Source organism: Hyphomonas sp. (assembly GCF_036964145.1).
Taxonomy (GTDB): domain Bacteria; phylum Pseudomonadota; class Alphaproteobacteria; order Caulobacterales; family Hyphomonadaceae; genus Hyphomonas.
The window spans coordinates 1-41,105 of sequence record NZ_JBALUC010000001.1; the positions used below are offsets into that span (position 1 = coordinate 1).

The window sequence follows — 41,105 nt, forward strand, 5'->3', positions numbered from 1 at the left end:
CGGCGCCTGCCGCGCCTCGGCTTCGCCTCGCGGAGCTGGAATACGGAATACCCGGATGGCGAGCGCCAGTCCGGCTTTGGGTGCTGAAAATCCCTATTTTTGTATCTTTCAAGACGCTTTTAAAAACCCCATACACGCGCGATGCGATTCCTCCTCCTCTTCCTCCTCAGCCTTGCAACACTCTGGTTTGGCAGCCCTGCCTCCGCGCAGCTGACAAGCGGTATCTCGGGCCCCGAGATCACCGAAGACGCCCGGTCGATCGGGTATCGCGCGGCCTATGACCCGGACCAGAATGGGCTCGCGCAGCGGATCCATATGGAGCACGCGCTGACGGGCTCCCTCGCCGTGAGGGGCGTGATCCAGGCGCGCAAGACAGATTCCCGCGCCACGGATTTCGATTACGTTCAGGGCGAATTGCGCTGGCAGGCCACGCCAGACGGCGCGCGCTGGGCTTCCGGTGTGCGACTGGACGTACGGCTGCGGGACAGAGATCGGCCAGGCCAGATTGCGCTGCACTGGCTCAACCAGATCCAGCTGACGGACGAGATGCGGGCACGCTTTTCGACCCTTGCAAGCATGCAGACCGGATCCGGACGCGAATCCGGGACCTTCCTGCAAACACGGGGGGAGCTCAGCCGGCGGCTGGAGGGCGGGGTCGATATCGGCGCGGAGGTCTACAACATTTATGGCCGGGCCAGCGACCTCCTGCCGGTCTCACAGCAGAGCCATCTTGCGGGGCCGTTCGTCTCGCTGCCCCTGACCACATCCCTGACCTTGCGGACAAGCGCGCTGGTGGGTCTGACGTCGGGGTCAGCGGATGCAACGTTTCGCGTTTTTCTCACACACGGGTTTTAACGTCACAGAAGTCCCTCGCCTCTGGCGGATCATTACGGTAAACGTGATTTTAATGCAGACAAAGGACGGGTAAGTCCGCGATGGATCGCAACACCAAATTGGCAATCTCAGGTGCGGCGATCGCAAGACGGGAACAGAAGCGTCAGGAAAACGGCGCCTCTGGCGGCAAAACCAAGAAGGGGACACTCATGCGCGCAATCTTCGGAATCTTCCCGCTGCTGGTCATCCCGGTAGCACTCTACAATCTTCTCGCCATCGGCTTTGGCGGATCGGTCGAAATGGCCAATGAGTTCGGCGAAATCATCCGCGCGGATTCCGCGCCGATCCTGTCGCTCCTGAATGACCGGTTTATCAGCCTGCCCATGATTTCCGGTGTCGACTGGGTCCTCACCAAGGGCGATGCGATCCTGTTGCTGGCCGTGGTCTTCCTGTTCCTGGAAATTCTGAAATCGACCTCGACAGGCACGTCAACGATCATCAATCACGCCGTTTCGATGATCCTGTTCATCGTCTGCCTGATCCAGTTCCTGCTCTTGCCAAACTTCGCGACATCCACCTTCTTCATCCTGATGTCGATGACCTTGCTGGACGTGCTGGCGGGCGTGGTCGTCACGATCGTCTCGGCCCGGCGCGATTTCGGCGTCGGCGAAATGTAGGCACGGGGCAAACGGAATGCAGAAAAGGGCCTGCCCGCTGGCGGGCCCTTTTTCGTTTCCGGTCAGTCCTTGCTGTAGAGATCCGAGAGCTGCTTCTGGATCGCAGCCATCTGGGCCTGCATGTTGGCCAGCGCCTCGGCCTGGTATTCCATCATCGGATTGAGGGAAGATGTCTCACTCCGGGACTGCGCATTCTTCAACGTCGGCATGAAAAGTTTCATCGCCTCTTCGAACATGGACATGTTGCGCTTGGCCTGCTGCTCGAACATGTTCATCGGATTGGCGGCCTTGCGCCATTCCTTCTGCGCCTCGGAAAAGCTGTTCATCGACATTTCGAGATAGGAGGGCAGAAAGGTCTGCGCCCCCCCGCCATAGAACCCGATCAATTGTCGCAGGAAGTTCAGCGGCAGTGCGCCTTCGCCCTTTGTCTCGTTCTCGAAAATAATCTGCGTGAGGACCTGACGGGTCAGATCCTCTCCGGATTTCGCATCCCGCACCTCAAAGTCGCGCCCTTCCCGGACGAGCTCGGACAAATGGTCCAGCGTCACGTAAGACGACGTCGACGTGTCGTAAAGACGACGGTTTGCATACTTCTTGATGATGATCAGATCGTCTGATCCATTCCCTTTGGCCATGTCCTGCCCTCTGCTTCATGGATTTGCGAAGCAATTTTTGTGCTATGCAACAAGTCTGGCACAAATTTTCCCTGCGACCAATGCGCTATTGCTATCGATGCAACAGAATGGCTAGCTGACCCATGTCAAATAACACGGGAGGAAATACGTGATGACTAGAGTAGCTCTGGTCACTGGAGGCACGCGCGGTATCGGGCGAGCGATCAGTGAAACCATGAAGGCCAAGGGATATGCGGTTGCTGCGAATTTCGCCGGCAACCAGCAGGCCGCGGATGAATGCGCAAAAGAACTCGGCATCAAATGCTACAAGTTCGATGTCGCGGATTATGATGCCGTTACGGAAGGTCTGGCGCAGATCGAAAAGGATCTCGGCCCGGTTGATGTCGTGGTGAACAATGCCGGCGTCACCCGCGATGCGCCTTTTCACAAGATGACCCGCGAGCAATGGCAGCAGGTGATCGACATTGACCTGACGTCTGCGTTCAATGTGACGCGCCAGGTCTGGGAAGGCATGCGTGAGCGCGGTTGGGGCCGCGTCATCAACATATCCTCCATCAATGGCCAGAAGGGCCAGTTTGGCCAGGCCAACTATTCCGCCGCCAAGGCCGGCCTGATCGGTCTCAGCAAGGCCCTTGCCCAGGAAGGCGCCAAGAAAGGTATCACCGTGAACACGGTCTGCCCTGGCTATATCGACACGGAAATGGTCCAGGCCGTTCCGGAGAAAGTCCTTGAGGGTATCATCGCGACGATCCCGGTCGGCCGCCTTGGCAAGGCCGAAGAGATCGCCTCGATGTGTGCCTACCTCGCCAGCGATGAAGCTGCCTTCATCACTGGCGCCACCATGACGGTGAATGGCGCGCAATATATTGCGGGCTAGAGGCTCAAGGTAATCTTGCCGAAATGCTGCTGGCTGGCCTGATAGGCGAAGGCATCAGCGATTTCGGCAAGGGGAAAATCCTTGTCCAGTACAGGCTTGATGCCGTTGGCCTCGATGGCGGCAATCATGTCTTCCTGATGCCGACGGGATCCGACCGTTATTCCCGACAGCGTGATGTTCAAGGAGAACAGGGCCGCTGTCGGGACTTCCCCGGACACCCCTGTCAGCACGCCGATCAGCGAGATATGTCCACCGGGACGGGATGCGGCAATGGACTGCGCCAGTGTTTGCGGTCCGCCAATCTCGACCACTTCATCCACCCCGCGACCGCCGGTCAGCGCCTTGGCCGCTTTGCCCCAATCGGGCGTATCCTTGTAATTGATGAGATGATCGGCGCCGAGTGCCTTCAGCCGTTCAAGCTTTGCGTCTGAGGAGGATGTGGAGATCACACGGCACCCGGCCGCCTTGGCGAATTGCAGCGCAAAGATGGACACGCCGCCCGTGCCCTGGGTCAGCACCCAGTCGCCAGGCTTGACCTTGGCCTCGACCATCAGGGCGCGCCATGCCGTCAGCGCAGCGCATGGCAGGGTGGCGGCTTCCCGGTACGAATAGCCTTCGGGTATACGGGTGAAGGCCCTTTCCGGCGCAGCAACCAGTTCGGCGCCGAAGCCGTCCGCGCCGTCGCCGGGCACACTGGCAAAACCTGCGGCCTCGATCTCACCGGACTGCCAGTTCGGGAAGAACAGGGACACCACCTTGTCGCCTGTTTTGAACTTGGTGACACCTTCGCCCACCGCCACCACTTCACCGGCCCCATCCGACATCGGAATACGTCCGTCCTCGGTGGGGATGGCGCCCATGACGACGGCGAAGTCATGATAGTTCAGGCTGCTCGCATGGATGCGAACCAGTATGTCGCCAGCGCCGGGTTTTGGATCGGGCCGGGTCTCAATGACCAGGTTTCCGGGGCCTCCGGGCTTCTTGACGGTTGCAGTTTTCATCACGGTTTCCTCCTGTATTCGCAGGAGGGGAGCTATGGCGCCCCAAGGGAAGTCAAGCGAAGCGCGAAAACTAGGCGATCCCGGATTCGAGCCGGTCCGCTCGTAGCGCCTTCCTCCGCACTTTTCCGGCATCATCCCGGACAGGCTCGGACACATACTCGAAACTTTTCGGAATCTTGTAGCGCACAAGGTGATCCGCGAGATGCGTGGCCATTGAGCTGTCCTCCACGGGACCTTCGGGACGATCAATGATCGCGTGCAAACGCGCACCCATATCGTCATCCGGCAGGCCGATCACCGCCGATGACCTGACCCCGGGATAGGCATCAATCGCGGCTTCCACTTCGGCCGGGTAGATGTTCGCCCCGCCCGACAGGATCATGTCCGAGAGCCGGTCGGTGAGATAGAGATATCCGTCCTCATCCATCCATCCAAGATCGCCCAGACTTTCCCAGCCGCCCTCAATGGATTTGGCCTCGGCGCCGATATATCGGTACGTGCTGCCCTGCCCCGTGAGAGGCCGGAGGAAGACTTCCCCGACTTCGCCGGAGGGAAGCGTCTCGCCCGTCTCGCCAACAATCTTGATTTCGCAGGCCTCAACGGGCCGGCCAACCGAGCCTTTGTGCGTCAGCCATTCATCCCCGCGGATCATGGTCGTGCCCTGTCCCTCTGTGCCGGCATAGAGCTCCCAGATCACTTCCGCGCCGAGCCAGTCGACGAAGCATTCCTTCAGCCAGGCCGGGCAGGGTGCTGCGAGATGCCAGAGCGTCTGCAAGTTCGACAAGTCGTAACCTGTTCGTACATCTTCAGGCAGCGCCCAGATGCGGCGCATCATCGTCGGCACCATATAGACGATATTGATCTTCAGCCGTTCCAGGATTGCGAGGGTTTGCTCGGCATCGAAGCGCGTCGTGATGGCCACGGTGCAGCCGCGGAAGAGCGCAATCATGGCCCAGACGAATGGCCCATTATGGTAGAGCGGCCCCGGCACCAGCATGGCGCCCTGTTGCGGGATTTCCAGATATGGCAGATCGGTATCCCATGCTGCCGGCTGGGCAGAGACGATAAGCTTTGGCCGCCCTGTAGACCCGCCACTCGTCATTGCCTTCAGGGACGCAGCTGTAAGTTCAGGCAGGGCGTCGGATGACAGATGCGCGCCCGGCTCAAAACCCTGCGGCACGGAGGCTGTCTGTTCGTACACACCCGATTCTATGCCGACGATCAATGAAGGAGTCCCCAGTTCAATGATCTGGTCCCGTTCTGACTTCGGCAATTTGGCCGATATGGGCTGGGGCGTAGCGCCTAGCTTCCAGACTGCAAAACATGCCGCAAAGAATTCTATGCCATTCGGCAGTGCGATCGTGACGAAATCATCCTGCTGGACACCCAGCTCCGCATAGGCGCGCGCGAGACGATTGGTGCGCGCCTCGAACTCGCCCCATGTGACGGCTTCGCCCTCATGATCAATCGCAACCCGGTCCACCTGCCTTGATGCCCAATATGAAAGGATTCGTGATGTGGATTGGACTGGCATGGGGGTTCCTCGCTTGGTTCTTTTTTATATATCGGCGCGCCGGAGCAGCCTCTGGAATCCTTCCCAGAATTCCTGACGGCGGGTATCGGTTTCCATCAGGATTTCATGCATGGCGCCTTCAACGACCACATGTTCGCAATCTGGCAGCCTTGCGCAAATCTTTTCGTGTGCGGCATTGTCGACCAGTTGCTCTTCTTCGGCCGAAGCGACAAAGATCGGAATGGTCACCTGTTTGAGCGCCTTCGGCTTTGTGAACGTATCGACGATGTTCAGGGATGCCCCGAGCCAACCCCATGTTACCGGGCCCAGTTCGAGATCGGGGCGCGCATCGATCAGCGCCCGCTGCATCTGCCAGTGCTTCTTGTCATGTGTGACGATGTTGGTCTCGAAGGTTTCTGGTGGACCGGGCTGGATGGCATAGTCGCCGGCCCGTCCGGTCGCACGCATCGCCCAGACGAGGTAGCGCATGCCGAAGAAGCGCGATTTCAGCCCCCACATCGGGGCACAGAATGCGGCCGCATCAACCTGCACCAGCCCCTGAGCAATGGCCGCCAGCGCGATGGCGCCTCCCATGGAGTGTGCGACCGAAACATACGGACGCGGCAGCCGGTCCTGCAATTGCTCCAGCCCGCCCGCAAGGGCGCCCATGAAGGTCTCGAACCGGTCGATATGTCCCTTCTTGGTGTCGTCCAGCAGGCGCTCCGACAGGCCTTGCCCCGGCCAGTCAAGAATGACCACGGCGAAGCCCATTGCCTGAAGCTCCCGTCCGACCTCGAAGTATTTCTCGATGAATTCTGTGCGGCCCGGGCAGACAATCGCGGTGCCGCGCGGATCAGACTTTGACAGGGCCGGTGCCACGCAGGCCCTCAGGTTTCGTCCCTCACTTCCCTTGAACCACAGAATTTCTGCCCCGTCAGGCGGCGGGTTTCCCGGAATGAGTACGAAGGAATCATCCTGAGTGTGGGGGGGCGTCGTCATAAAGAACTTTCAATGGCAAGAAGCCGCCCAAGGTTTCCCCGGACGGCTTCAGAGATCAAGTTCGATCCAGCGAGATTAGCTGAACTTCTTCATCAAATTCTGCAGCTGCATGGCAACAGACATGTCACCTTCAACTTTCAGCTTGCCCTGCATGAAGGCCATCGTCGGGTCCATGGCGCCTTCGGAAATTTTCACGAAGTCGTCCCAGTTGACCTTGATGGTGGCGTCAGCATCGGAGTCCGAATTGTCAGCCTTGCCTGCAACGCCGTCGATGAACAGCTTGCCAGCGTCACCGAAATCGAATTTCACTTTCTTGGTGAAGTCGCCACCGGCTTCGACGGCAGAATCTGCTTTCGATGTGAGTTCTGAGAGATCCATTGAATTCCTCCTTAAATGGACTTGAGCCGATAAAGCCGCCCCTTCAGGCAGATTGCAAGCCCGCATGCTTCAGATTTGCTTGAAGCAACTCAGTTGTTTGCAGCGCGGATTGCAGGGTTTCCGGATGGAAACACATCTTGACCTAGCGTAGCGGAAGCATGGAACCTGACCAGCATGAGTTGGCAAAAATCGATTGAAGAATTGCGCCGCCGCGAGCGGCTGGCTGAGAAAATGGGCGGCGAAGAGCCGGTGTCCCGCCAGCGCGGACGTGGCAAGCTGACCGTTCGTGAGCGCGTCGCCTTCCTGGCTGATCCCGGCAGCTTTCACGAAATCGGCAAGATCGCCGGCAAGGCCACTTATACGGTCGACGATGAACTGGAATCCTTTTCCCCTTCAACGTCCGTCACCGGACGCGCAACGCTGAACGGAAAGCCAACGGTCATTCTCGCCGATGACTTCACGGTCCGCGGCGGAGCGTCAGATGCTGCGATCTGGCAAAAAATGGTTATGATGATCAAGATGGCCGCCGAATACCGGATGCCTCTGGTCCAGATGATCGACGGTACCGGGGGCGGCGGATCGATCAAGAGCCTTGAGAAGGATCCCCGGACCTATATTCCGGAGACGCCGGGCTGGAACGAGATCACGCATGGCCTGACGCAAGTGCCGTTCGTCTCGCTCGCCCTCGGGCCGTGTGCCGGCATGGGCGCCGGGCGCGTCGCCGCCAGCCATTTCTCGGTCATGGTGAAGGAACTCAGCCAGGTTTTCGTTGCCGGCCCGCCGGTCGCGATTGCACTTGGCGAAAACGTCACGAAAGAAGAACTCGGCGGCTGGAAAATCCAGGGGCAGAATGGCACAGTCGACAATGTGGTCGACAGCGAAGCCGATGCCTTCGAAACGGCACGCCGCTTCCTCTCCTATCTGCCAGCCTCCGTGCACGAATTGCCTGAACGAGAGCCGCCACGGGACAAGCCGGACCGCCGTGAGGAGAGCCTTCTCTCGATCGTGCCCACCGATGGCAAGACACCCTACAAGCCGCGCAAGATTGTGGAAGCGACCGTCGACACAGGCAGCTTCTTCGAGATCGGCCATGATTGGGGCCGGGGCATTGTCTGCGGCTTCGCCCGTGTCGACGGGTACCCAGTCGGCATTCTGGCCGGCGACCCCTTCTTCCTGGATGGTGCCTGGACGGCGGATGTCTGCGACAAGGTCACCCGCCACATGGACCTTTGCTCGCAATTCCATTTGCCGGTTATCCACTTCGTTGACTGCCCCGGCTTTGCCGTGGGTGTGAAGGCGGAGACCGCGGGCGTGACCCGCGCCGGTGTGCGCGCCATGACCGCCATCTACCAAGCCGATGTGCCGGTCTGCTCCATTGTCATCCGGAAGGCCTATGGCCTCGCCGGATCGGCCATGATGAACCAGAGCCGGACCAAGTGGCGTTATTGCTGGCCCAGTGGCGACTGGGGCAGCCTGCCCATGGCGGGCGGGATCGAAGCGGCGTTCCGAAAGGAACTGGCCGAAGCTGAAGACCCGGAAGTCCTGAAGGCGCAGCTTTACAAGAAGTTCGATGCGATCCGCTCGCCGTTCCGGACGGCCGAATCCTTCTATGCCGAGGAAATCATCGATCCGCGCGATACAAGACCGCTGCTGGTGGACTTCATCCAGCATGCTTGGCGTACGCTGGAGCCGGGCGAGCGAAGAACCGGCTTCCGGCCCTGACGAACCGCCCGATTTCAAACGTGATCTTGCCATTTTGCTGGTTTCATGTGGAAGTCGGATTGGACGTGGAGGGACAATATGAATTTCAAATTTCCAGCAATTGTGACGGCCGCCCTATGGCTTGCCGCCTGTGGCGGGCCGGGCAACGAGTCCGTCGAGCGAGCGGCCATGTCTGCGCCACCGCCAGCGCCCATGATGGAACAGGGCATGGCGATGGATGGCTCCTACGCCAAGGCTGGCGGGGGATCTGGACCAACCGAAGAGGTCGCGCAGCAATACATCGCCTATTCGCACTCCCTTGGGATGCGCCTGCCGGTGAAGTCGATCGAGCCTGTCATGCAAGGGCATGTTGCGGCATGTAACGAGGCGGGCCCATCGGTCTGCATCATCACCAATTCCTGGTTCAACACATATTCAGATGATGAAGCCTCTGCTTCGCTCCAGCTGAGGGCAACACCGGACTGGATCGAAACCTTCCTGAACGGCGTCGATGCCGAAGCCGAACAGGCCAATGGCGAGGTGACGAACCGGCAGACGACGGCTGAAGACCTGACCGTATCGATCATCGACACAGATGCCCGCCTGAACGCACAGCAGACCCTCCAGAAACGCCTGGAAGAATTGTTGGCCAACCGTGACGGCGAACTGGGAGACCTGTTGGCCACGGAGCGGGAACTTGCCCGCGTCAACGGTGAAATCGACTCGTTGAAGTCATCACTCAAGACGTTGATGCTCCGGGTTCAGATGAGCCAGCTGAGCATCAATTATGAGACCAAGCGCAATCCGGTTTCGCAGGGGGCGCTATCGCCCATCGCGAATGCCTTCGGAGATTTCTTCTACAATCTGTCCAGCGCGCTCGCCGCTGTAATTACGGCTTTTGCTATCGGCCTGCCCTGGCTGATCCTGATCGGCGCATTCCTGTGGATCTGGCTCAAGCTGATCTGGCCGCGCATTCGCCGCAAGAAGCCCAGCTGATGTAAAATGCCCCCGGATTGCTTCGGGGGCCCTTCATCAGACTTTCTCTACCATTTTTGCCTGGCTACCCTTTGGCGTGGTGTCGCCCAGCAGCAGATGCGCGATCTCTTTCGGGACGATCATCAACATCTCGCGAGTGGACGCGTCCCAGTTCTCAAGGATGTCCTTTGCGCGCAGCGATTTGGTGCGCTTGAAATGTTCCTCGATCAACGTGCGGGCTTCGGCGATGTGCTCAGCCTTCATGTCGGAGAGTGGGTACCAATCGATGGCATCGGGGTTTGCGACGCGTTCAAACTGGCTGTCCGGATCCCAGATATAGGCCGTTCCCCCGGTCATGCCGGCGCCGAAATTGTCGCCGACCGGGCCGAGGATCACCGCGCGTCCGCCGGTCATGTATTCGCAGCCATTCGCGCCGCAGCCTTCGATAACCGTCACGGCGCCGGAGTTTCGGACCGCGAAACGTACGCCTGCCGTGCCGGCCGCGAACAGCTTGCCAGCCGTTGCGCCGTACAGGCACGTATTGCCGATGATGGCATCGCCTGTCCGGTGGCGTTCCTTAGGACGCGGCGAGACGACAATCGAGGCCCCCGACAGGCCCTTGCCGACATAGTCATTGGCATCGCCGATGACTTCGAGCAGGAGGCCTTGCACTGAGAACGCGCCAAGCGACTGGCCCGCGGACCCCTCAAGCCGGATATGCAGACGGCCTTCCGGCAGGGCCTGCATGCCAAACTTCCGTGTGATGGCAGAACTCGACCGCGCGCCAATGGCCCGCATCGTGTTGCGCACGCCATATTCGAGCTGCATCTTCTCGCCGCGCTCGAAGAACGGCTCGGCATCGCGCAGGATCTGGGCGTCCAACGTGTCCGGAACTTCCTCACGACGATTCGGCTGGTAGATGACCGGTGTTTCGGTATCGACCTGTACCAGCAGCGGGTTGAGATCGAGATCGTCGAGATGGGTCGAGCCGCGGCTGACCTGAGCGAGCAAGTCGGTGCGGCCGATGGCTTCATCGAGCGACTTCAAACCGAGCGAGGCGAGGATTTCCCGCACATCTTCGGCGATGAAGCTCATCAAATTCACGACCTTCTCGGGAGACCCCGTGAAGTGCGCCCGCAGCGCTTCGTCCTGAACACAGACGCCAACAGGGCAGGTGTTCGAATGGCACTGGCGCACCATGATACAGCCCATGGCGACCAGCGAGGCCGTGCCGATGCCATACTCTTCCGCGCCCAGCATCGCCGCAATGACAATGTCCCGGCCGGTACGGAGGCCGCCATCCGTCCGCAGCGTGACCTTGCTGCGCAGATTGTTCAGCGACAGGATCTGGTGCGCTTCGGCAAGGCCGAGCTCCCACGGTAGGCCCGCATATTTGATGGAGGTCTGCGGGCTTGCGCCTGTTCCACCCACACCGCCTGCGATCAGGATGACATCGGCCTTGGCCTTGGCCACACCGGCGGCGACCGTACCGACCCCGGACTGGGCGACGAGCTTCACGCAGACCCGCGCTTCGGGATTGATCTGCTTGAGATCGTAGATCAGCTGGGCAAGGTCTTCGATGGAGTAGATGTCATGGTGCGGCGGCGGCGAGATCAACATCACACCCGGCGTCGCATGGCGCAGCCTGGCGATGAATTCCGTCACCTTGAAGCCCGGCAGCTGGCCACCCTCACCGGGCTTGGCGCCCTGGGCGATCTTGATTTCAATCTCGCGGCACTGGTTCAGATACTCCGCCGTCACACCAAACCGGCCCGAGGCCACCTGCTTGACGGCAGAGTTCATATTGTCGCCATTCGGCAGCGGGCGGAACCGCGCACGATCTTCGCCGCCCTCGCCAGAAACCGACTTGGCACCGATGCGGTTCATCGCCACGTTCAGCGTCCCATGCGCTTCCGGGCTAAGCGCACCAAGAGACATGCCCGGCGTTATGAACCGCTTACGGATTTCATTGATCGACTGGACGCTGGAGACAGGCACCGGCGCACCGGCCGGCTTGAAGTCGAGCAGGTCGCGCAGCTGGATCGGGTCGCGCGAATGCACGGCTTCGACATATTTTCGGTAGATGGAATAGTCGCCGCGGTCGCAGGCAGCCTGCAACGTATGGATCAGGTTTCCATCCAGTGCGTGGGGTTCTTCCGACGCGCGCAGACGATAGAATCCACCCACTGGCAACGAGACCACGTCTTCATCAAACGCGGCTTCATGGCGCACGAGCGCATTCTCTTCGAGACCCGCAAGGCCCAGACCGGAGATTCGGCTGTTCATGCCGGGGAAATAGTCTGCGACCAGCGCGCGAGACAGGCCCAACGCCTCAAAATTATATCCGCCCCGATAGGACGAGATGACGGAAATACCCATCTTGGAGATGATTTTCAGGAGGCCAGCCTCGACCGCTTTCTTGAAGTTCAGGACGCAATCACTCAGCGTCATGTCGCCGAACAGGCCGCGTGTCTGACGGTCCGCGATGATGTCCTGCGCAAGATAAGCGTTCACGCAGGTCGCCCCGACACCGATGAGGACGGCAAAGTAATGCGTGTCGAGACATTCGGCCGAACGGACAGTGATCGAACAGAACGTCCGCAGGCCTTGTGCGACGAGATGTGAGTGCACAGCGCCGGTGGCCAGGATCATCGGGATGGCGATCTTGTCTGCCGATTGGTACTGGTCGGTCAGAATGATGTGTTCGCGGCCTTCGCGAACAGCATCCTCGGCCTCACGGCGGATACGGCTCAGCGCATTCTTGAGCGCCGTTCCGTCGCCTGCGGCATCTGCCTCATTGAACGTACAATCGATCTCGGCTGTGCCGACGCCGAGCCGGTCAATCAGGCGATCATACGTGCCATTGGTCAGCACAGGGCTTTCCAGAACGAACACTTCCTGCTGCGATTTGTCGGTGTCCAGAACGTTTCCGAGGTTCTTGAACCGCGTCTTGAGACTCATGACACGCTCTTCGCGCAACGGGTCGACCGGAGGGTTCGTGACCTGACTGAAATTCTGCCGGAAGAAGTGGCTCATCGGGCGATAAGAGAAGGACAGCACCGCCGTCGCCGTATCATCGCCCATCGAGCCGATCGCCTCCTTGCCGCCTTCTGCCATCGGAGACAGAATGAGCTCCAGCGTTTCAAGCGTATAGCCCGCCGCCGTCTGACGACGCAGCATGTCTTCCTTGTTGAACATGAGCGGTTCCGGACCAGGACCGATTTCCGGATCAAGCTCCGTGACAGCCTTCAGCCAGTCTTCATAAGGGGCCTTGCCCGCAAGCAGGTCGATCAATTCCCGGTGCTCGTAGAACTTACCTGTCTTCAGGTCAGCCGCAATCATGCCGCCTGCCTGGATCAGACCGCGCTTGGTAACTTCATGGTCGCCCAGCGGGCACATGCCAGCTTCCGAACCAACCGCCAGAATACCATCCGCCGTCAGCGCATAGCGCAGCGGCCGCAGCCCATTCCGGTCCAGGCCCGCAATAGCCCAGCGGCCGTCATAAGCCGCAATACCAGCCGGACCGTCCCACGGCTCCATGACGGAGTTGCAGTAATCATAGAGGGCCTGATGCGACGTTGGCATGACCGAATCCCGCTTCGACCAGGCTTCCGGGATCAGCATGGCCTTGGCCATCGGCGCGGACCGGCCGGACTTGCAGAGAATCTCGAATACCGAATCGAGCGCACCCGAATCCGATGTGCCATCCGGGATGACCGGCTTCACATCATCGACATGTTCGCCAAAGACTTCCGAGACCATGCGGATCTCGTGACTCTTCATCCAGTTCTTGTTGCCCCGAACCGTGTTGATCTCGCCATTGTGCGCGATCATGCGGAAGGGCTGGGCCAGCGACCATTGCGGGAATGTGTTGGTTGAGTAGCGCTGGTGGTAGATCGCAAAGGCCGAAACAAACCGCTCATCCCTCAGGTCCAGATAGAAATTGTCGATATCCTGCGCCAGGAACATGCCCTTGTAGATCAGGGATGAATGGCTCAGCGAACAGACATAGAAAGACGGAATCGCGGCTTCCCGCGCCCGGCGCTCAATTCGTCGGCGGCAGATATAAAGGGCCCGCTCAAGATCTTCCGGGCTGCGGCCCATCGCGTCACGGAACATGATCTGTTCGATGGCGGGGCGCGTGTCCTTGGCCTTCTGGCCGATCACGGTCACGTCGACCGGAGGCTGCCGCCAGCCATAGATGTAGAAACCGAAATGCAGGACTTCGGTTTCGACCAAGGTCCGTGCGGCTTCCTGAGCGGCGAAGTCTGTACGTGGTAGGAAGATCTGACCTACACAGATCGGATCATCGGTCGGATTGTGGCCCGTGCGGGTCACATGCTCACGAAAGAAGTCCTGCGGAACTTCCACGCGGATACCTGCGCCGTCACCGGTCTTGCCATCGGCGTCCACTGCGCCGCGGTGCCAGACATTCTTCAGGGCCTCGATGCCCATTTCCACGATCTCGCGGCGAGGCTTGCCGTCGAGCGCGGCCACCAGGCCGACGCCGCAAGCATCATGCTCGTATTCCGGATCATAGGCATGGCCGTCCATCAACTTCTGACGGTTGGCTTCGTACTGTTTTACATAATCTGACATCTGATTACTCCGCCGCGACTTTTGAAGCGCGCTCTTCTGCTCTCATCGCCTTGTGCATGGCTTCTGCTGCATCCCGCCCATCCTTGATGGCCCAGACAACGAGCGAAGCACCCCTGACGATATCGCCTGCGGCATAGACGCCGGGCAGGCTGGTTTCCATTGTTGCATAATCGACCCGGACCGCGCCCCAGCGGTTCACGGTCAGTGTTTCTTCGCCGAACAGTTCCGGCAGGTCTTCCGGGTCAAAGCCCAGCGCCTTGATCACCATGTCCGCCTTGATGTCGAATGTCTCACCCGTCTTGACCGGAGACTGGCGACCGGAGGCATCCGGCTCGCCCAGTTTCATGCGGCTGGCACGGACGGCTTTCAGCTTACCCGCTTTCGTGTCGAGGATGGCATCTGGCGAAGCGAGCCATTCGAAGGTGACGCCTTCTTCCTCGGCATTCGTCACCTCACGCTGGCTGCCCGGCATATTGGCGCGGTCGCGCCGATAGAGGCAGGTCACGCTCTTGGCGCCCTGGCGGATGGCCGTGCGGACACAGTCCATCGCGGTATCGCCCCCGCCAATCACGACCACGCGTTTGCCGTCGGCGTTCAGGGTTCCGTTATCATATGCCGGCACTGCATCCCCGAAATTCTTGCGGTTCGATGCGGTCAGATACTCCAGCGCCGGAAATACGCCCTTGGCGCCGCTGCCGGGGCATTTCAGATCTTTTGCGGCATATACGCCGGTTGCAATCAGAAGCGTGTCGTGTTCTTCGCGCAGCGTGGCGAGAGAGACCGTCTCGCCAATTCGGGTATTGAATTTGAACGCAATGCCGGAATCTTCAAGGCGCTTGATCCGCCGCTCGACGACATCCTTCTCCAGCTTGAAGCCCGGAATGCCATAAACCAGAAGGCCGCCCCCACGGTCATAGGCATCGTAAACGGTGACCTGGTAGCCCTTGCGGCGCAGCTGTTCGGCGGCGGCGAGGCCAGCGGGACCCGCGCCGATGATGCCGGCGGATTGTGTCCGCTCGCGAGGCGGTGTGATTGGCGTCACCCAGCCCTGCTCCCAGGCATTGTCGGTGATGTATTTTTCGATCGACCCGATCGTCACCGTCCCATGCCCGGACTGCTCGATCGTACAGATGCCTTCGCACAATCTGTCCTGCGGACAGATACGGCCGCAGATTTCCGGCATATTGTTCGTCGCGGATGACACCTGGTAGGCCTCTTCCAGACGGTCTTCCGCGGCCAGCTTCAGCCAGTCCGGGATATTGTTGGAAAGCGGGCAGCCTTGCTGGCAGAATGGCACACCACATTGGGAACACCGCGTCGCCTGCTCGCTGGCCTTCTCCTTGCTGAATTCGGCATAGATTTCTTCAAAGTCATCCCTACGGTCCAACGCCGTCCGCTTGGAGGGCATACTCCGTTCGACCTTTGTGAATTTCAGCATTTTTTCTGCCATTCCGGCGCTCCCGATATTAGAAGTGTGGACTTAGGACTTTCCCGCACACCTCGCAAGCGCATTCGCGTCAATACAGATTATAATGATATTCAATTACTGCCTGAAAATGACATTTTGGTCGCGGATTGATTTACCTCAAACAAATAGAAATCATTTTGATTTGTATAGGATGAATGGAATTTTCCCCGAATTGGTTTAGTTCACGTCTGTCCTAACAGTGTAAGGCCCGCCTGATGTCCCTATTACAGCTCGCCATCATCGCTCTGTTGCAGGGCACAACGGAATGGCTGCCCGTATCCTCCTCCGGCCATGTATTGCTCGCGGCGGATTTCTTTCAGGCAAGCCCGGCGGACGAACTCCTGATCAATGCCGTATCGAACCTCGGCACCTTGCTGGCCATGCTGATCTATTTCCGCAAGGACGTGCTCAGCGCCATCGGCGGCGGATTCGAACTCATCGCCGCCCCTGTTTCAAAGGCGCCACTGTCGAGAGGCGCGCGCCTGGCTGCCGCCGTCATCGTCGCGACCCCGGTCGCCGTCCTCGTGGCCTTCGCCTATGAGAAATTCCTGCCCGAACACATGCTGGAAAGCATGCGCAGCATCTATGTCGTGGCCGCAACCACGATCCTGTTCGGCGCCCTGCTCTGGTGGGCCGATGTGAAGGGGGACCGGGATCGCAAGGAAGAAGACATGACCATGTGGCATGCCTTCCTGATCGGCGCGACACAGGCAATTGCCGCCATCCTGCCCGGCACCAGCCGCTCCGGTATCACGATGACCGCCGCGCGCGCGCTCGGCTACGACCGCACGGAAGCGGCCCGGTTCTCCATGCTGATCGGGGCGCCCATTCTCGCCGCCGCCGGACTTTACGGCGCGATGGGGCTGTTGACGGCAGATGCGACCGAAACGGTCCTGACCATCAAGGATGGCCTGATCGTGGCGGGCATCGCCTTTGTCACCGGCCTTGCGTCCATCTGGTTCCTGATGTCGCTGCTCAGCCGAATGAGCTTCCTGCCCTTCGTACTGTACCGCTTTGCGCTGGGCGCCGTGCTGATCCTGGGATCACCCCTGATCGGCCTGTTCTAGGCTCAGGCCTCGGACGGCTTGTGGAACTCGCCATAGTCGCGGAAGCGCCAGAGATAGGATGGCACGATCGCCTCGACCGTTTCCAGCTCTGTCACACCAAGGTCCTTCAGGGTCAGTGCATCGTCAGCCACGACATTGTCGGACTTCAACAGCTCGACCTGATCGCCGGTGATCGGCGGATCACCCAGAAAGCCCCAGGAGAAGGGTGGGATGTAGCGCCAGACGGCGGCTGTCAGATATCCCATCGGCTTTGCGATGAAGAAGGGCAGCGGAATCTTGAAGCGCCGCTTGTCGATCGTTTCAAGAATGATGTCGTAGATTTCATTGAACGTGTAGGTGCGCGGGCCGCCGAGTTCGTATGTCTTGCTGGCGGTCGCCACATCATCCACGCCAAACGCAATCGCCTCGGCCACGTCGCCTGCATAGACCGGCTGGAACCGGGTGGAGCCCCCGCCAATGGCGGGCATGAGCGGAAAGACATTCATCATCGGCGCCGTCGCGAGTGCGGCGAACCGGTTGAAGAACTCATCTTCCGACGCGAACACGATGGATGGACGCAGAATGGTCGCGGTCGGAACGGCGTCACGAACGGCAGCTTCGGCTTCAGCCTTGGTGCGCGCATAATCGGCGGAGGAGTCTGCGTCCGCCCCAATGGCGGATACCTGAACGAAACGGGCAATCCCCTTCTCCGCAGCAATTTGCGCCAAGAGGGCGGCGCCTCCGCTTTGAGAAGACTCAAAGGTCTGCGCGCCTTTTTCGAACATGATACCGACCAGGTTCACGACGGCGTCAGCACCTTCCAGCGCGCGCTCGATCGAATCCCGGTTGCGGATGTTCGCCTGAACGACATCCACCCATCCCGGAGGGCCTGCAAGACGGACGTCGCCCGCTGTGTTCACATGGCGACAGGCAACGCGGACGCGCCATCCCTTTTTCACGAGTTCACGGGCAGCGTAGCGACCGATGAACCCCGACCCGCCAAAAACAGTTACCAAGCCTTTGGTCATCTTCAGTATCTCTCATAGCGGCCAGGGCCGCGATAAACCGGATGGCGCCTTTGATCATAGACCCGTTCGCCTGTCTACCAAGGCAGGGCGGGCGAAACAGCGCGGCCCTGCAGAATATACAGACGCGCCATCCGTAGGTGCATCACTGGCCGGGAAGGGTCAGGCGTGCGTCTTTATGTGATCGGTCATCCAGTCTGAAAATGCGGCGCGTTCTGCGTCGCTCATGTGCAGGCCCAGCTTTGATCGGCGCCAAAGGATGTCGTCGGCAGATCGGGCAAACTCCGCCTCGACCAAATAGCGCGCCTCGGCTTCGGTAAGACCTGCGCCGAACATGCGTCCGAGATCCGCCACGGTATCGGCATTGGTCAGCAATTGCCGGACTTTTGTGCCATAAGCGCGCGCCAACCGTTCCAGCAGGTCGGCATCCAGATTCGGATAGTCCCGTTTCAAATCGGTGAAGAAGCCGTCAAAATCGGCACCGGGCATGTCACCGCCAGGAAGATCCGCGTCGCGGGTCCATTCCTTGCCGGCCCCTGGGAAAATGTCCTCCAGCGTCTGAAGTGCATCCTCGGCCAATTCCCGATAGGTCGTGATCTTGCCGCCGAAGACGGACAGGATCGGCGCGCCAGCCTCATCGTCCAGCTTCAGGACGTAATCGCGGGTCACCTTGGAGGCGTTTGCGGCATGGTCATCATAGAGTGGCCGCACGCCGGAATAGGTCGCCACCACATCGGAAGGCGTTACCGCGCGCGCATAATACTCGCTCGCGCCATCGCAGAGATACTTGATCTCGTCCTGTGTGATTTTCACCTCGTCGCGATTGGCTTCGTACGGAACATCGGTCGTCCCGATCAGGGTGAACTCGCCGCGTTCATAGGGAATCGCGAACATGATGCGCCCATCACCATTCTGAAAGAAATAGGCATGGTCGCCTTCATGCCAGCGCGGCACGATGATGTGGCTGCCCTTCACAAGGCGCAGGTGCGTTTCAGTCTTCTTTCCAGGGTCGAGGCCGAGGATATCGTCAACCCATGCGCCGGCGGCATTCACGACCGCCTTGAACGAGCGGGTTTCAGACCCGGTCGGGCCTTCCAGCACCGCGTCCCAGTGATCACCGTTTCGCACGAGCGAGGTGCAGCGCGTGCGGGTCAGGACCTCGGCGCCGCGTGACTTGGCGTCGACGGCATTCAACACGACCAGACGGGAATCTTCGACCCAGCAATCCGAGTATTCAAAGGCGAGCCGGTACTCCGGCTTGAGCGCATCAAGCTTTGTCGTCGATTTCCGCCGCAGCGTCTTTGTCGGCGGCAACAGTTTCCGTCCGCCGAGGTGATCATAGATGAAGAGGCCCAGCCGGATCAGCCAGGCCGGGCGCAATTCCTTGTGATGGGGCAGGACGAACCGCATCGGCCAGATGATATGCGGGGCAGCCTTGAGCAGGATTTCGCGCTCGATCAGCGCCTTGCGGACAAGGCTGAAATCATATTGCTCCAGATAGCGCAGGCCGCCATGGATCAGCTTGGTACTGGCCGAGGATGTGTGCTGGGCAAGATCATCCTTTTCGCACAGGACGACGTCCAGTCCTCGCCCCGCCGCATCGCGCGCGATCCCGGTGCCGTTGATCCCGCCGCCGATCACGAGAATGTCGTGCATCTCAGCCTTTCATCAGGCCTGCGGCCTTCAGAAGCTTGCCCGCTCGCAGCACGCGCTGGAGCTTGTGTTCGGAGGATCGGTCGCCCTTGTTGGAGTCCGGGTGGAAGCGGCGCACATATTCGGCATAGCGTGCGCGAATCTCTGCAGGCTTGGCATCGGTTTCCAGATCCAGCTCCTTGAGGGCGCGCTTCTGCAGCGTGTTGCGATGGCCGGACGAGGCTGTCTCACCACTGGCCACATCATCTACATTGAAGAATTTACTGCCAGCCCAGCGGCGCGGATCCAGCTTTTGAGTACCCTTTTCACCGCGCATCGGACCTGTACCGAATTTCCAGGTGCGCTTGTGGCCGTATCGTTCGGACCGGGCGAATGAAGCCGCCTCGGCCTGGGACATGCCTTCAAAGAAATCGAAGCTGCGATTGTACTCTGCCGCGTGCGTCTGGCAGAAATAATGGCGACCATTCCCCTGGCGCTTCGGCGCAGGGTGGGTCCCCTCAAGGTCGCATTGCTTGTGATCGCAGACACGAGTCTTCTGCGCACGCGCTCTCGAAGCCTCGTCTTTGGGAGGCTTGATGCGTATATCTTTGAACTTAACGCGATAGGAAAATGGGTCACCGTCAGACATGACCCGGCATAATAAGGAGTGCAGGTTAAAGATGCCACAGCCAAGTAACAGGTTATCGCGAATTCGTGACCTTTTGACCGAGGCTTTTGCCCCGGTGGAGCTGGATATTACGGATGACAGCCAGAAACATGCAGGTCATGCGGGCGCGGCGCCGGGGGGAGAGACCCATTATACGGTGCGAATCACTTCGGCTGCCTTTGCAGGCCTGTCGCGCGTCCAGACCCAGCGCAGCATCATGATGGTACTACAATCCGAATTCGACTCCGGCCTTCACGCACTCGCCTTACACGCGAAAGCGGCATGATTCTTGAAAAATCCGACTCCACGGGGAACCGAAATATGACTCGTTCATTAATTTCGCAGCCGTCGAGGAGAACGGGTGATGGTAAGACAACTCATGATAGCCGCCGCAACAGGCGCGATGATTGCAGGTTCAGCGATTGGTGAAACCCCTTCGGACAAGGTGAATCTGGGCATGATGCACTGGATTCGCGACACGGTCTGTACGTCAGGCCAAGAAATCGTCTTCGTTCCGGTTTCCCATGACGTACCTACGCTCAAGAGCGAATGGGCTGTGATCGCGATGGACAATCCCGATCCGGATTCTGCTCATATCGTGTCATTGACCGAAAAAAACTGGCTGAAAGCGAATGGGTGCGACGAAGATCCTTCGCCAGAGATTCACATGGCCAGTCGCGATGCCGACTCAGGCGGTTTCGGCCTCTGATATGTTCAGGCCGGTGACCTGGTTTCGCTGGCGACGCAGCACATTGAACCTGTAGCCATGAAACACGAAGCTTTGTCCGGGTTCCGGAATGGTCTGGGCTTCATGGATGACGAGCCCTGCCACTGTGACAGCTTCTTCATCGGGTAAGTTCCAACCCGTGGCACGGTTCAGGTCTCGAATTGGGACCCAGCCATCAACATTGACCGATCCGTTCGGCTGCGGTCTCACGCCCTGCACAGCCACATCATGCTCATCATGGATGTGGCCCACAATCTCTTCCAGAATATCTTCCAGCGTGATCAGGCCCTGAAGTTCACCATACTCGTCCACGACCAAGGCGAAGTGGCTGCGCTTCTGCAGAAAGGCATCAAGCTGGTCCTGAACAGGGGTTGTCTCCGGCACAAACCAAGGCTTGCGCAGTATGGAGTCGAGATCGAGTGAGGAGAGATCTCCGCCGAGGGGCAGTGCCGCCCGCAAAAGATCCTTTGCGTGGAGAATTCCGACAATCTCTTCCTTTTCGCCCCGGTATAGGGGCAAACGGGTGTGCGGGCTCGCCAGCGCCTTCGTCACCAATTGGCGCGGCTCGGTATCCGCATTCAACATGCGGATATTCTTCCGGTGGATCATCACGTCTTCGACGGTCAGCTCTTTCAGGTCGAGCGCGCCGACAAGACGCAGACGGTCTTCGGCTCCCACCCCGCCCTCGGAGGCATGCAGGTCAATGGCACCGCGGATTTCCTGTTCTGCCGTAACCAGTTCGGCCGGTGCACCCAGACCGAGAATCTTGAGCGTGATGGTCACGATGAACTGGATGAGCTTGACGATCCAGGCAACCGCCCAGACCAGGCCACTGATCGGCCGGGCTACGCTCATCGCCATCGTGTCAGGCCGCGTGATCGCGTAGGTTTTAGGTAGCACTTCGGAAAACACGAGCACCAGAATGGTCATCACGCCGGTGGCCAATACCAGCGCGAGCCCGCCCTGACCGAACAGCGCCGTAAACAGGGATGTTGCAAGAACCGACGCCAGGATGTTCACGAGATTGTTGCCCAGCAGGATGGAGCCGATCAGGTTTTCACGATTGCTGATCAGCCGGTTCACCGTCTCGGCCCGCTTGTCCCCATCCTTTTCCAACTGGTGCATGCGGGCGCGCGATGCAGCGGTCAGCGCCGTCTCGGAGCCGGAAAAGAAGCCGGACAGGCCAAGCAGCACGAGGATAGAAATGATGTAACCGGCAATCATGGATAGGGTCTCATAATGTGTGGATCAGCCTTCCAGCAATTCCGTGCGGAGAAAGGCTTCGACTTGAGTGAGGTCTGCATCCGCGTGAATGTAGGATTGGCCAATGCCTCTTGCGAGGATCAGGGGCACGCGCCCGCCTCTGGCCTTCTTGTCCTGTTGCATCAGTTCGACAAGGCGCGCGGCCGTGTAGGGGCCGCCCTGCCGGCCCGGAATGGCTGATTGCAGGCCTGTTGCATCAAGATGCGCCGTCACGCGGTCTGCATCGGCCTCAGGTGTGATGCCTTGCGCGGCGCCATAGCGGAAGGCAAGCGCCATGCCGATGGCCACGGCTTCGCCGTGCAGCAGGTCCGGCGCGTAGCCATTTGCTGCCTCGAGCGCATGCCCGAATGTGTGCCCGAGATTGAGCAGGGCTCGGACGCCCGTTTCACGCTCGTCTTCGGCCACGATGGCAGCTTTCGCACGGCAACTGGTCGCCACAGCATGGGCGATCGCCCCCGGGTCCAGCGCCAAGACCGCCTCGCCATGCTCTTCGAGCCAGGCAAAAAAGTCCGGATCATTGATCAGGCCGTATTTCACGATTTCCGCATATCCCGCACGAAGCTCACGTGCCGGCAGCGTTTCCAGCAGGGCTGTATCTGCGATCACCAATTGCGGCTGGTAGAAGGCGCCAATCGAGTTCTTGCCGCGCGGCGTGTTCACCGCGGTCTTGCCGCCAACCGAGGAATCGACTTGGGCCAGCAGGGTTGTAGGCACCTGCACGAACTTCATGCCGCGCTTCATCAGGCTGGCGGCGAGGCCTGTAATGTCTCCAATGACGCCACCACCGAGCGCAATGAGCACATCGCTGCGGTCAGCAGAGGCTTCGAGCAGCCAGTCCAGGATGCCTTCGAGATTGGAGAAGGATTTCGTTTTCTCGCCGGGCGTCAGGGATTTCCATAACGTTTTCATGCCAGTTGATTTCAGCGCCTCGTCCAGCCGGTGGCGGTGCATGCGCTCAACCGTCTCATCCGTCAGGACGAAAACCCGTGACTGCTTCAGCATGGGCGAGAGGCGCGCGGCCAATTGATCCAGGGCGCCATGGCCGACCAGAATGTCATAGCTACGGTCTTCGAGGTCTACGGTCACGGTCTCGAGTAGGGGCGCGGTCATGTTCACTTCGGTGTCCATGTCTGGAGGGCCTTGTATATGGCATTGACGGTGGTGCCGTGCGGGCCGTCCTTTGACGGCACAACAAGATCGGCCTGGGAATAGATCGGCTCGCGCTCGGCCAGCAGATTGGTCAGCACGTCCTTGGCATCGGGGCGCCGGAGCAGGGGGCGCGTATCGCGCTTCTGGACCCGCCGCCACAAGGTTTCGAGATCCGCGTTCAGCCAGACGGTGACCGCATTCTTCTGCATCAGCGCACGGGTCTCATTGTTGAGATAGGCCCCGCCGCCAGTAGCCAGCACGTGAGGCGGCAGGTCCAACAGGCGTTTCAGCACCTGATGCTCGCCGCGCCGGAAATCCTCTTCTCCGTGAAGCTTGAAAATATCGGTGATCGACAGGCCAGCCGCCTTCTCGATCTCCGAATCACTGTCAAAGAATTCCCGGCCCATCTTCTCGGCCAGACGGCGCCCGACCGTTGATTTCCCGGCTCCCATCAATCCGACAAGCGCAACCGTCCGCGACATGTATGGCAATGTCGCGTCAACCGGTCGGGAAGTACTGTCACTGTCAGAAGGCATTCTGGACTTTCGGGCTCTGTTCGGTTCATGTCCTATAGTTGCTGTGGCGCCTTCGCAATCCAGCGCCGGAATTCTGTATCTAGGGGTAAATAGCCATGCGCAAGTTTCTCATCCTTCTGGGCCTGCTGGTAGTCCTCGTTCTGGGCGTCGCCTGGTGGCTGGGCGGACAGGCCGAAAAGGGCAAGCCGGAACCTGGTGAAATACGCATTGAGGTCGACAATGTCCTTTAAGGGCATTGTCTCGGTCGCCTGCCTTGTCCTTGCAGGCGGCCTGCCAGCAGGCGCCCAAATCGAGGATTCCGGTCTGGGCCTGGTCAATCCGTGGGGTATGAGTTTTCTCGAAGCTGGTGAGCCTTCCCTGCCGACCGACATGTGGCGCGCCTCTGACGCCGATGATTTGCTGCCTCTGATGCGGGATGTCCGCACGCATGACCTGACCCCGGCCGAGCGGACGTTGATGCAACGCATGGCAATGTCGCCCGCAACGCCCCCGGCCGGGATACAGGAACCGCTGCTCCGGGCAGAGCGCGCCCGGATCATGTATGATCTGGGGGAAGCGGAAGCCGCTGCCACTCTGATGGCACGGCTCGACACCCCGCCACCCGGCCTTGATGCAGACGAAATCGTCGCCGATTTGAATCTTGCGCTCGGCAATGAGGCGACGGCTTGCGACATGCTGAACGCGCCTGACCGGATTTCAGGCTATTGGGCCAAACTACGCGCTGTCTGCGCGGCGCTGAAAGGCAATACCGCCGGCGCCGAACTCGCCATCGAGATGGCGCTGCAACAGGACGCCGTCGATTCCTGGCTTCTCGCCGCTGTGTTTGCGACGTCCGGCGAACTGCCAGACGCGCCGGAGGCGGATTACTCTTCCGGATTGAACCTCGCAATTTCGGCCGAAGCCGGACTCGCTCCGCCCGAAGAGCCCATCCCGGCGCGCCGCCCGGATCTCGCAGCCGCCATGGCCCTGCATCCGAAATTACCGGAAGCATTGCGCGTCGAGGCCGCCGGGATCGCGGCGCAGGCAGGCATGCTGCCGACCGACCCATATCGGACCTTGTTCTTCAAGCTGATTTCCGATCCCGGCTTCGTGCCATCGTCTCCGCTTGAAAGCGCGCTTTATGCAGCCCGTGATCCGCTGGTCACCGATGAAGACCGCGCTTTCGCCTTGGCGGCCGCACTGGAAGACGCAATGGACAGCCCGGCTCATTTCAGCGCGGTCTCCCGGCTTCTGTGGAACGAGATTGAGCGCCTTCCCATCAATATAGACACCGTCTCAAACGCCCCGCTGTTCGCCCGGTCCGCGCTGGCGACAGGCCATTTCCCAGACGCCAGGGACTGGTCGTCTGCCAACACAATGGAAGGCGCGCCTGAGGATGGCAGCTTCGATTCGGCGCTCATGTCGGCCCTGGCAACGCTGGCGGGAAGTGAAACCACACGCAGCGCCAGCGACTATAATGGCGAACGACTGGCAGCCCTTGCGGAGTCCGATCTGCAAAAGCAGACCGCCGCCCGCCTGTTTGCCCTCTGGACAGCGCTCGGCATTGCCCCCCCGGCCGACGCCCGCCGGTTGGTGGTGAATGCCCCCGAACGCGAGGCCACGCCGGAAATCGATTTGCAATTGCTGGGTGTGCTTGCCGCTGCTGAGGCCGATGCGGCAGGCGAAGTTATCCTGTCCACGGTCGGGATGACAAAAGGCGATCCAACCGCCCTCGACGATGCCAGCCTGCTCCTCCTCTTGAAGGCGTTGCAACGGATCGGCGCCGAAGATGCCGCCCGTCAAATGGCGTTGGAATCAACTGGCTATTGGAAAGCGCTCAACTAGAAACTTCCCGAATTTCGTTGATCTTGCCCCCAGAAGGCTGATGGTGGACGAAAAACGGGAGGAATTATGAGGGTATCCATACTGGCCGGGGCGTCTGCTCTGGCACTTGCAGCTTCAGCGTGTGGCACACCGGTCAAAACACAACCGGAGGCATCCACGTCAGCCGAAGGGCCGATCGCGAATGTCCCGACGAGCACACCATCAATTGATCCGTCCGACAGGACCGCACTGTTTGGTGATCTGCATGTCCATACGGGGCAGTCTTTTGATGCCTTCATATCGTCCGTCCGCGCAACGCCCGATGACGCGTATCGTTATGCAAAGGGCGAGAAATTACTCACAGACGGCGGCTATGAAATCCAGCTGGACAGTCCGCTCGATTTTCTCGCCGTCACGGATCATGGCGAATATCTCGGCATCATGCCGGTCATGGCCACGCCCGGTACGAATCTGTCGCGCACGAATTTCGCAAAATCCGTATTCGGACCGGACGCGACGAACCCTGCCCAGTCATTCCATAATGTGGGCATCACCATTGTGACGGGCGAAGAAGTGGAAGAGATCTACGACCGAGAAGTCATCGACTCCGCTTGGGTCAAGAACATTGAGACGGCCGAACGCCATAATGAGCCCGGCAAGTTCACCGCCTTCTCCGGTTACGAATTCACCGCCATGACAGAGGTCATGGACTCCGAAATTCCGGCCGCTGCAAACCTGCACCGCAATGTCATATTCCGGGGGGCCGCGCCTGACCGGCTGTTTTCGACCCTCGATTCCCCCAATCCGGAAGACCTGTGGGTCTGGATGGATGCGCAACGTGCTGAGGGTCTGGATGTCATGTCCATCCCACACAATTCCAACGCATCAAATGGCGAAATGTTTGCGTCCGAGACCTATGAGGGTGGTCAATTGACCGCAAACTACGCCGTCACCCGCATGCGCAACGAACCCGTCATCGAAATTACGCAGGTCAAGGGCACGTCCGACGCTCACCCAGCACTTTCTCCTAATGATGAATGGGCGAATTTCGAGATCTACGATACTTTGGTAGGAAGTGCCGCGAAGTCGACACCGCACATCGGAGATTTCGCCCGCAACGCGTTGGCGCGCGGACTGGGTTTCGAAGAAGTAGAGAACTTCAACCCCTACAAATTCGGCTTCATTGGCTCCAGCGATACACATATCGGCGCCGGGTCTTTCGATGAAACGATCTTTACCGGAAAGTTTCCGCAAGATGGGTCAAACCCGGAATTCCGACATTCCATCCCGCCAGAAGGCGCGGACAGTTGGGATGGCGTTGCATCACTGAAAAGCTTGCCGCCCGGCGCGGTAAAGCCCAGCATGCGCCGCAAATTGTCTGCTGGCAAATACAGCGCATCTGGTCTGGCGGGCGTATGGGCCGATGAAAATACGCGTGAAGCCATCTTCGATGCCATGCGTCGCAAGGAGACGTTCGGAACCTCCGGGCCGCGAATAAAAGCACGCATGTTCGCCGGGTACGGATTTGAACAGGCCATGTTGTCAGATCCGGACCTGGTGTCGGCGGCCTACCGTACCGGCGTGTCACAAGGCAGCGAACTGGTCGGAACACAGCAGGCCCCGTCAATTCTCGCGTGGGCGATCCGGGACCCGGCTTCCTATCCGCTGCAGCGTTTGCAGATCATCAAAGTGTGGACCGATGCCCAGGGGAAGGCGCATGAGGCAGTCTATGATGCTGCATGCTCTGGCGGCGCCAAACCAGACGCGGATACGCACCGGTGCCCCGAAAATGGCGCCAATGTAGACATTTCCGACTGTTCCACAGAGCCCGGTAGTGGCGTTGGCGAATTGAAGACCTTGTGGACGGACCCGAACTATGACCCGGCGCGCCGCGCCGCCTATTATGTCCGTGTTCTGGAGAACCCATCGTGTCGCTGGTCGACATGGGATGCGGTCCGCAACGGCTCACCGCCCAATCCGAACATGCCCGTGCTAATTCAGGAGCGCGCATGGACCTCACCTATCTGGGTGAATCCGGAATGATCTTTCCGCAGGCGTGCTCTTCCTCCTGAAAGGGACTCAATTAATACTTTCGCACAAGCCCGTAGACTGACGGCAACCCGCCGCGACAGGAACATCCGTGTCGCGGCAGGTGAGTCCAGAGGCTCAGAAGCGCTCTCCGACCATTTCCTCGCTCTTCGCCCAGAGCGCGGCGGCATTGTCTGGGTCGAGCGCATAGGGACGCACCCCTTCCGACGCCGCATCGAACGCTTCATCGGTCACTCTCGTCGTGACATGGCAGTCCTCGCAATAGCGCCCGCCGACCTCTTCGGCATTCGCAACGGTCCCAGCCCAAACGGAGGTGGCTGCCCCCTGCGGGATGGATTTGTACTGGAAACCTCCTTGGCCTGTCTCAGCCCTCCGGGCTTCCATCCGCTCAATCAGCGTGTTGAGGTCTTCTTCCGTCATATGACGGGCAAGCTCGGTCTGAATGCCACCCGGGTGGACGGCCGTTGCCCGCACGCCGCGTGTCTTGTGGCGACGGTCGAATTCCACCGCAAACAGGACATTCGCGGTTTTTGACCGGCCATACGCGCCGAATGGTGTGTATTCGGTCGTCTCGAAATTCGGGTCATCAAGGTTCACATCAGAAAAGCGGTGACCGGCGGACGAAAGCATCACCACCCGGCCGCCATCCTTGATCAAGGGTTCGATCCGATTGATCAGGGTAAAATGGCCGAGATGGTTCGTGCCGAACTGCATCTCGAAACCGTCCGAGGTCTTCATGGGCGGCGTGGCCATGACGCCGGCGTTTGCGATGACGATATCGAATGGCTTGCCCGTAGCGTTGAGGCCGTCGGCGCAGGCGCGAACACTTGCGAGGGAAGCAAGGTCCAGTTCGACCAGATCGATCTTGGCGCCGGCCTGCGCCAAGGCGCCTTCGGCTTTTGCAAGGTCCCGCGCCGCGCCGACCACTTCAGCGCCATGGGCGGCGAGCGCACGGGCTGTCTCGACGCCGAGCCCGGATGACACGCCGGTAACGAGCACGCGCTTGCTGGTAAGGTCGACGCCGGACAGGACATCTTCAGTTGTGGAAGTTTTTCCGAACATTGCAGTCTCCTGGGAATGGATGTGTAGGAATCCCGACAAAGCCGAAGGGGCTGGAACGGGGCGCCAATACGGGATAAGTGAGAGGGCGCCTCCGCTTTCATATACGGAGGAAGCCTCCGTTTTACAAGGAGAGATTTTCTCGTGGCCGAAAAACCTGTTGCCAAAAAGCGCCCCCGCGCGGACGCCGAACGAAACCGCCTGCGCTTGCTGGATGCGGCAAAAGGCGCTTTTGCCCGCGATGGCGCCGCGACCAGCCTTGAGGAAATCGCCCGCACGGCAGGCGTGGGGATCGGTACGCTCTATCGCCATTTCCCGACCCGTGACGCGCTGATCGAGGAAGTCTATCGTCAGGCGATCAGCCAGCTCGGCGAGGCCGCAGACCGGTTGATTGCTTCAGAGCCCCCAGTCGAGGCCCTCCGCCAATGGCTTCTGGTATGCATCGACTATTTGTCGACCAAGAAGCTGGTCGCTGCGGCGCTGGGCGGCAACGCCGACCATCTCTATGCCAATTCGGGCGACATCATGCGTAATGCCATCCAACGCCTTGTGCGTCACGCCGAGCAGGCGGGGGACATCCGCGCTGTGCCCGATCCCTTTGACCTCCTGCGCGCCGTCGCTGGCATTTTCTACGTTGCACCTGAAACAGATTGGGAGCCCGGCGCCCGCGCCATGGTCGACCTGTTGATCGCGGGCCTGCGGCGGGACTGATACGGCATTCACGCCCTTTCAATGTCTGTGTGCCAGTCTTGAAACATGTCTGATCGCGCGCGTATCGAAGCCTTCCTTGAGATGATGTCTGCGGAGCGCGGCTCGTCTGCGAACACGCTGGACGCCTACGGCCGCGACTTGCTGGACGCGTCGGAATCCTGCGGCGGTGCGCTGTGCGACGCTGACGGCAAGGAGATTTCGGGCTGGTTGAGAGACCTCTCGAAACGGGGCATGGCGCCGTCTACGCAAGCCCGGAAACTGTCGGCCGTCCGGCGCTTCTTCCGCTTCCTGTTCGAGGAGGGCGACCGCAAGGACGACCCGACCGCCAAGATCGACGGCCCGAAACCCGGCCGGGACGTGCCAGATGTCCTGTCGCGCGAAGAGATGGCTGATCTCCTCAACGCTTGCGGCGAGGATCTGAGGCTGAAATGCCTGGTCGAACTGCTCTATGGGGCAGGCCTGCGCGCGAGCGAACTGGTGTCCCTCAAGCTCGGTCAATTGCCGAGGCGCAAGGGATCCCGCTGGATCACCACGGATGTGATTGTGCGCGGCAAAGGCGGCAAGGAACGATTGTGCCCGCTCGGACGGCCAGCCCTGCGGGGACTGTCAGACTGGTTGGCAGTTCGAGAAGATCATCTGCCGGAAGGCTCTCTGGCCAGAGGCCGCGCCGAACCCTTCGTGTTTCCATCGCGTGGCAAGTCGGGCCATCTGACCCGGCGCCGTCTTGGTCAGCTATTGGAAGCACTGGCGTTGAAGGCGGGCCTGCGGGCTGACCGGGTCCACCCGCATGCGCTGCGACATGCCTATGCCACGCATCTGCTTATGGGCGGAGCAGATTTGCGGAGTGTGCAGACGCTGCTTGGCCATGCGGATATCGCCACGACCCAGATTTACACGCATGTGCTGACGGACGAGTTGGCGGAGTTGCTGGAGACGGCTCACCCGCTCGCGCAAAAAATATAGCGCCGACTCAGTTTGGCATATTGCCGAACTCCGTTGCTCATCCGATATCTGAAACCACGAGATTTCGCCGCAACCTCCATGGACACCTATGATGCAACGCCTCCTCAACGCCATTATCCCCACATTCCTGATTTCTGAAATTGCCGCGATCACGCTGATGACCATGACCTGGGCCATCCTGTCCGAGCTTCACGCCGGACTGAACGTCATCATTGGGGGCGAAGTTGTCACCGCAATCGGTGTCGCAGCGCTGTCTGTGGCCATCTTCCGACGGGCATTCCGGTCGGACGCAGAAACTGCGCCGACCGAAGAATAATCAGGCTGCGGTCGCAGACCCGCGTGATGCTACCCAAAAAGCGTGCACCACGCCCGGCAACCAGCCGATGAGCGTCAGCAGAACGTTAAGCAGGAATTGCAGGCCGATCCCTTCCTTCACCGCAACGGCGACAGGGGGCAGAAAAATAGTGAGCAGGATCATGAGCAGGGACATGACAGGTTTCCTTTCGAAATGGACTGCCCGTGCAACGTGTGACAGGGCCAAGTGTTCCATTGGCCTATTGCTCACAAACGCACCTCGACGGAAGACGGTAATTGGATTGACCCGTCCGCTCGGCCGGGGTTAGACCCCAGCGAGGGCGTTTTAATTTGTGTAGTTTCGACCGTACCGGGTGAGGTGTGCGGGCGCGTGACGGGAGTCCGCTGTGTCGGCTATTTTCACTCCTACGGGAGACAAGGAATTCTTTACGCCATTCGGCCCGATGATGGGCTATGTGCGCATGCCCCCCGCTCTTGTCGACCATTTGAACGCGTCGATGAGCGAGCAGCTGGAAGACCATTCCGATAGCTTGGTTGGCAAGGTTCGCCAGGAACTCCGTTTCCCCAAACCCCTGGTCGATGCGACGGCTGCGGCGCTCGGAAATGCCTTGATAGAATACCATGTGCGCGCCAGTCGGCGCGGGTCTTTTGGTGACTATGATCACACGACCAAGCGGTTCGAGCTGAACGTCATGGCGGGCTGGTTCGTCCGCCAATATGAGCATGAGTACAATCCGCTCCACATCCATACGGGGTGCGCCTTGTCCTGTGTGGGATACCTGAAGCTGCCGGACGGAATTGATCAGGAATGGGCCGAGGACGATCTCGATCACCATCCCTCGCACGGCCATCTCCAATTCGCCCACGGCACGGATACGCATTACTCCGTGTCGAATTTCATGATTCGCCCGCGCGTCGGGGACTTCTATATTTTCCCCTCTTACATGTTTCACAGCGTTTATCCGTTCAAGACCCCGGGGGAACGCCGTTCCTTCAGCATGAACCTGTCAGTGGTCGAATCAGAGGCCTGAGCCTTTCTGACTGATTGACGCCATCTGACCGCCCTCTATGTTGCGCCGCAACAAGGAGGAACGCATGAGCATGAAAACACCAAGAGACTTTTTCAAACCGCTGGCTATCGGCGCCCCTGCCCCGATGCGCGACCTGCCCGTACGGCTGGAGCGGATGATCCACTTCGTCCCGCCGCATCTCGACAAGGTGCGTGCCAAGGTCCCGAACATGGCCGAGGGCGTGGACGTCATGCTGGCCAACCTCGAAGACGCAATTCCGGCCGACGCGAAAGATGCGGCCCGTGCCGGCGCCATCGAAATGGCCTCCATGTATGACTGGCAAGGCAAGGGCACAGGTTTCTGGAGCCGCGTGAACCCGCTGAACTCTCCCTGGTTTCAGGAAGATGTCAGCGAACTCGTCCTGAAAGCCGGTCATCAGCTGGACGTGATCATGCTGCCAAAGGTCGAAGGCCCGTGGGACATCCACTTTGCCGACCAATATGTTGCGCAACTCGAAGCAAAAGCCGGCCTGACCCGTCCCATCCTGTTCCATGCCATCCTTGAAACTGCGCAGGGCATGGCCCGCGTGGAAGAGATCGCACTGGCCAGCCCGCGCATGCAGGGCATCAGCCTCGGCCCGGCAGACCTCGCCGCGGACCGCAAGATGAAGACCACCCGCGTAGGCGGCGGCCACCCCTTCTACCGTGTCATCGACGACCCGAATGAAGACGGTTCGCCCCGCGCCAATGCCCAGCAGGATCCCTGGCACTATACCATCGCGCGCATGGTGGATGCGTGCCGCATGGCCGGCATCAACGCCTTCTACGGCCCGTTCGGCGACATTTCGGACCTAGAGGCCTGCGAACAGCAATTCCGTAACGCCTTCCTCCTCGGCTGTTCCGGAACCTGGAGCCTTCATCCGAACCAGATTGCGATCGCCAAGAACGTCTTCAGTCCGGATCCGAAGGAAGTGAAATTTGCGCGGAAAATCCTTGAGGCCATGCCGGACGGCTCCGGCGTCGCCATGATCGATGGCAAGATGCAGGACGATGCAACCTGGAAACAAGCCAAAGTGATTTCCGACCTTGCCGACCTGGTTGCGTCCAAGGACCCGGACCTTGCTGCGGCATACGAGGCGTGATTCCGCTTCACGTCGAGCATTCGCGTGGTAGGGTCGCTCTCTGAAGAGGGAGTATCAACGATGTGGAAATCCATGACGACCCTGCTGGGTCTGAGCCTTCTGGGTCTGTCTGCCATTGCAGATGAAGTCTGGTCCACGCCCATCGGCGACGTTGTCTATGAGAACGAAACCGATGATGGCTGGGCGGTCTGGTCTTATCCGGGCCTGGCTGATCGGGGCACGGTCTACATCAAGGATCTGGCGGGGGTCTATGAGGGCCGCGGCGCCTATGCCGGCATATGGGTCGAGGCAGAGAGCCCGGACATTGAGCTGTGCGATGTCGCCGTCACGGACCCGGTCACAGGAGAGTCCCACTACAATTGGGGCCGCGTCGACATCGTCTTCACCGAGCCGGACTTTCCGGGCGGCTGGGTGGCCCTTCGCGGCAACTGCTTCAATGATCCAGGCGACTATCTGATCGGCAAGCCGGTCACGGCACTCCAAGAATAAACAAAGGGAAGAAAATTCCGATGGCAGAGCACCTTATTCCGATGACCGGGCACAGCCCGAACCTACAGCGCTGGTTCGACTGGATGAATGGGGACCATTCTCCTCAAGGCCTGTCGGTCCAACTGGCCGATGAGGTCGTGTTCAAGAGCCCGGTCGTCCACACGCCCCAGGAAGGCAAGCCGATCACCATGGCGTATCTGACCGCCGCCGGACAAACGCTGGGCGGGGACACATTTCGCTATACACGCGTCTTCGATTGCGAGGACAAGGCTGTCCTCGAATTTGAATGCGAGATGGATGGCATCCTCGTGAATGGTGTCGACATGATCGCGTGGAACGCAGACGGCCAGATCGACGACTTCAAGGTAATGGTCCGTCCCCTGAAGGGCATGCAGGCCGTCCATGCCGCGATGGGCGCCATGCTGGAAAAGATGAAACAAAAAGCCTGAGCTATACACCCCTCATGAGTTTGCCTGTCATCATCACCGACCGGTTGGTCCTCTGCCCGCCCGAAGCACGCCACTTCGAGCCTTCGGCTGCAATGTGGGGATCGGCTGCCGTAACGAAGCATATCGGCGGGCAGCCCAGGTCTCGTCAGAAGGTCTGGTTCACGCTCTGCCGCAATCGCGGCATGTGGGACATTCTCGGCTACAGTTCGTGGGCCATTGAAGACCGCATCACCGGCGAATTCTTGGGGGAAGGCGGCTTCTCGGACTTCATGCGGAGCATGATCCCCGACCTGTCGCAATGGCCTGAGGCTGGCTGGGTCTTTGTGGAATCCGCCTGGGGGAAGGGATTTGCCAGCGAAGCGGTCGGCGCGATGCATGACTGGCTGGATGAACACCGGCCCGGACAAAGCGTCTGCATTGTCGATCCGGGCAATGCCGGGTCCCAGCGTGTCGCCGAGAAATGCGGTTATGAGTTTTGGGAGACGTCAGCCTACAGAGATGCGACCGTCAATGTGTACCGCCGCAATGCAGGCAGCTAGCCGACCTGCTGGCGTACCGCCTGGGTCTTGCTGCTCCAACCCCGAATGAAATCCATGAAGGCTTCGTGCGGCAAGCCGGCACTGTAGAGGAAGCCCTGCGCCATGGAGCAGCCGCGCCGTCGCAGGAAGTCAGCCTGGCGTTCCGTTTCGACGCCTTCTGCCACTGTGTTCAGGCCGAGGGTTTCGGCCATCGCGAGGATCATTTCAATGATCGCGGGGGCCTGTTCATCCGATTCCAGGGCGGAGACAAACTGGCGATCAATCTTGAAGACGTCGAACGGCAGCTGGGTCAGGATGGACAGATTCGAATGCCCGGTCCCGAAATCGTCAATCGCGAGTTTCGTGCCGAGGCTCCGGAGAGGGCGCATGACGCGGGCGACCTTTTCCGGCTCGGAGACGGCCATGCTTTCCGTGATCTCGAGTTCCAGCCGGTTCGGCGGCAGGCCGGTCCGCTTCAGGATAGCCAGAACCGTTTCAGTCAGGTCACTTGCCTGGAACTGGCGCGGCGAAACGTTCACGGCGACTGTGGCGTTAAAGCCTTCCTGCATCCAGATACGCGCCGACTCACACGCCGCTTCCAGGACCTGTTCGCCGATCTGGTTGACGAGACCGGTCTCCTCGGCCAGCGGAATGAACGTGTTTGGCGAGATGATCTTGCCATTCGGCCGGATCCAGCGGGCCAGCGCTTCGGCGCCGACAACCTGTCCGGTCTGGAAATCGATCTTGGGCTGGAAATGCGTCTTGAATTCCCTATTGGCGACCGCGTCACGCAGTTCCGCTTCCAGCATGTACTTGCCGCGTGCCACACGGTTGAGGCGGGGTGAGAAGTAGCGAAAGCCGGATCCGGTATCATTGCGCACCTGGCGCAAGGCCAGTTCAGCGTGACGGAACAGCTTGTGCATCGTATCGGCATCTTCCGGCGCAATGACGATACCGCCTGAAATACCGAGCGTGACAGACTGACCGGAGACAATGAAGGGGTCCGCAAAGGCGAGGCGGATGGCCCGCGCAATGTTGGAGACATAGTCACGGCTGACGGCGCTCGGCAGGTACAGGGCAAAACTATCCGCCTGCATCGCCGCAAGCATACAATCATTCAGCCCGGTGCGTACCGGGCCTTCGAGCGCGTCGAGAGCAGTTGTCATGCGCTGGCCGCAGGCCTTCAGCACCGCTTCGCTTGCCAGCGCGCCGAGGCGTTCGGAGGCGCGCGTGAAATTATCGAGATCGAGCACAATCAATGCCGCTGGCGTCTCATACTTTGCGCGTGGCAGCGTCTTGGTGATGTGCTCTTCCAGTGCGATCAGGTTCGGCATCCCTGTGCGCGGGTCTTCATAGGCTGTGCGTCTGAGCGCATCATTGTCCCGGCGCAACTTGCCAACCGACCGGATGACGACCGAACGCAACCTGCGCAACTCGACAAAGGACACATTGGACAGGCGGGCAGAAGGATCAATCTGCGCCACTTCAAGATAGCGCGTGAAATCGACCAGCACATTCTGGAATTCCCGGGCAAAGAACCAGGCTGTTATAGCGGCAACTGCAGCGGACGCCAGGATCAGGGCGGCAATTGCCCACAGCGGCAAGGACATGTCAGTCCAGGCCTTACCCTCTATCAGCGCACCATAAGCCTGTTCGATGGTCCATACGCCCACGAAGATGAGGACCGTAGCAAGTGCAGCACAACTGGCCGCAAACTTCGGTATGGTCATACGACCCAGTAGTCTCGATATGAAACTCTGCTTATCCACGCTCAGATCTTCCTCACCACGTCACCACCTATGAGTGCGGTAACTATGTTTCCGGAATATGTTTAGGAATCAGTGAACAAAACGCGCTAGCTGTAGCCCGTTCAACGCACTATATGGGCCAGCATGACCAGTAATCGCACCGCCACCGTTTCCCGCACCACCAAGGAAACCGATATTTCGGTAACCGTAGACCTGGATGGTACCGGCAAGTCAGACATCGAGACCGGGATCGGCTTCTTCGATCACATGCTGGAGAGCTTCTCCAAGCATTCGGCCATCGATCTGACCGTGCGCTGCAAAGGCGACCTGCACATCGACATGCACCACAGCGTTGAAGACACAGGGATTGTCATCGGACAGGCCATTCTGAAGGCACTGGGCGACTTTGCAGGGATCACCCGGTTCGGCCACGCCTATGTGCCCATGGATGAGACGCTGTCCCGCGCTGCGCTGGACCTCTGCAAGCGGCCTTACCTGATCTGGAAAGTGGATTTCAGCCGCGACAAGATCGGCGAAATGGACACCGAACTCTTCAAGGAGTTCTTCCATGCCCTCGCCGGAAATGGCGGCATGTGCCTGCACATAGAGAACCTCTATGGCGAGAATTGCCACCACATTGCCGAGTCCTGCTTCAAGGCGACAGCCCGGGCGCTGCGCGCGGGAATTGCCATTGACCCGAAACTGGGTGGCAAGCCGGCCAGCACCAAGGGCAGCCTTTAGGCCTGGGACCTATTTCCGGTAGTCGAGCGGTGGGTCGCGGTCACCCAGCAAGGATTTGTATTCGTAATCCGGGCCACGCTTCTCGTCGAACTCCTTGCGAGCCTCGGCGCGCAGGTCTTCATTCGTGAACAGTTCCACGGCGGCGAGCGTCAGCGTTTCCGCGGCAATTTGCGCGCCCTTGTAACCGATTGATGTGCCACTGGCGGCAACAGCCTGCCAGGAATGGGCGGACGTGCCCGGCACCCATGTGGCGGTACGCAGGCCAACCGTCGGAACGGCATAGGAGACGTCGCCCACATCGGTGGAGCCATAGCCGAGCGAAACCTCGAAGGGCTGGATCTCGGCGGCTGAGGCGATCTCGCGCGCCGGATTGTCGAAGGTCGAGGCGATGGTCTCGGCGAATTCCAGTTCGGCGGCCGTATATTCCACGCCGCCCACCTGACGGAGCTTTTCGTCCATCATCCGGGCCAGTTTCTCGTTCACAAGCAGTGGATTGTTGCCGTGGATGATTTCCCAGTCGACCTTTGTCCCCGTGCCTTGGGCCGCGCCGCGAGCAGCGTCTTCGAGGCGGGCCCAGATGGCTTCAACGCCTTTGGGGTCCGGATGGCGGACATAGTAGAAGACTTCGGCGAAGTCCGGCACGACATTGGGGGCCGACCCGCCGGACGTGATGACGTAATGCATGCGGGCGTCCTGGGGCATGTGCTCATGCATCATGTTGGCCATCATGTTCATCGCCTCAACGCCATCGAGCGCAGAACGGCCACGTTCAGGCGCGCCGGCGGCGTGGGCGGAGATCCCCCGGAAGCGGAACTTGGCCGACCGGTTGGCGAGTGACGTATTCGCAGCGGCCGTATTCCGGTCCCCGGCATGCCAGTGCATGGCGATATCGACATCCTCGAACAGGCCCGCACGGACCATGTAGACCTTGCCGGAGCCGCCTTCTTCAGCAGGCGTGCCATAGATGCGCACACGGCCCGGCGTGCCGCTCTCTTCCAGCCAGTGGCGCACGGCGATCGCCGCAGAGACAGACCCGGCCCCGAAGAGATTGTGCCCACAGGCATGGCCCGCACCCTTGCCCGGAATCTCCTCCCGCACGGGCGAGGCCGTCTGGTTGATGCCCGGCAGAGCGTCAAACTCGGCGAGGATGGCGATCACCGGGCCGCCGCTGCCGTATTCCGCCATGAAGGCGGTTGGAATGCCGGCCACGCCCGGCGTGACGGTGAAGCCCTCCCCGGCCAGCGTGTCCTGCAGCAGGGCAGACGATTTCTCTTCCTGGTATCCGACTTCGGCCCAGTCCCACATCTGGCTCGCCAGCGATTCCGTCAGCTCCGACTGGCTGCGCGCCTGACTGAGCGCTTCGCTTTCGGCGGCGTCCGGCCAGGCAGGCGTGGCGGCGCAGGCCATGAGCAGGCAGGCGGAGAGGGCGGGCAGGATGGATCGCATGGGCAGGCTCCGTGAGATGGGGTTTCCTGCCGAGATTGCGGCACCTTGCCCCTGGGCGCAAGGGCGGCTTTTCCCTTCCCTCAGGCCGAGTGCGAGGCTAAGAGCGCGCCATGAGCCTTGTTGCCCTTATCGACTACGGATCCGGAAACCTGCACTCTGCGGGCCGCGCCCTGCGCGAAGCCGCACGGCTGGCCAACACCGGACACGAGATTCGCATCACGAACCGCGCCGAGGACATTCTCGCCGCCGAGCGGGTCGTGCTGCCGGGCGTCGGGCATTTCGCCGATTGCGCCGCCGGATTGCGGGCGCAGGCGGGCGTGGTCGAGGCACTGGAAACCGCCTGCCTCAAGGGCGGCAAACCCTTCCTCGGCATTTGTGTCGGCATGCAGCTGATGGCGGAGACGGGCCGCGAGGATGGCGCGACACCGGGCCTCGGATGGATCGGCGGCGAGGTCTCGCGCATCCAGCCCGGCGAGGGCTTTCGCGTGCCGCATATGGGCTGGAACGGGCTCAGCTTTTCCGGCGCGCCGCACGCCGTCCTGGCGGGGCTCGGGCCAGAGCCGCATGTCTATTTCACGCATTCCTATGCGTTCAGCGTCACCGACCCGGCCGATGTGGCCGCAACCGCCAGCTATGGCGCGCAGGCGATCACGGCAGCGGTGGCGCGGGGCAATCTGTTCGGCACGCAATTCCACCCCGAGAAATCGCAAGGCGTCGGCCTGCGCATCCTTTCCAATTTCCTGACATGGACCCCATGACCCGGCTCACCCTGAGCGAAGTCGAAGGGCGAGCCGCTCCCAGCCCGCGCTCTCCTTCGACTTCGCTCAGGATGAGCGCTAAGGAGACAACATGAGTTTTACCCTCTATCCCGCCATTGATCTGAAAGACGGCCAGTGCGTCCGCCTGCTGCGCGGTGAGATGGACCAGGCGACCGTGTTTTCCGACAGTCCGGCGGACCAGGCACGTGCCTTCCGCGAGGCGGGGTTCACGCATTTGCATGTCGTCGATCTGAACGGCGCCTTTGAGGGCAAGGCGGTCAACCGCGACGCGGTCGAGGCGATCCTGAAAGCGACCGATGCGCCGGTACAGCTCGGTGGCGGCATCCGCACCCGCGCCCAGATCGATGCCTGGCTGGAGGCCGGCATTTCGCGCGTCATTCTCGGCACCGCCGCGCTGCGCGACCCCGAATTGGTCAAGGCGGCGGCCCGCGCCTTGCCGGGCCAGGTCGTGGTCGGCATTGATGCGAAGCACGGCATGGTCGCGGTCGAGGGCTGGGCCGAGACCAGCGACATGAAGGCGACTGAACTCGCCAAGGCGTTTGAAGGCTGCGGCGTCGCCGCCATCGTCGCCACCGATATTGGCCGCGACGGCCTGAAGGCCGGCGTCAATGCTCCGTTCACGGCTGAGCTTGCCAATACGGTCAGCATCCCGATCATCGCCTCGGGCGGTGTGGCCAGCGTTGATGACATCCGCGCCCTGATCGCGGCAGATGCACCGATTGCGGGGTCCATCCTCGGGCGGGCGCTTTATGATGGGGATATTGTGGCGGCGGAGGTTTTGGAATTTGTATCGTGATGTGTGTTCGCTGGGCGTGAACCACGCCCAGCGAGTATTGCAACATTGCACTAAATTTTGGGAAGAGCGTACAAGTTATTATCGTACTTTCCGTCAGGCACTGTTCTGACATAAGGCCTATCAGCGGACGATGTCTTATCCTCTAACCACGCACTTGGGTTTCCAGCGACCCAAAATTTGTGACCCGCCTTCATCCATGTCACTACATCGTCTACCGAAGAAGGTCCAAACTCAGGCCCCTTTAGTAAATCAATGCGACGGTCCGCATCAGGTCCGTCTAACCGAATATGCGTTATTTGATACTCACCCATCTTGGGCTCCTATATAGAAACCGAAGGGTTGTCGGATGGGGAAATCATCCCTAAAAAGGACATACCGCTTCGGCGGTTAATGGACCGAGGGGACACGGCACTTGAGTTCGAATGCGAGTAACCGTGCCCTCTCGGGACGCACAATCTGTGTGCATCCCATATAGTAGACTAAGCACTGGTCAGCGAGTCTAGTATCACGCTTGTGAATTCCCCCGGGCTCTACCCGAAAAATTGGATATTTCGGGTGTATTCCCGATTTGTTCACTACTTCTGCGGGCATAATTCTTCTGCTTCCACTTAAAGTGTCGATATCTCAAAGCTAATCCGAATCGATGCTGTCACCGATGATTCGGATTATTCGTGCCCGACTTGCCGCAGCCCCCTGCGGAGGCAGGGGGCCATCTCGGAATCTGTCCACACGACGCATGAGGCAGCGTCAGGAGATGGATACCTGCCTGCGCAGGTATCTTCGGAGGTGAGGGAGGGTGTAAGTCTTTTCCTCTCTGCCTGAGGCAGGTAGAGTTCAGGCGCTGCGGTTTCAGGGGGGCTCGCGTGGCGTTCTATACATACATCATGGCCAATCGGAAGAATGGCGCACTGTATGCGGGCCATACGGATAATCTTGGGGCCCGTGTGCTGTCCCATCGGGAAGGCCGCGGCGCGGCCCATACCCGCAAGCATGATATCAAACGACTTGTCTGGATGGAGGCGCACCATACGCGAGAGGCGGCGAAGACGCGGGAATACCAGATCAAGAAATGGAAGCGCGCCTGGAAGGTTCGCCTGATCGAAGAGACCAATCCGGATTGGAAGGATTTGTGGTTCATCCTGAATCAATAGTCTTTGTCCTGCACGTTTGGCCGGACTGGCACGAACCATCCGGGTATCCTTTAGTCTAGCTCCGCGAGGCGAAGCCGAGGCGCGGCAGGCGCCGTGGCGCTCCGCCTTGAGTTTGTAATGGCTACGGAATGGAGCGTTACCGCCCGCCGCGCCGGACAGGAATTTCGGCGAGCACCCTCAAGGGGGCCCATGGTCCCGGGTCTTCGTTACCGGCGCCGCGCGAACGGATCCATCG

The 41,105-nt window shown here is 60.1% G+C and carries 41 protein-coding genes; 23 read left to right on the forward strand and 18 right to left on the reverse strand.

The window, feature by feature from the left end:
- Window positions 1-141: 141 nt before the first annotated feature.
- Both V7660_RS00005 and V7660_RS00010 read left to right on the forward strand, forming a co-directional pair.
- Entirely contained in the window at window positions 142-855 is a 714-nt protein-coding gene (locus tag V7660_RS00005) for a hypothetical protein (RefSeq protein WP_335601057.1), read from the forward strand.
- A gap of 188 nt (window positions 856-1,043) precedes the next feature.
- Entirely contained in the window at window positions 1,044-1,511 is a 468-nt protein-coding gene (locus tag V7660_RS00010) for a hypothetical protein (RefSeq protein ID WP_335601058.1), read from the forward strand.
- A 62-nt stretch (window positions 1,512-1,573) separates the two neighbouring features.
- Here the strand turns inward: V7660_RS00010 and phaR are convergent, their stop codons facing one another.
- Window positions 1,574-2,146 carry a polyhydroxyalkanoate synthesis repressor PhaR gene (phaR, locus tag V7660_RS00015; protein WP_335601059.1) on the reverse strand — a complete coding sequence of 191 codons (573 nt, stop codon included), beginning with the start codon at window positions 2,144-2,146 and terminating at the stop codon, window positions 1,574-1,576.
- 151 nt (window positions 2,147-2,297) lie between these two features.
- Here phaR and phbB point away from each other — a divergent pair, with 151 nt between their 5' ends.
- On the forward strand, window positions 2,298-3,023 hold the full coding sequence (phbB, locus tag V7660_RS00020; RefSeq protein WP_335601060.1) for an acetoacetyl-CoA reductase: 726 nt from the start codon (window positions 2,298-2,300) through the stop codon (window positions 3,021-3,023).
- Here the strand turns inward: phbB and V7660_RS00025 are convergent.
- From V7660_RS00025 to V7660_RS00040, 4 genes are all read right to left on the reverse strand, one after another.
- The gene (locus V7660_RS00025) at window positions 3,020-4,024 is read right to left on the reverse strand and encodes a zinc-dependent alcohol dehydrogenase family protein (RefSeq protein WP_335601061.1); all 1,005 of its coding nucleotides are present in this window, start codon (window positions 4,022-4,024) and stop codon (window positions 3,020-3,022) included. The two genes, phbB and V7660_RS00025, sit on opposite strands and share 4 nt — an antisense overlap.
- 70 nt (window positions 4,025-4,094) lie before the next feature.
- Entirely contained in the window at window positions 4,095-5,558 is a 1,464-nt protein-coding gene (locus tag V7660_RS00030; RefSeq protein ID WP_335601062.1) for an AMP-binding protein, read from the reverse strand.
- A 24-nt stretch (window positions 5,559-5,582) separates the two neighbouring features.
- Window positions 5,583-6,536, reverse strand: coding sequence for an alpha/beta hydrolase (locus V7660_RS00035; RefSeq protein WP_335601063.1), 954 nt, complete (start codon window positions 6,534-6,536; stop codon window positions 5,583-5,585).
- 75 nt (window positions 6,537-6,611) lie between these two features.
- On the reverse strand, window positions 6,612-6,914 hold the full coding sequence (locus tag V7660_RS00040) for an SCP2 sterol-binding domain-containing protein (RefSeq protein ID WP_335601064.1): 303 nt from the start codon (window positions 6,912-6,914) through the stop codon (window positions 6,612-6,614).
- A 174-nt stretch (window positions 6,915-7,088) separates the two neighbouring features.
- Here V7660_RS00040 and V7660_RS00045 point away from each other — a divergent pair, with 174 nt between their 5' ends.
- Both V7660_RS00045 and V7660_RS00050 read left to right on the forward strand, forming a co-directional pair.
- Window positions 7,089-8,636, forward strand: coding sequence for an acyl-CoA carboxylase subunit beta (locus V7660_RS00045; RefSeq protein ID WP_335601065.1), 1,548 nt, complete (start codon window positions 7,089-7,091; stop codon window positions 8,634-8,636).
- 78 nt (window positions 8,637-8,714) lie between these two features.
- Window positions 8,715-9,611 (forward strand): DUF4349 domain-containing protein, encoded by an 897-nt coding sequence (locus V7660_RS00050; RefSeq protein ID WP_335601066.1) that lies wholly within the window; start codon window positions 8,715-8,717, stop codon window positions 9,609-9,611.
- Between the two features lie 36 nt (window positions 9,612-9,647).
- Here V7660_RS00050 and gltB read toward each other — a convergent pair whose 3' ends face one another.
- Together gltB and V7660_RS00060 are read right to left on the reverse strand one after the other, a co-directional pair.
- Window positions 9,648-14,189, reverse strand: a complete 4,542-nt coding sequence (gltB, locus tag V7660_RS00055) for a glutamate synthase large subunit (protein ID WP_335601067.1) — start codon at window positions 14,187-14,189, stop codon at window positions 9,648-9,650.
- 4 nt (window positions 14,190-14,193) lie between these two features.
- Window positions 14,194-15,639, reverse strand: a complete 1,446-nt coding sequence (locus V7660_RS00060; protein WP_335601068.1) for an NAD(P)-dependent oxidoreductase — start codon at window positions 15,637-15,639, stop codon at window positions 14,194-14,196.
- Window positions 15,640-15,872: 233 nt separating this feature from the next.
- On the opposite strand from V7660_RS00060, the gene V7660_RS00065 reads away from it, so the two are divergent.
- Window positions 15,873-16,724 (forward strand): undecaprenyl-diphosphate phosphatase, encoded by an 852-nt coding sequence (locus tag V7660_RS00065; protein WP_335601069.1) that lies wholly within the window; start codon window positions 15,873-15,875, stop codon window positions 16,722-16,724.
- Between the two features lie 2 nt (window positions 16,725-16,726).
- Here V7660_RS00065 and V7660_RS00070 read toward each other — a convergent pair whose 3' ends face one another.
- The 3 genes from V7660_RS00070 to V7660_RS00080 all read right to left on the reverse strand — a co-directional run bounded on the left by V7660_RS00070 (window position 16,727) and on the right by V7660_RS00080 (window position 20,009).
- Window positions 16,727-17,731: a complex I NDUFA9 subunit family protein gene (locus V7660_RS00070; protein WP_335601070.1), complete on the reverse strand. Its 1,005-nt coding sequence runs from the start codon at window positions 17,729-17,731 to the stop codon at window positions 16,727-16,729.
- Window positions 17,732-17,890: 159 nt separating this feature from the next.
- Window positions 17,891-19,384, reverse strand: a complete 1,494-nt coding sequence (locus V7660_RS00075) for a glycerol-3-phosphate dehydrogenase (protein ID WP_335601071.1) — start codon at window positions 19,382-19,384, stop codon at window positions 17,891-17,893.
- Window position 19,385: 1 nt separating this feature from the next.
- Window positions 19,386-20,009 (reverse strand): DnaJ domain-containing protein, encoded by a 624-nt coding sequence (locus V7660_RS00080; protein WP_335601072.1) that lies wholly within the window; start codon window positions 20,007-20,009, stop codon window positions 19,386-19,388.
- A gap of 31 nt (window positions 20,010-20,040) precedes the next feature.
- Between V7660_RS00080 and V7660_RS00085 the strand changes: the two genes are divergently transcribed.
- A complete protein-coding gene (locus V7660_RS00085) occupies window positions 20,041-20,313 on the forward strand; it encodes a BolA family protein (RefSeq protein WP_335601073.1) in 273 nt (90 codons plus the stop codon).
- A 78-nt stretch (window positions 20,314-20,391) separates the two neighbouring features.
- Complete coding sequence (locus V7660_RS00090) at window positions 20,392-20,736, forward strand: hypothetical protein (protein WP_335601074.1); 345 nt, start codon at window positions 20,392-20,394, stop codon at window positions 20,734-20,736.
- On the opposite strand, the gene V7660_RS00095 is transcribed toward V7660_RS00090, so the two are convergent.
- The 3 genes from V7660_RS00095 to V7660_RS00105 are packed head-to-tail and all read right to left on the reverse strand — an operon-like array spanning window position 20,716 to window position 23,648.
- Window positions 20,716-21,978 carry an HlyC/CorC family transporter gene (locus tag V7660_RS00095; protein ID WP_335601075.1) on the reverse strand — a complete coding sequence of 421 codons (1,263 nt, stop codon included), beginning with the start codon at window positions 21,976-21,978 and terminating at the stop codon, window positions 20,716-20,718. The two genes, V7660_RS00090 and V7660_RS00095, sit on opposite strands and share 21 nt — an antisense overlap.
- A 24-nt stretch (window positions 21,979-22,002) precedes the next feature.
- Window positions 22,003-23,127, reverse strand: a complete 1,125-nt coding sequence (gene aroB / locus V7660_RS00100; protein WP_335601076.1) for a 3-dehydroquinate synthase — start codon at window positions 23,125-23,127, stop codon at window positions 22,003-22,005.
- A gap of 2 nt (window positions 23,128-23,129) precedes the next feature.
- Window positions 23,130-23,648: a shikimate kinase gene (locus V7660_RS00105; protein WP_348475270.1), complete on the reverse strand. Its 519-nt coding sequence runs from the start codon at window positions 23,646-23,648 to the stop codon at window positions 23,130-23,132.
- 149 nt (window positions 23,649-23,797) lie between these two features.
- Here V7660_RS00105 and V7660_RS00110 point away from each other — a divergent pair, with 149 nt between their 5' ends.
- The 3 genes from V7660_RS00110 (at window position 23,798) to V7660_RS00120 (ending at window position 27,548) form a co-directional block, all read left to right on the forward strand.
- Window positions 23,798-23,932 carry a hypothetical protein gene (locus tag V7660_RS00110; RefSeq protein WP_335601078.1) on the forward strand — a complete coding sequence of 45 codons (135 nt, stop codon included), beginning with the start codon at window positions 23,798-23,800 and terminating at the stop codon, window positions 23,930-23,932.
- Window positions 23,922-25,526 (forward strand): hypothetical protein, encoded by a 1,605-nt coding sequence (locus V7660_RS00115; protein ID WP_335601079.1) that lies wholly within the window; start codon window positions 23,922-23,924, stop codon window positions 25,524-25,526. Before V7660_RS00110 ends, V7660_RS00115 begins: the two co-directional genes overlap by 11 nt.
- Before the next feature lie 66 nt (window positions 25,527-25,592).
- Window positions 25,593-27,548: a DUF3604 domain-containing protein gene (locus V7660_RS00120; RefSeq protein WP_335601080.1), complete on the forward strand. Its 1,956-nt coding sequence runs from the start codon at window positions 25,593-25,595 to the stop codon at window positions 27,546-27,548.
- Window positions 27,549-27,671: 123 nt separating this feature from the next.
- Here the strand turns inward: V7660_RS00120 and V7660_RS00125 are convergent, their stop codons facing one another.
- Window positions 27,672-28,616: an SDR family NAD(P)-dependent oxidoreductase gene (locus V7660_RS00125; protein ID WP_335601081.1), complete on the reverse strand. Its 945-nt coding sequence runs from the start codon at window positions 28,614-28,616 to the stop codon at window positions 27,672-27,674.
- A gap of 141 nt (window positions 28,617-28,757) precedes the next feature.
- Between V7660_RS00125 and V7660_RS00130 the strand changes: the two genes are divergently transcribed.
- From V7660_RS00130 to V7660_RS00140, 3 genes are all read left to right on the forward strand, one after another.
- Window positions 28,758-29,324, forward strand: a complete 567-nt coding sequence (locus tag V7660_RS00130) for a TetR/AcrR family transcriptional regulator (RefSeq protein ID WP_335601082.1) — start codon at window positions 28,758-28,760, stop codon at window positions 29,322-29,324.
- 45 nt (window positions 29,325-29,369) lie between these two features.
- Entirely contained in the window at window positions 29,370-30,287 is a 918-nt protein-coding gene (locus V7660_RS00135; RefSeq protein ID WP_335601083.1) for a tyrosine recombinase, read from the forward strand.
- A gap of 91 nt (window positions 30,288-30,378) precedes the next feature.
- Window positions 30,379-30,603: a hypothetical protein gene (locus V7660_RS00140; protein ID WP_335601084.1), complete on the forward strand. Its 225-nt coding sequence runs from the start codon at window positions 30,379-30,381 to the stop codon at window positions 30,601-30,603.
- On the opposite strand, the gene V7660_RS00145 is transcribed toward V7660_RS00140, so the two are convergent.
- A complete protein-coding gene (locus V7660_RS00145) occupies window positions 30,604-30,777 on the reverse strand; it encodes a YqaE/Pmp3 family membrane protein (RefSeq protein WP_335601085.1) in 174 nt (57 codons plus the stop codon). It abuts the gene before it with no gap.
- A 211-nt stretch (window positions 30,778-30,988) separates the two neighbouring features.
- On the opposite strand from V7660_RS00145, the gene V7660_RS00150 reads away from it, so the two are divergent.
- The 5 genes from V7660_RS00150 (at window position 30,989) to V7660_RS00170 (ending at window position 34,230) form a co-directional block, all read left to right on the forward strand.
- Window positions 30,989-31,633: a putative 2OG-Fe(II) oxygenase gene (locus V7660_RS00150; protein WP_335601086.1), complete on the forward strand. Its 645-nt coding sequence runs from the start codon at window positions 30,989-30,991 to the stop codon at window positions 31,631-31,633.
- Between the two features lie 70 nt (window positions 31,634-31,703).
- Complete coding sequence (locus V7660_RS00155) at window positions 31,704-32,753, forward strand: HpcH/HpaI aldolase/citrate lyase family protein (RefSeq protein ID WP_348212237.1); 1,050 nt, start codon at window positions 31,704-31,706, stop codon at window positions 32,751-32,753.
- Between the two features lie 60 nt (window positions 32,754-32,813).
- Window positions 32,814-33,242: a hypothetical protein gene (locus tag V7660_RS00160; protein ID WP_335601088.1), complete on the forward strand. Its 429-nt coding sequence runs from the start codon at window positions 32,814-32,816 to the stop codon at window positions 33,240-33,242.
- Between the two features lie 20 nt (window positions 33,243-33,262).
- Window positions 33,263-33,691 carry a nuclear transport factor 2 family protein gene (locus V7660_RS00165; RefSeq protein ID WP_335601089.1) on the forward strand — a complete coding sequence of 143 codons (429 nt, stop codon included), beginning with the start codon at window positions 33,263-33,265 and terminating at the stop codon, window positions 33,689-33,691.
- A gap of 14 nt (window positions 33,692-33,705) precedes the next feature.
- On the forward strand, window positions 33,706-34,230 hold the full coding sequence (locus V7660_RS00170; protein ID WP_335601090.1) for a GNAT family N-acetyltransferase: 525 nt from the start codon (window positions 33,706-33,708) through the stop codon (window positions 34,228-34,230).
- Here V7660_RS00170 and V7660_RS00175 read toward each other — a convergent pair.
- Window positions 34,227-35,939 (reverse strand): putative bifunctional diguanylate cyclase/phosphodiesterase, encoded by a 1,713-nt coding sequence (locus V7660_RS00175; RefSeq protein WP_335601091.1) that lies wholly within the window; start codon window positions 35,937-35,939, stop codon window positions 34,227-34,229. The two genes, V7660_RS00170 and V7660_RS00175, sit on opposite strands and share 4 nt — an antisense overlap.
- Before the next feature lie 162 nt (window positions 35,940-36,101).
- Between V7660_RS00175 and hisB the strand changes: the two genes are divergently transcribed.
- A complete protein-coding gene (hisB, locus tag V7660_RS00180; RefSeq protein WP_335601092.1) occupies window positions 36,102-36,698 on the forward strand; it encodes an imidazoleglycerol-phosphate dehydratase HisB in 597 nt (198 codons plus the stop codon).
- A 9-nt stretch (window positions 36,699-36,707) separates the two neighbouring features.
- Here hisB and V7660_RS00185 read toward each other — a convergent pair whose 3' ends face one another.
- Window positions 36,708-38,144 carry an amidohydrolase gene (locus tag V7660_RS00185; RefSeq protein ID WP_335601093.1) on the reverse strand — a complete coding sequence of 479 codons (1,437 nt, stop codon included), beginning with the start codon at window positions 38,142-38,144 and terminating at the stop codon, window positions 36,708-36,710.
- A 110-nt stretch (window positions 38,145-38,254) separates the two neighbouring features.
- Between V7660_RS00185 and hisH the strand changes: the two genes are divergently transcribed.
- Window positions 38,255-38,902 carry an imidazole glycerol phosphate synthase subunit HisH gene (gene hisH, locus V7660_RS00190; protein ID WP_335601094.1) on the forward strand — a complete coding sequence of 216 codons (648 nt, stop codon included), beginning with the start codon at window positions 38,255-38,257 and terminating at the stop codon, window positions 38,900-38,902.
- Between the two features lie 91 nt (window positions 38,903-38,993).
- Entirely contained in the window at window positions 38,994-39,719 is a 726-nt protein-coding gene (gene hisA / locus V7660_RS00195; protein ID WP_335601095.1) for a 1-(5-phosphoribosyl)-5-[(5-phosphoribosylamino)methylideneamino]imidazole-4-carboxamide isomerase, read from the forward strand.
- A 50-nt stretch (window positions 39,720-39,769) separates the two neighbouring features.
- Here the strand turns inward: hisA and V7660_RS17200 are convergent, their stop codons facing one another.
- The gene (locus V7660_RS17200) at window positions 39,770-40,030 is read right to left on the reverse strand and encodes a DUF3892 domain-containing protein (RefSeq protein ID WP_442910005.1); all 261 of its coding nucleotides are present in this window, start codon (window positions 40,028-40,030) and stop codon (window positions 39,770-39,772) included.
- A gap of 552 nt (window positions 40,031-40,582) precedes the next feature.
- Between V7660_RS17200 and V7660_RS00200 the strand changes: the two genes are divergently transcribed.
- The gene (locus V7660_RS00200) at window positions 40,583-40,870 is read left to right on the forward strand and encodes a GIY-YIG nuclease family protein (protein ID WP_335601096.1); all 288 of its coding nucleotides are present in this window, start codon (window positions 40,583-40,585) and stop codon (window positions 40,868-40,870) included.
- The last annotated feature ends 235 nt before the right edge of the window (window positions 40,871-41,105 follow it).

Coding starts and splice junctions, on each gene's coding strand:
- aroB (WP_335601076.1), bottom strand. CDS start 23,127: ATGACCGCGCCCCTACTCGAGACCGTGACCGTAGACCTCGAAGACCGT.
- V7660_RS00090 (WP_335601074.1), top strand. CDS start 20,392: ATGGTAAGACAACTCATGATAGCCGCCGCAACAGGCGCGATGATTGCA.
- V7660_RS00065 (WP_335601069.1), top strand. CDS start 15,873: ATGTCCCTATTACAGCTCGCCATCATCGCTCTGTTGCAGGGCACAACG.
- V7660_RS00155 (WP_348212237.1), top strand. CDS start 31,704: ATGAAAACACCAAGAGACTTTTTCAAACCGCTGGCTATCGGCGCCCCT.
- V7660_RS00050 (WP_335601066.1), top strand. CDS start 8,715: ATGAATTTCAAATTTCCAGCAATTGTGACGGCCGCCCTATGGCTTGCC.
- V7660_RS00170 (WP_335601090.1), top strand. CDS start 33,706: ATGAGTTTGCCTGTCATCATCACCGACCGGTTGGTCCTCTGCCCGCCC.
- V7660_RS00095 (WP_335601075.1), bottom strand. CDS start 21,978: ATGATTGCCGGTTACATCATTTCTATCCTCGTGCTGCTTGGCCTGTCC.
- V7660_RS00105 (WP_348475270.1), bottom strand. CDS start 23,648: ATGTCGCGGACGGTTGCGCTTGTCGGATTGATGGGAGCCGGGAAATCA.
- V7660_RS00175 (WP_335601091.1), bottom strand. CDS start 35,939: ATGACCATACCGAAGTTTGCGGCCAGTTGTGCTGCACTTGCTACGGTC.
- V7660_RS00135 (WP_335601083.1), top strand. CDS start 29,370: ATGTCTGATCGCGCGCGTATCGAAGCCTTCCTTGAGATGATGTCTGCG.
- hisA (WP_335601095.1), top strand. CDS start 38,994: ATGAGTTTTACCCTCTATCCCGCCATTGATCTGAAAGACGGCCAGTGC.
- V7660_RS00045 (WP_335601065.1), top strand. CDS start 7,089: ATGAGTTGGCAAAAATCGATTGAAGAATTGCGCCGCCGCGAGCGGCTG.
- V7660_RS17200 (WP_442910005.1), bottom strand. CDS start 40,030: ATGGGTGAGTATCAAATAACGCATATTCGGTTAGACGGACCTGATGCG.
- V7660_RS00125 (WP_335601081.1), bottom strand. CDS start 28,616: ATGTTCGGAAAAACTTCCACAACTGAAGATGTCCTGTCCGGCGTCGAC.
- V7660_RS00005 (WP_335601057.1), top strand. CDS start 142: ATGCGATTCCTCCTCCTCTTCCTCCTCAGCCTTGCAACACTCTGGTTT.
- V7660_RS00185 (WP_335601093.1), bottom strand. CDS start 38,144: ATGCGATCCATCCTGCCCGCCCTCTCCGCCTGCCTGCTCATGGCCTGC.
- V7660_RS00110 (WP_335601078.1), top strand. CDS start 23,798: ATGCGCAAGTTTCTCATCCTTCTGGGCCTGCTGGTAGTCCTCGTTCTG.
- gltB (WP_335601067.1), bottom strand. CDS start 14,189: ATGTCAGATTATGTAAAACAGTACGAAGCCAACCGTCAGAAGTTGATG.
- V7660_RS00145 (WP_335601085.1), bottom strand. CDS start 30,777: ATGTCCCTGCTCATGATCCTGCTCACTATTTTTCTGCCCCCTGTCGCC.
- V7660_RS00040 (WP_335601064.1), bottom strand. CDS start 6,914: ATGGATCTCTCAGAACTCACATCGAAAGCAGATTCTGCCGTCGAAGCC.
- V7660_RS00025 (WP_335601061.1), bottom strand. CDS start 4,024: ATGAAAACTGCAACCGTCAAGAAGCCCGGAGGCCCCGGAAACCTGGTC.
- V7660_RS00080 (WP_335601072.1), bottom strand. CDS start 20,009: ATGTCTGACGGTGACCCATTTTCCTATCGCGTTAAGTTCAAAGATATA.
- V7660_RS00060 (WP_335601068.1), bottom strand. CDS start 15,639: ATGGCAGAAAAAATGCTGAAATTCACAAAGGTCGAACGGAGTATGCCC.
- V7660_RS00120 (WP_335601080.1), top strand. CDS start 25,593: ATGAGGGTATCCATACTGGCCGGGGCGTCTGCTCTGGCACTTGCAGCT.
- phaR (WP_335601059.1), bottom strand. CDS start 2,146: ATGGCCAAAGGGAATGGATCAGACGATCTGATCATCATCAAGAAGTAT.
- V7660_RS00165 (WP_335601089.1), top strand. CDS start 33,263: ATGGCAGAGCACCTTATTCCGATGACCGGGCACAGCCCGAACCTACAG.
- V7660_RS00115 (WP_335601079.1), top strand. CDS start 23,922: ATGTCCTTTAAGGGCATTGTCTCGGTCGCCTGCCTTGTCCTTGCAGGC.
- V7660_RS00085 (WP_335601073.1), top strand. CDS start 20,041: ATGCCACAGCCAAGTAACAGGTTATCGCGAATTCGTGACCTTTTGACC.
- V7660_RS00140 (WP_335601084.1), top strand. CDS start 30,379: ATGCAACGCCTCCTCAACGCCATTATCCCCACATTCCTGATTTCTGAA.
- hisH (WP_335601094.1), top strand. CDS start 38,255: ATGAGCCTTGTTGCCCTTATCGACTACGGATCCGGAAACCTGCACTCT.
- V7660_RS00070 (WP_335601070.1), bottom strand. CDS start 17,731: ATGACCAAAGGCTTGGTAACTGTTTTTGGCGGGTCGGGGTTCATCGGT.
- V7660_RS00160 (WP_335601088.1), top strand. CDS start 32,814: ATGTGGAAATCCATGACGACCCTGCTGGGTCTGAGCCTTCTGGGTCTG.
- V7660_RS00030 (WP_335601062.1), bottom strand. CDS start 5,558: ATGCCAGTCCAATCCACATCACGAATCCTTTCATATTGGGCATCAAGG.
- V7660_RS00075 (WP_335601071.1), bottom strand. CDS start 19,384: ATGCACGACATTCTCGTGATCGGCGGCGGGATCAACGGCACCGGGATC.
- V7660_RS00010 (WP_335601058.1), top strand. CDS start 1,044: ATGCGCGCAATCTTCGGAATCTTCCCGCTGCTGGTCATCCCGGTAGCA.
- phbB (WP_335601060.1), top strand. CDS start 2,298: ATGACTAGAGTAGCTCTGGTCACTGGAGGCACGCGCGGTATCGGGCGA.
- hisB (WP_335601092.1), top strand. CDS start 36,102: ATGACCAGTAATCGCACCGCCACCGTTTCCCGCACCACCAAGGAAACC.
- V7660_RS00035 (WP_335601063.1), bottom strand. CDS start 6,536: ATGACGACGCCCCCCCACACTCAGGATGATTCCTTCGTACTCATTCCG.